This is a genomic window from Naasia sp. SYSU D00948, from assembly GCF_017916515.1.
Lineage (GTDB): Bacteria > Actinomycetota > Actinomycetes > Actinomycetales > Microbacteriaceae > Naasia.
The window spans coordinates 55,865-109,855 of record NZ_JAFMTA010000001.1; the positions used below are offsets into that span (position 1 = coordinate 55,865).

The 53,991-nt window shown below is 73.2% G+C and carries 56 protein-coding genes and 1 pseudogene (2 of these 57 only partly in view); 28 read left to right on the top strand and 29 right to left on the bottom strand.

Annotated features, from left to right (window positions below; translation table 11 throughout):
* The 6 genes from J3P30_RS00280 to J3P30_RS00305 form a co-directional block, all read right to left on the bottom strand.
* On the bottom strand, positions 1–1,201 hold the 5' portion of the coding sequence (locus tag J3P30_RS00280; RefSeq protein WP_210478818.1) for a polyribonucleotide nucleotidyltransferase. Its footprint begins 1,043 nt before the window's first position; 1,201 of the gene's 2,244 nt are visible here — the first part of the coding sequence; it begins with the start codon at positions 1,199–1,201; the stop codon falls past the left edge of the window.
* 195 nt (positions 1,202–1,396) lie between these two features.
* A complete protein-coding gene (locus tag J3P30_RS00285; protein WP_210478821.1) occupies positions 1,397–2,470 on the bottom strand; it encodes an FUSC family protein in 1,074 nt (357 codons plus the stop codon).
* A gap of 101 nt (positions 2,471–2,571) precedes the next feature.
* On the bottom strand, positions 2,572–3,198 hold the full coding sequence (locus tag J3P30_RS00290) for a CE1759 family FMN reductase (RefSeq protein WP_210478824.1): 627 nt from the start codon (positions 3,196–3,198) through the stop codon (positions 2,572–2,574).
* An 8-nt stretch (positions 3,199–3,206) separates the two neighbouring features.
* Positions 3,207–4,316 (bottom strand): LLM class flavin-dependent oxidoreductase, encoded by a 1,110-nt coding sequence (locus tag J3P30_RS00295; RefSeq protein ID WP_210478826.1) that lies wholly within the window; start codon positions 4,314–4,316, stop codon positions 3,207–3,209.
* Positions 4,317–4,400: 84 nt separating this feature from the next.
* Positions 4,401–4,823 carry a hypothetical protein gene (locus J3P30_RS00300; protein WP_210478828.1) on the bottom strand — a complete coding sequence of 141 codons (423 nt, stop codon included), beginning with the start codon at positions 4,821–4,823 and terminating at the stop codon, positions 4,401–4,403.
* 19 nt (positions 4,824–4,842) lie between these two features.
* Positions 4,843–5,682, bottom strand: a complete 840-nt coding sequence (locus J3P30_RS00305) for a nuclease-related domain-containing protein (protein ID WP_210478831.1) — start codon at positions 5,680–5,682, stop codon at positions 4,843–4,845.
* 56 nt (positions 5,683–5,738) lie between these two features.
* On the opposite strand from J3P30_RS00305, the gene J3P30_RS00310 reads away from it, so the two are divergent.
* Together J3P30_RS00310 and J3P30_RS00315 are read left to right on the top strand one after the other, a co-directional pair.
* On the top strand, positions 5,739–6,509 hold the full coding sequence (locus J3P30_RS00310) for an alpha/beta fold hydrolase (protein WP_210478833.1): 771 nt from the start codon (positions 5,739–5,741) through the stop codon (positions 6,507–6,509).
* Positions 6,506–7,246: a triacylglycerol lipase gene (locus J3P30_RS00315; RefSeq protein WP_210478836.1), complete on the top strand. Its 741-nt coding sequence runs from the start codon at positions 6,506–6,508 to the stop codon at positions 7,244–7,246. Before J3P30_RS00310 ends, J3P30_RS00315 begins: the two co-directional genes overlap by 4 nt.
* Here J3P30_RS00315 and J3P30_RS00320 read toward each other — a convergent pair.
* Entirely contained in the window at positions 7,237–7,446 is a 210-nt protein-coding gene (locus J3P30_RS00320; protein ID WP_210478838.1) for a hypothetical protein, read from the bottom strand. The genes J3P30_RS00315 and J3P30_RS00320 overlap by 10 nt on opposite strands.
* Before the next feature lie 46 nt (positions 7,447–7,492).
* Positions 7,493–7,867, bottom strand: a complete 375-nt coding sequence (locus tag J3P30_RS00325) for a nuclear transport factor 2 family protein (RefSeq protein ID WP_210478840.1) — start codon at positions 7,865–7,867, stop codon at positions 7,493–7,495.
* A gap of 78 nt (positions 7,868–7,945) precedes the next feature.
* On the opposite strand from J3P30_RS00325, the gene J3P30_RS00330 reads away from it, so the two are divergent.
* From J3P30_RS00330 to J3P30_RS00355, 6 genes are all read left to right on the top strand, one after another.
* Positions 7,946–8,353, top strand: coding sequence for a transferase (locus tag J3P30_RS00330; RefSeq protein WP_210478842.1), 408 nt, complete (start codon positions 7,946–7,948; stop codon positions 8,351–8,353).
* A 106-nt stretch (positions 8,354–8,459) separates the two neighbouring features.
* Positions 8,460–9,269: a hypothetical protein gene (locus J3P30_RS00335; RefSeq protein ID WP_210478844.1), complete on the top strand. Its 810-nt coding sequence runs from the start codon at positions 8,460–8,462 to the stop codon at positions 9,267–9,269.
* Positions 9,266–10,051, top strand: a complete 786-nt coding sequence (locus J3P30_RS00340) for a hypothetical protein (protein ID WP_210478846.1) — start codon at positions 9,266–9,268, stop codon at positions 10,049–10,051. Before J3P30_RS00335 ends, J3P30_RS00340 begins: the two co-directional genes overlap by 4 nt.
* Positions 10,048–10,896, top strand: coding sequence for a hypothetical protein (locus J3P30_RS00345; protein ID WP_210478848.1), 849 nt, complete (start codon positions 10,048–10,050; stop codon positions 10,894–10,896). Before J3P30_RS00340 ends, J3P30_RS00345 begins: the two co-directional genes overlap by 4 nt.
* Positions 10,897–11,010: 114 nt before the next feature.
* Positions 11,011–11,892 (top strand): ABC transporter ATP-binding protein, encoded by an 882-nt coding sequence (locus J3P30_RS00350; RefSeq protein WP_210478851.1) that lies wholly within the window; start codon positions 11,011–11,013, stop codon positions 11,890–11,892.
* Positions 11,889–13,502, top strand: coding sequence for an ABC transporter permease (locus tag J3P30_RS00355; protein ID WP_210478853.1), 1,614 nt, complete (start codon positions 11,889–11,891; stop codon positions 13,500–13,502). The genes J3P30_RS00350 and J3P30_RS00355 overlap by 4 nt, the downstream gene beginning before the upstream one ends.
* Positions 13,503–13,623: 121 nt before the next feature.
* On the opposite strand, the gene rpsO is transcribed toward J3P30_RS00355, so the two are convergent.
* Positions 13,624–13,893: a 30S ribosomal protein S15 gene (rpsO, locus tag J3P30_RS00360; RefSeq protein WP_210478854.1), complete on the bottom strand. Its 270-nt coding sequence runs from the start codon at positions 13,891–13,893 to the stop codon at positions 13,624–13,626.
* Between the two features lie 260 nt (positions 13,894–14,153).
* On the opposite strand from rpsO, the gene J3P30_RS00365 reads away from it, so the two are divergent.
* The 3 genes from J3P30_RS00365 to J3P30_RS00375 all read left to right on the top strand — a co-directional run bounded on the left by J3P30_RS00365 (position 14,154) and on the right by J3P30_RS00375 (position 16,732).
* A complete protein-coding gene (locus J3P30_RS00365) occupies positions 14,154–14,627 on the top strand; it encodes a MarR family transcriptional regulator (RefSeq protein WP_210478855.1) in 474 nt (157 codons plus the stop codon).
* A gap of 121 nt (positions 14,628–14,748) precedes the next feature.
* Positions 14,749–15,936, top strand: a complete 1,188-nt coding sequence (locus J3P30_RS00370; RefSeq protein ID WP_210478856.1) for a MarP family serine protease — start codon at positions 14,749–14,751, stop codon at positions 15,934–15,936.
* Positions 15,937–15,970: 34 nt separating this feature from the next.
* Complete coding sequence (locus J3P30_RS00375; protein ID WP_210478857.1) at positions 15,971–16,732, top strand: siderophore-interacting protein; 762 nt, start codon at positions 15,971–15,973, stop codon at positions 16,730–16,732.
* A gap of 6 nt (positions 16,733–16,738) precedes the next feature.
* Here J3P30_RS00375 and J3P30_RS00380 read toward each other — a convergent pair whose 3' ends face one another.
* The 5 genes from J3P30_RS00380 to J3P30_RS00400 all read right to left on the bottom strand — a co-directional run bounded on the left by J3P30_RS00380 (position 16,739) and on the right by J3P30_RS00400 (position 21,115).
* Complete coding sequence (locus J3P30_RS00380) at positions 16,739–17,272, bottom strand: adenine phosphoribosyltransferase (protein WP_210478858.1); 534 nt, start codon at positions 17,270–17,272, stop codon at positions 16,739–16,741.
* Between the two features lie 9 nt (positions 17,273–17,281).
* Positions 17,282–17,686 carry a glyoxalase/bleomycin resistance/extradiol dioxygenase family protein gene (locus J3P30_RS00385; RefSeq protein WP_210478860.1) on the bottom strand — a complete coding sequence of 135 codons (405 nt, stop codon included), beginning with the start codon at positions 17,684–17,686 and terminating at the stop codon, positions 17,282–17,284.
* Positions 17,687–17,741: 55 nt separating this feature from the next.
* Positions 17,742–18,224 (bottom strand): VanZ family protein, encoded by a 483-nt coding sequence (locus J3P30_RS00390; protein WP_210478862.1) that lies wholly within the window; start codon positions 18,222–18,224, stop codon positions 17,742–17,744.
* 73 nt (positions 18,225–18,297) lie between these two features.
* Positions 18,298–20,529 carry a UvrD-helicase domain-containing protein gene (locus J3P30_RS00395; protein WP_246852671.1) on the bottom strand — a complete coding sequence of 744 codons (2,232 nt, stop codon included), beginning with the start codon at positions 20,527–20,529 and terminating at the stop codon, positions 18,298–18,300.
* Between the two features lie 70 nt (positions 20,530–20,599).
* The gene (locus tag J3P30_RS00400; RefSeq protein ID WP_210478864.1) at positions 20,600–21,115 is read right to left on the bottom strand and encodes a MarR family winged helix-turn-helix transcriptional regulator; all 516 of its coding nucleotides are present in this window, start codon (positions 21,113–21,115) and stop codon (positions 20,600–20,602) included.
* Between the two features lie 104 nt (positions 21,116–21,219).
* On the opposite strand from J3P30_RS00400, the gene J3P30_RS00405 reads away from it, so the two are divergent.
* Positions 21,220–21,804, top strand: a complete 585-nt coding sequence (locus J3P30_RS00405; RefSeq protein ID WP_210478867.1) for an NADPH-dependent FMN reductase — start codon at positions 21,220–21,222, stop codon at positions 21,802–21,804.
* 107 nt (positions 21,805–21,911) lie between these two features.
* Here J3P30_RS00405 and J3P30_RS00410 read toward each other — a convergent pair whose 3' ends face one another.
* Both J3P30_RS00410 and J3P30_RS00415 read right to left on the bottom strand, forming a co-directional pair.
* A complete protein-coding gene (locus J3P30_RS00410) occupies positions 21,912–22,712 on the bottom strand; it encodes a DUF1353 domain-containing protein (protein ID WP_210478869.1) in 801 nt (266 codons plus the stop codon).
* A 428-nt stretch (positions 22,713–23,140) separates the two neighbouring features.
* On the bottom strand, positions 23,141–23,512 hold the full coding sequence (locus tag J3P30_RS00415) for an FKBP-type peptidyl-prolyl cis-trans isomerase (protein WP_210478872.1): 372 nt from the start codon (positions 23,510–23,512) through the stop codon (positions 23,141–23,143).
* A 26-nt stretch (positions 23,513–23,538) separates the two neighbouring features.
* On the opposite strand from J3P30_RS00415, the gene J3P30_RS00420 reads away from it, so the two are divergent.
* Positions 23,539–24,264, top strand: a complete 726-nt coding sequence (locus J3P30_RS00420) for a M50 family metallopeptidase (protein WP_210478874.1) — start codon at positions 23,539–23,541, stop codon at positions 24,262–24,264.
* A gap of 5 nt (positions 24,265–24,269) precedes the next feature.
* Here the strand turns inward: J3P30_RS00420 and J3P30_RS00425 are convergent, their stop codons facing one another.
* Entirely contained in the window at positions 24,270–25,442 is a 1,173-nt protein-coding gene (locus J3P30_RS00425) for a PrsW family intramembrane metalloprotease (protein WP_210478877.1), read from the bottom strand.
* A gap of 328 nt (positions 25,443–25,770) precedes the next feature.
* Between J3P30_RS00425 and J3P30_RS00430 the strand changes: the two genes are divergently transcribed.
* The gene (locus tag J3P30_RS00430; protein WP_210478880.1) at positions 25,771–26,070 is read left to right on the top strand and encodes a hypothetical protein; all 300 of its coding nucleotides are present in this window, start codon (positions 25,771–25,773) and stop codon (positions 26,068–26,070) included.
* A gap of 98 nt (positions 26,071–26,168) precedes the next feature.
* Here J3P30_RS00430 and J3P30_RS00435 read toward each other — a convergent pair whose 3' ends face one another.
* On the bottom strand, positions 26,169–26,729 hold the full coding sequence (locus tag J3P30_RS00435; RefSeq protein WP_210478882.1) for a hypothetical protein: 561 nt from the start codon (positions 26,727–26,729) through the stop codon (positions 26,169–26,171).
* 75 nt (positions 26,730–26,804) lie between these two features.
* Here J3P30_RS00435 and J3P30_RS00440 point away from each other — a divergent pair, with 75 nt between their 5' ends.
* Positions 26,805–27,308, top strand: coding sequence for a DUF6328 family protein (locus J3P30_RS00440; RefSeq protein ID WP_210478884.1), 504 nt, complete (start codon positions 26,805–26,807; stop codon positions 27,306–27,308).
* Between the two features lie 44 nt (positions 27,309–27,352).
* On the opposite strand, the gene J3P30_RS00445 is transcribed toward J3P30_RS00440, so the two are convergent.
* On the bottom strand, positions 27,353–28,219 hold the full coding sequence (locus J3P30_RS00445) for a Ku protein (protein WP_210478886.1): 867 nt from the start codon (positions 28,217–28,219) through the stop codon (positions 27,353–27,355).
* Between the two features lie 74 nt (positions 28,220–28,293).
* On the opposite strand from J3P30_RS00445, the gene J3P30_RS00450 reads away from it, so the two are divergent.
* From J3P30_RS00450 to J3P30_RS00465, 3 genes and pseudogenes are all read left to right on the top strand, one after another.
* Positions 28,294–30,873, top strand: a complete 2,580-nt coding sequence (locus J3P30_RS00450; protein WP_210478888.1) for an ATP-dependent DNA ligase — start codon at positions 28,294–28,296, stop codon at positions 30,871–30,873.
* Positions 30,870–32,120, top strand: a pseudogene (locus J3P30_RS00460) (YihY/virulence factor BrkB family protein). The gene J3P30_RS00450 and the pseudogene J3P30_RS00460 overlap by 4 nt, the downstream one beginning before the upstream one ends.
* A 1-nt stretch (position 32,121) precedes the next feature.
* The gene (locus J3P30_RS00465) at positions 32,122–32,817 is read left to right on the top strand and encodes a protoporphyrinogen oxidase (RefSeq protein ID WP_210478895.1); all 696 of its coding nucleotides are present in this window, start codon (positions 32,122–32,124) and stop codon (positions 32,815–32,817) included.
* Between the two features lie 52 nt (positions 32,818–32,869).
* Here the strand turns inward: J3P30_RS00465 and J3P30_RS00470 are convergent, their stop codons facing one another.
* From J3P30_RS00470 to J3P30_RS00485, 4 genes are read right to left on the bottom strand one after another with little or no spacing between them, the layout of a single operon-like run.
* The gene (locus tag J3P30_RS00470) at positions 32,870–34,345 is read right to left on the bottom strand and encodes an aspartate ammonia-lyase (RefSeq protein ID WP_210478897.1); all 1,476 of its coding nucleotides are present in this window, start codon (positions 34,343–34,345) and stop codon (positions 32,870–32,872) included.
* A 38-nt stretch (positions 34,346–34,383) separates the two neighbouring features.
* Positions 34,384–35,208 (bottom strand): CHAD domain-containing protein, encoded by an 825-nt coding sequence (locus tag J3P30_RS00475; protein ID WP_210478899.1) that lies wholly within the window; start codon positions 35,206–35,208, stop codon positions 34,384–34,386.
* 20 nt (positions 35,209–35,228) lie between these two features.
* A complete protein-coding gene (locus J3P30_RS00480) occupies positions 35,229–35,507 on the bottom strand; it encodes a hypothetical protein (protein WP_210478902.1) in 279 nt (92 codons plus the stop codon).
* Positions 35,504–36,673 carry an inorganic phosphate transporter gene (locus J3P30_RS00485; RefSeq protein ID WP_210478904.1) on the bottom strand — a complete coding sequence of 390 codons (1,170 nt, stop codon included), beginning with the start codon at positions 36,671–36,673 and terminating at the stop codon, positions 35,504–35,506. Before J3P30_RS00485 ends, J3P30_RS00480 begins: the two co-directional genes overlap by 4 nt.
* A 113-nt stretch (positions 36,674–36,786) precedes the next feature.
* Here J3P30_RS00485 and J3P30_RS00490 point away from each other — a divergent pair, with 113 nt between their 5' ends.
* The 5 genes from J3P30_RS00490 to J3P30_RS00510 all read left to right on the top strand — a co-directional run bounded on the left by J3P30_RS00490 (position 36,787) and on the right by J3P30_RS00510 (position 41,126).
* The gene (locus tag J3P30_RS00490; protein ID WP_210478906.1) at positions 36,787–36,939 is read left to right on the top strand and encodes a hypothetical protein; all 153 of its coding nucleotides are present in this window, start codon (positions 36,787–36,789) and stop codon (positions 36,937–36,939) included.
* A gap of 68 nt (positions 36,940–37,007) precedes the next feature.
* Entirely contained in the window at positions 37,008–37,418 is a 411-nt protein-coding gene (locus J3P30_RS00495; RefSeq protein ID WP_210478909.1) for a hypothetical protein, read from the top strand.
* A 90-nt stretch (positions 37,419–37,508) separates the two neighbouring features.
* Entirely contained in the window at positions 37,509–37,661 is a 153-nt protein-coding gene (locus tag J3P30_RS00500) for a hypothetical protein (RefSeq protein WP_210478911.1), read from the top strand.
* A 1-nt stretch (position 37,662) separates the two neighbouring features.
* A complete protein-coding gene (locus J3P30_RS00505) occupies positions 37,663–39,006 on the top strand; it encodes an aminoglycoside phosphotransferase family protein (RefSeq protein ID WP_246852672.1) in 1,344 nt (447 codons plus the stop codon).
* A complete protein-coding gene (locus J3P30_RS00510) occupies positions 39,003–41,126 on the top strand; it encodes a S9 family peptidase (RefSeq protein WP_210478914.1) in 2,124 nt (707 codons plus the stop codon). The genes J3P30_RS00505 and J3P30_RS00510 overlap by 4 nt, the downstream gene beginning before the upstream one ends.
* Before the next feature lie 194 nt (positions 41,127–41,320).
* Here J3P30_RS00510 and J3P30_RS00515 read toward each other — a convergent pair whose 3' ends face one another.
* Together J3P30_RS00515 and J3P30_RS00520 are read right to left on the bottom strand one after the other, a co-directional pair.
* On the bottom strand, positions 41,321–43,447 hold the full coding sequence (locus J3P30_RS00515) for a DEAD/DEAH box helicase (RefSeq protein ID WP_210478916.1): 2,127 nt from the start codon (positions 43,445–43,447) through the stop codon (positions 41,321–41,323).
* Between the two features lie 198 nt (positions 43,448–43,645).
* Complete coding sequence (locus J3P30_RS00520) at positions 43,646–45,190, bottom strand: FAD-dependent oxidoreductase (RefSeq protein WP_210478918.1); 1,545 nt, start codon at positions 45,188–45,190, stop codon at positions 43,646–43,648.
* Between the two features lie 61 nt (positions 45,191–45,251).
* On the opposite strand from J3P30_RS00520, the gene J3P30_RS00525 reads away from it, so the two are divergent.
* Both J3P30_RS00525 and J3P30_RS00530 read left to right on the top strand, forming a co-directional pair.
* Entirely contained in the window at positions 45,252–46,157 is a 906-nt protein-coding gene (locus tag J3P30_RS00525) for a pseudouridine-5'-phosphate glycosidase (protein WP_210478920.1), read from the top strand.
* A gap of 5 nt (positions 46,158–46,162) precedes the next feature.
* Positions 46,163–47,041, top strand: coding sequence for a PfkB family carbohydrate kinase (locus J3P30_RS00530; RefSeq protein ID WP_210478922.1), 879 nt, complete (start codon positions 46,163–46,165; stop codon positions 47,039–47,041).
* Positions 47,042–47,087: 46 nt separating this feature from the next.
* On the opposite strand, the gene J3P30_RS00535 is transcribed toward J3P30_RS00530, so the two are convergent.
* Complete coding sequence (locus J3P30_RS00535; RefSeq protein ID WP_210478925.1) at positions 47,088–48,899, bottom strand: DUF2207 domain-containing protein; 1,812 nt, start codon at positions 48,897–48,899, stop codon at positions 47,088–47,090.
* A gap of 42 nt (positions 48,900–48,941) precedes the next feature.
* Between J3P30_RS00535 and J3P30_RS00540 the strand changes: the two genes are divergently transcribed.
* The 3 genes from J3P30_RS00540 to J3P30_RS00550 are packed head-to-tail and all read left to right on the top strand — an operon-like array spanning position 48,942 to position 51,687.
* On the top strand, positions 48,942–50,279 hold the full coding sequence (locus J3P30_RS00540; protein ID WP_210478928.1) for a M20/M25/M40 family metallo-hydrolase: 1,338 nt from the start codon (positions 48,942–48,944) through the stop codon (positions 50,277–50,279).
* Positions 50,276–51,169 carry a homocysteine S-methyltransferase gene (mmuM, locus tag J3P30_RS00545; protein WP_307807336.1) on the top strand — a complete coding sequence of 298 codons (894 nt, stop codon included), beginning with the start codon at positions 50,276–50,278 and terminating at the stop codon, positions 51,167–51,169. Before J3P30_RS00540 ends, mmuM begins: the two co-directional genes overlap by 4 nt.
* Positions 51,166–51,687, top strand: a complete 522-nt coding sequence (locus tag J3P30_RS00550) for an O-acetyl-ADP-ribose deacetylase (protein ID WP_210478930.1) — start codon at positions 51,166–51,168, stop codon at positions 51,685–51,687. The genes mmuM and J3P30_RS00550 overlap by 4 nt, the downstream gene beginning before the upstream one ends.
* Before the next feature lie 2 nt (positions 51,688–51,689).
* Here J3P30_RS00550 and J3P30_RS00555 read toward each other — a convergent pair whose 3' ends face one another.
* The 3 genes in view from J3P30_RS00555 to J3P30_RS00565 are tightly spaced (at most 45 nt apart) and all read right to left on the bottom strand, a layout consistent with a single transcriptional unit that may run on beyond the window.
* Complete coding sequence (locus tag J3P30_RS00555; protein ID WP_210478932.1) at positions 51,690–52,208, bottom strand: GDSL-type esterase/lipase family protein; 519 nt, start codon at positions 52,206–52,208, stop codon at positions 51,690–51,692.
* 45 nt (positions 52,209–52,253) lie between these two features.
* Positions 52,254–53,153, bottom strand: coding sequence for an alpha/beta hydrolase (locus J3P30_RS00560; protein ID WP_210478934.1), 900 nt, complete (start codon positions 53,151–53,153; stop codon positions 52,254–52,256).
* On the bottom strand, positions 53,150–53,991 hold the 3' portion of the coding sequence (locus tag J3P30_RS00565; RefSeq protein WP_210478937.1) for an ROK family protein. The gene runs 79 nt beyond the window's last position; only the last 842 of its 921 coding nucleotides appear in the window; its start codon lies off the right edge, out of view; it ends in the stop codon at positions 53,150–53,152. Before J3P30_RS00565 ends, J3P30_RS00560 begins: the two co-directional genes overlap by 4 nt.

Genomic DNA, 53,991 nt, shown 5'->3' on the forward strand with positions numbered 1-53,991 from the left:
CGATCTGCTGCTCCATCTTGAGCATGTTCAGCGTGGTGACGCCCAGGATCTGGGTCTCGCCGCGCTGGAAGATCGCCGAGCCGTGCACGCGCGGGATGACCGCGACCTCGGCGTCGAGCGGGCGGATGTCCTTCAGGCCACGGCCGTCGATGCGGACGCCGTCCCGGAGGATCCGGCCGCGGACGACCTTCTTCGTGACGGCCTTGTACGCGGCGCTGAACTGGGCGGCCACCTCGGCGGGCAGCTCGCCCGACTCGACCTTGGCGGCGACCTGGGCACGGACGCGCTCCTTGAGGGCGTCGTCGGCGTTGTTGCGCTCGGTCTTGTCGGCGATCTGGTAGATCGAGGTGAGCTCCTCCTCCGCCGCCGCCGCGACGGCCTCGAGGGCCGCGTCGCTGTAGGGCAGGAAGACGGGGTACTCGCGGACCTCCTTCGCCGCCTGGGCGGCGAGCGAGGCCTGGGCCTCGACCAGCTGGCGGAGGAACGGCTTCGCGGCCTCGAGGCCCTGCGCGACGACGTCCTCGCTCGGCTTGGTCGCGCCGCCCTGGATCAGGCCCCAGCTGGCCTCGGTCGCCTCGGCCTCGACCATCATGATCGCGACGTCCTCGTTGCCCCGCGCGTCGGTGACCACGCGACCCGCGACCGTGAGGTCGAAGACGGCGCGCTCGAGCTGCGAGTGCTTGGGGAAGGCGACCCACTGGTCGTCGATGAAGGCGAGGCGGATGCCCGCGATGGGTCCGTCGAACGGCACGCCGGAGAGCTGGCTCGACATGCTCGCCGCGTTGATGGCGAGGGCGTCGTAGAACTCGTCGGGCGCGATCGAGAGAACGGTGATGACGATCTGCACCTCGTTGCGGAGGCCGTCGACGAACGACGGGCGCAGCGGGCGGTCGATCAGGCGGCAGACGAGGATCGCCTCCGTGGAGGGGCGGCCCTCGCGACGGAAGAACGAGCCGGGGATCTTGCCGGCGGCGTAGGAGCGCTCCTCGACGTCGACGGTCAGCGGGAAGAAGTCGAACTGCTCCTTCGGCTGCTTGCTGATGCTCGTGGCCGAGAGGAGCATCGTCTCCTCGTCGAGGTACGCGACAGCGGACCCCTGCGCCTGCTGGGCGAGGCGGCCGGTCTCGAACCGGATGGTGCGGGTGCCGAACTTGCCGTTGTCGAGAACGGCCTCGGCGAACTTGATCTCTGGACCTTCCAAGAGGTCTGTCTCCTTCCAAGGATGGGAAGGAGCAGATGGTGTGGCAGGAAGGAGCGTGGCAAGCCCGGTAGCGGGCTTCTGGTCATCAGTAGAAGGCCGCCGTGCGGTCCGCACGGAAACCCACCACTAACGACCAGCTCCCTGCCGATCTGCTCCGGTGGAGCCCACCGCGAAGGGCGGGCGACAGGTGCGATCCTACCCCACGGGGGCGTCGCGGCCAGCCCCCGGACGGGCCGCGCGTCGCTCGAGCACGAACTCGGCGACGAGGACGACGACCGCGAGCACGGCGCCGAGGGCGGTGTCGAGGATGCGCTCGGCCACGACCGCGCCCGCGCTGACGCCCGGATGCCGCACCGCGACGAGCAGGGCGAGCGGCGTGATGAAGACGAGCGCCAGCCCGTAGTGCCGCACGATCACGAGCTCGACGCAGAACTGGAGGGCGGCGAGCACGAGGATGAGGACGACGCCGTCGAGGTCGATGAGCGCGACGACGAGGAAGATCCCGGCCCCGAGCACCGTCCCGAGGATGCGGTTGGCGGCGCGGACCGTCGTCAGGCGGCGGTGGATCCCGCTCTGCAGGACGGCGACGACCGTGACGACGACCCAGTAGCTCCGGTGGGAGCCGAGCGGGATGCTGACGGCGGCCGCGAGGGCCAGGGCGACCACGACCCGCGTCAGCACGATCCGCGACTCGCGCCCGACCTCGAACCGCAGCGGCGCGGGCGGCGGCTCGGAGCGGGCGCGGCGGAGCACGGCGGGCACCGCCAGCGGTGCGACGACGACCAGGTACGCGACGACGAGGCCGAGCGCGAGCACGCCGAGGAGGGGCCCCGCGTCCAGTCCGGCGCCGCCGTCCTCGGCCGGCGCGACCATCGACGCCATCACGCCCGGCACCATCGCGAAGAAGACGCTGCCCGGCGGACCGACCCTCAGGCCGACGGTGAGGACGGCCGCGGCGATCGCGATCGCGGCGATCAGCACGGTCGTGAGGACCGGGAACGGCGCGACGAGGACGGCGAGCGCCGCGGACGCGAACAGCCCCGCGCCGATCAGCGGGAGCCGCCGCGCGCGGTGCAGGAGCGGGCGGTCGCCCAGGTAGAGCGCGAGGAAGGCGCCATTGGAGGCGACGAGGCCGAGCGTCGGCTGACCGGCGAGCGTCAGCGTCACCGCCGGGAGCGCGAGAGCGATCGCGCCGTTGAGAGCGATGGGCCAGCGTCGCGGCGAGGGGCGGAACTCGACGACCCGCCGCAGCTCCCGTCCGATCCCCATCCCCGCGAGCCTAGAGCCGGGGGGATCCTCGGCGCGCCGGGCACCACCTCGGCGCGGCGGTGGTGCCTGCCGCGCCGAGGTCGCTTCTTCCGCGGCGAGCGCTACTGGATGCCGCCCACGCCGGTCGGGTCGAAGCCCGCGGGCAGCGCGAAGGGATCGCGCAGCCCCGCTGTGCGGGTGGAACGGCGGACGACCTCCGCGAACTCGGCGGCCGCCCGGTCGATCCGCTCCGGCAGGGGCTTCGCCGCGTCGTCCGCGTCGCCCCAGTCGTCGGTCGCCGCGAAGACGGCGGTCGGCGCGACCGCCGCGTGGAGGTAGGAGAACAGCGGGCGCAGCGCGAAGTCGAGCGCGAGCGAGTGCCGGGCCGTGCCGCCCGTCGCGCCGAGCAGGACCGGCAGGTCGGAGATCGCGCCCGGCTCGAGCACGTCGAAGAAGGACTTGAACAACCCGCTGTAGCTGGCGCTGAAGATGGGCGTCACGGCGACCAGGCCGTCGGCCGAGGCGACGGTCTCGAGCGCCTCCGCGAGACGCGGAGCGGGGAAGCCGGTGAGCAGGTTGTTCGTGATGTCCGAGGCGAGGTCGCGCAGCTCGATCGTCACGACCTCCACCTCGTCCCCGGTCTCCCGGAGACGGGCGGCGGTGGCGTCGGCGAGGCGGTCGGCGAGCATCCGGGTGGACGAGGGCCTGCTGAGCCCGGCCGATACGACGGCGAGGGTGCGGGTGGTCATGGCTCCTCCTAGCGGGCCGGCTCGGTCACGCGGGCGCCGTCGGCAGCGCGCTTCGCGGCGACCAGCGACTCGTGGGTGGGCGCGTCCGGCACGGTGGCGGGGCGATCCTTCGCGAGCTCCTTCCGGAGCACGGGCACGACCTCCTCGCCGAGGAGGTCGAGCTGCTCGAGCACCGTCTTCAGCGGCAGGCCCGCGTGGTCCATGAGGAACAGCTGGCGCTGGTAGTCGCCGAAGTGGTCGCGCATCGCGGCGTAGCGGTCGATGACCTGCTGGGGGCTGCCCACGGTGAGCGGGGTCTGCGCGGTGAACTCCTCGAGCGAGGGGCCGTGGCCGTACACCGGCGCGACGTCGAAGTAGGGCCGGAACTCGTCGATCGCGTCCTGCGAGTTCTTCCGCATGAACACCTGGCCGCCGAGCCCCACGATCGCCTGCTCGGCGGTGCCGTGGCCGTAGTGCTCGAAGCGCTGCCGGTAGAAGCCGATGAGCTTCATGTAGTGCTCCTTCGGCCAGAAGATGTTGTTCGCGAAGAACCCGTCGCCGTAGTAGGCGGCCTGCTCGGCGATCTCGGGCGAGCGGATGGAGCCGTGCCAGACGAACGGCGGCACGCCGTCGAGCGGGCGCGGCGTCGCCGTGAAGCCCTGGAGCGGAGTGCGGAACTTGCCGCTCCAGTCCACGACGTCCTCCCGCCACAGCCGGTGCAGGAGCGCGTAGTTCTCGATCGCGAGCGGGATGCCCTGCCGGATGTCCTGGCCGAACCAGGGATAGACGGGGCCCGTGTTGCCGCGGCCGAGCATGATGTCGCTGCGCCCGCCGGACACGTGCTGCAGCGTGGCGAAGTCCTCCGCGATCTTCACGGGATCGTTCGTCGTGATGAGCGTGGTGCTCGTCGAGAGGATCAGCCGCTCGGTCTTGGCGGCGAGGTAGCCGAGGATCGTGGTCGGCGAGGACGGGATGAACGGCGGGTTGTGGTGCTCGCCGAGTGCGAACACGTCGAGGCCGACCTCCTCCGCCTTCTGGGCGATGGCGAGGATGGCCTGGATCCGCTCGCCCTCACTGGGCGTGCGGCCGGTCGTGGGGTCCTGGGTGACGTCACCGACCGTGAAGATGCCGAACTGCATGGTGTCCTTCCCCTCGGCATTTTTCGATGCATGTGCATCGACTGCTGCCTGCAACAGGGAGGACGGAGCGGGTATTCCCGCCGCTCAGCGGGTCTTGCCGATCAGCAGGTCGACCCGCACGCCCTGCTTCGTGTCGACCACCTCGACGGGGATCCGCGTCGGCTTCCCGGACTGCTCCAGACGGCTCAGGGCCTCCAGCACCACCGCTTCCAGCCCGCGGGGAACGGTGCCCACCGGGCCGATCACGCGACGCTCGAAGAAGAGCCGCACCTGGATGGGAGCGTCCGCCTTCTCCTCCTCGACCGTGCGCTGACCGCCAGCGGTCGTGATCTCCTCCGCGCCCACGAGCGGGCGCAGCAGATCCTGATGCGGGTCGCTGCCCGCGAGTCGGATCGTGACGCGGCCGTTCTTCGGGATCAGGTCGTACCGGAAGTCGTCGAGGGATCCCTTCCCCGCATCGCTCTTCGGGAAGTCCCCGGGATCCGGACGACGGCGCCACCATGCCATGCCCGGCATGCTAGCCGGGTCAGCGCGCGAAGAAGGCGCCCAGCACCAGGGCGCCGACGGCCGCTCCGGCGGCGAGGAGGGCCGGCGAGCCGGCGACGATCGCCCGCACGGTCCGCGCCCACCGGCGGTCCGCCTCGGCGAGCTCGGCCTGGAGCGCGCCGAACCCGTCGTCGAGCGGCCCTTCCGCTCCCCACGTCTCCGGGACGGCGGCCGCGTCCGCGATCCGGTCGACGATCACCGCCGAGCACACCTCGCGCAGCGACCGGAGCCAGGGAACGACGTCCTCGAGCGGAAGGACGCGCGCCGAGGTCGGCGGGGTCCGCACGACCACACGCTCGGGCGCGGGGAACGCGACGATCGGGACGACGGGGACGCCTCCACGGAGGACCGCGGCGAGCCGCTCCCGGATCGCCGGCACGACGCTCTCCGCCGCGGCCACCGCGTCCGACCCCGCCCCGTCCACCGACAGGAGGTCGGCCGACACCCAGACCGAGGCCCTCGGACGCGGCTCCGGGAAGAGCGCGAACACCCCGGCCGGCCCCACGAGCAGGTGCGGCACGACAGGGCCGTCCAGGGGAACCGAGTGCAGCACCGTCCAGTCGGCGGGCAGCCTCCGCAGAAGATCCGCGGCGTCCCGCTCGATCCGGGCGCGCTCGTACCACGCGGCGGCGGGCGCGCCCAGCGGCGCGAGGCCGGCGAAGCGCCCGAGTCGGGACCGCGGCGGCGCGGCCGCGTGCTCAGCCAGGCTCGCCGCGAGCGCCCCGGAACCCGGAGACTGCGACCGCAGGCTGGGCGGAGGAGGCGGAGGACTCGCGGGCGCGCGGCGAGGCGCGCCCGTGCGCAGCCGAATCCCCGTCATGCAAGCCCCCCGGTGGCCCGCCGGAGTGCGGAGCAGCGCAACGTAGGCTCGTGCTCATGCGGTGGCGGACCGTCTCGGAATTCAAGCACGCGGGCCGGACGATGCTCGTGAAGCGGCTCGGCGCGGGATCGGGCCCGCACTTCGTGCTCGTGCACGGCATCGGCGTCGGGACGTCGTACTTCCACCGGCTCGCGAAGGCCCTCGCCCCGTTCGGCGAGGTCATCACGGTGGAGCTGCCCGGCTACGGCCGCGCCCCGCGGCCCGAGACGCCCATGTCGATCGAGGACTTCGCGGAGATCCTGTCCGCGTACCTGATCGCCGAGGACGTCCCCGATCCCGTGCTCGTGGGCAACTCGATGGGGACGCAGATCGTGGTCGAGGCCTCGCTGCAGCACCCGGACCGGTTCCGCCGCCTCGTGCTCCTCGGCACGGTGGTGGACCCGCGTGAGCGGACCGCGCCGCAGCAGGCGCTCCGCCTGCTTCAGGACTGCCTGTTCTGCGAATCGATCCCGTCCAACATCGCCGTGTTCGCCGACTACGTCCGCACGGGGGTGCGCTGGTACCTCGCGACCCTGCCCTCGATGCTCGCCTACCGGACGGAGGAGGCGGTCACCCGCCTGACCGCCGAGACGGTCGTGATGCGCGGGGCGCGGGACCCGATCTCGAAGCACGAGTGGAACGAGCAGCTGGCGGCCTCGATCCCTTCCTCCCGGCTGATCGAGGTGCCCCGCAAGGGCCATGTCGTCATGTACACGGCACCGGAGGCCGTGGTCGAGCCGATCCTCGAGCTTGCGCGTGCGGAGCAGGCGGGCCTGGAGCAGCGGTGAGGCTGCTCGCCAACGGCTGGTTCTGGCTCCTCGACTACCTGTACGTCGCCGTCAAGCAGGTGCAGGCCTTCGTCGTCCGGGTGGACCCCGCGACGTACCGGTCCCCCGCCGCACTCGGACGGCCCGTCCTGCTGATCCCCGGCATCTACGAGACGTGGCAGTTCATGCGGCCGGTCGCCGAGCTGCTGCGCGACCGGGGGCATCCCATCCACGTCGTCACCGGGCTCGGCTGGAACACGTCGACGATCCGCGACAGCGCCGACCTCGTCGCGGCCTACCTCGAGGAGGCGGACCTGCGCGGCGTCACGCTCGTGGCGCACAGCAAGGGCGGCCTGATCGGCAAGTACACCATGCTGCGCCGGGACCCGGAGGGGCGCATCGACAGGATGGTCGCCATCGCGACGCCGTTCTCCGGCTCCATCTACGCCCGGTACGCCCTGACGCGGTCGATCCGTGACTTCTCCCCCGCCGACACCACTCTTCGGATGCTCGGCGAGCATCTCGACGTCAACCGGCGGATCACGTCGATCGAGCCGTCGTTCGATCCGCACATCCCGGGCGGCAGCAGGCTCGACGGCGCGGTCAACGTGCGCCTGCGCGCGGCAGGACACTTCCGCATCTTCGGCACCGCCGAGCTGCTGCGCGAAGTCGAGCGCGCGGTGGACGGCACCCCGGAGCACGCGCTGGACGGGGTCCCCGAACCCCGCGTGGAGAGGGCGCCCGGAGCTCAGGAGTAGGCGCGGTCCTCGTACCCGCCCGGCCGGTACGTGTAGTCCGGGCCGTCGGGGTCGAGCTCCCAGACCTCGTCGACGGGGCTCCCCTCGACATCGACGGTGCGCGTGAAGCTGCGCTGGGGGCCTCCCTGGATCAGCTCGAGCTCGACCGTCTCCGTCGAGTCGCCGCGGGCAAGGGTTGCCGTGTAGGTGTTGTCCGCCATGTCGGCACCCTACTCCGGCCCTCCGGGCGCCGCCCCGCCTTGCGCATCAGCCGGCGCCGTGCTCGTCGGGCTCCTTCATGTACCACTCGGTGAAGCGCGAGGCGCGGCCGTCGGCCCCCAGGACGATCACCCACAGGTTGCGGTAGTTGCGTCCGTTCCGGTACGCCGTCCGGCCCTCGACGAACACCGTGTCGCCGTCCCGGGCGAGCGGGTGCCACTCGAACGTCCAGTCGCCCGGCTCGTCCCGTCCCTCGAGCCAGCTGTCGACGATCGCCTCGATCCCGGCGACCGGCTCGTCCCAGGGGTTGTAGCGGTACTCCGCGTCCTCGGTGAAGAGGGCGCGGATGTCGCCCGGATCGTTGGTCGTCCAGGCGGTGCGGTAGCGGTCCATCCAGTCCGTGACGTCGTCCCACTCGCTCATGCGCACGTGTCTACACGACCGCACCGACACGCCGCATCCCCGGGAATCCCCGGGCGGTCCCCCTGGTTGTAGATGCAAATGGGCAAGCAATTCGAAGAGTTCGAGGACGGCGGGGTCGTCCTCAAGTACCGACGTCACTCCAACGGGCGCGGCCTGATCGCCATGACCGCGAAGGCCGACCCCACCGCATTCGTCGCGCCCTCCGCCTACGTGGAGGCCGACTCCCGCATCGACCGCGACGCGCGCATCGGCGAGGGCACCTGGATCGAGCGCGACGTCATCGTGGGCCGCGGCGCCCTGGTCGGCGCCAACGTCCGGCTCGGAGCCGGCACGGTCGTGGGTCCCGGCGCGCAGATCGGCAGCCACTCCCGCGTCGGCGCCGGCAGCACCATCGGTGCCGCCGCCCGCATCCCGCACGACTCAAACCTCCCCGCGGGCTCCCGGATCCGCTCGCCGCAGTCGGGAGATCTCGGCCGCGCGGCCTGATCCCCCTTGGCACGAAGGCCTCCGCGAGTCACCCTTGAGGGAGCGGCTCGCGGAGGCGGTTCCTCCTCCCGGCGGCGCCGCTGACCGAGCGTGAGGAGGCGCTGGAGTGGCCGGGCTGCCGCGCAGGCGGGGCGCCATCGGGATCGCGGTCCTCGCGATCTGCGCCACCGCCGTCGTCGGCGCCCTCCTCGCTCCGCCGCCTCCGCCCGCGATGGAGGCCGCGGAGGGGTGCACCGAGGACTTCCCGCGCCTCGTCCTCCCGGGTCGCGCCGAGCTCGAGGGGCTCGTCGTCTGCTCCGACGCGGCGGGGACGTCCACGCTCGTCCGCAACGACACCGCCGCCGTGTGGGTGGTCGAGTCCGACTCCCGATCCGGGGTGCACCTGCTCCCCCTCGACGAGCACACCCGGTCGTTCGCCGGCCTTCTCGACGGGAGCGGCTCGTCCGTCCCGGCGGGCGCGGTGGCCGTCGTCCCGCAGCCGCCCGCGGGGGTGCGCCTGCACATCGACGCCCGCCTGACGATGGCCCAGCTCGCGCACGACCAGCTCGTGGCGACCCTCGGCCGGAAGGACGGGCCGGCGCTCGCAGCCCTCCGGCCGGAGCCGACGGTCGCCCGGCGCGCGCTCGTCGAGTGCCTGGCGGGCACCCTGCGCAACGTGCCGAGCCCGGGCTGCGCCCTGGCCGACGGCCGGCCGCTCGAGGTGCTCGCGGCGGCGGCCGCCGCGATCGAGGCCGACGGCCGCTCGCTCTGCGGCGTCCTCTGGCTCGAGGCGAAGGCCAACGCCAACCTCCCGTCCGTCGACCAGACCGCCTTCGTCGCCGACATCGTGGGCTGGGAGAGGAACGCCGGATTCACCGCCAGGGCCGACGCCGCCGCGGCCGCGTACCTGCAGATGCAGCCCGAGGATCGGTCATGACCCGCGCTCTCGGCTGGGTGATCGCCCTCGTGCTCGCCCTCGCCGCCGGCGCCGTGGTGACGGCGGGCTCGCCGCCGGCGCCCGGTGCCGCCGCGCCCGACGAGGGCTGTCCTTCCGACTACCCGACGCTGATCGCGCCCGGAACGAGGGAGACCACCTACTACTCCCGCGCACTGCGGGGTCTCATCGTGTGCTCCAACCCGATGGGGACGGCGACCCTGTTCAGCAACCGCACCGACGCCGTCTGGGTCCTCGAGGAGCCGTCCCACGTGGGCCTGCACCGGCTCCCCAGCTCGTCCCTCAGCGACTCCTTCGTCCGCCTCGTGGCCTCGCCGAGCCCCGCCATCCCGTCCGGCACGGCGATCGTCGTCCCGCGTGCGCCCTCGGAGGTGCGGGTGCGGGTGAACGCCGAGCTCACCCTGGCCCAGCTCGCCCATGACCAGCTCGCCGGCTCCCTCGCCCTCGACGCGAGCGGAGGGCACGTGCTCGCCCGCTACGGCGGCCTCCTCGGCGAATGCCTCGGCCTGCTCATCGCCGAGATCGAGTCCCCGGAGGCGGTGCTCGCGAGCGGCAACCCCGCGCCGCATCTGATCGAGGCCGCGCAGCGGCTCGCCGCGTCCCGCGGCACCTGCCCGGAGGTGTGGCGAGCCGTCGGCGGGGGCTCCCTCGAGGACGACGTGGCCGGCTGGCGGCGGCACGCGGGCTTCGCCGTGCGGGCCGTCTCGGCGGCGATCACCTATCGCGCCCTCCTGCGGCAGATCCGAGTGGTGGAGGCGCCATGAGCGCCGGCCGCCCGGCCCCGCCCCGGCACCGCCTCGCACGGCTCCCCGCGTGGGTCGCGGCGTTCGGACTCGTGCTCCTGCTGGTCGCGACGGGCGCGGTGCTCGCCCGGCCGGCGGGACCGGGTGCGCCGGCCCGCCCTGACGAGGGATGCCCGGAGGGCTTCCCGCTGCGCATGACGCCGGAGGGCGAGGGGATGTACGCCGCGGCGGTCGGCCGGTTCCTCGTGTGCCAGGATCTGGCCGGCACGTCGACGCTCCTGCGCAATCGGACGGCCGCGGTGTGGGCGCTGGAGAGCCCGAGCGGGATCGCCATCCACCGGGAGCGCGTGTCGGCCCTCGACGGGAGCTTCCTGGACGTCGTCCGGTCGCAGGCGGCCGTGGTGCCGGCGGGCGCCTCCGTGGCGGTTCCGGCGCCCGCGTCCGCGCTGATCGCCCGTGTCGACGCCCGGCTCACGATCGCCGCGCTCGCCCACGAGCGGCTCGCGACGGCGCTCGTGGCCGCCGTCCCGCCCGACGTGCGAGGGCGGGTCCTCACGGAGAGCAGGGCGGCTCTTACCGCCTGCCTCGCGGAGGTGCTCGACCTCCTTCCGAACCCGGGCGCCGCGCTCTCCGGAGGCAACCCGGGACGGCGCATCACCGACGTCGTCGAGCAGGTCGCGCAGACCCCGGACTCCCTCTGCGTGGGCCAGTGGACGCTCGCCAAGCTCCTCGCGGGCGTCCCCCTCGCGGCAGCCGCGCCGCTGCGCTCCGACGTGGCCCTCTGGCGGCACGACCCGTCCTTCGCGTTCCGCGCTCTGGACGCCGGGATCACCTACTCGGCGCTCGGTCCCCGCCTCCTTCCCTGAGCCCTTCCCCCCGCTGTCCGGGGCGTCCTATGCTCCTTCCTCTGGAGAGCCGGGAAGTCCGGTCGGCGCAGTGCAGCGCGACGCCCGGGACCGCCGGGGAACCGGAGGGATGGCATGAGCGTCATCGAGGTCCACGATCTCCGCAAGAGCTTCGGCCGCACCGCGGCCCTGACGGGACTCGACCTCGAGGTCCGGCCGGGAGAGGTGCACGGCTTCCTCGGTCCCAACGGCGCCGGCAAGTCGACCACCATCCGCATCCTGCTCGGACTGCTGCGGGCCGACGGCGGGACCGTGACCGTCCTCGGCCGCGACCCGTGGCGCGACGCCGTGCATGTCCACCGCGGCCTCGCCTACGTCCCGGGGGACGTCAGCCTGTGGCCGAACCTCAGCGGCGGGGAGGTCATCGACCTGCTCACCCGGCTGCGCGGCGGCGCCGACGAGGCGCTCCTGCGCCGCCTCGTCGAGGACTTCGAGTTCGACCCGCGCAAGCGGTCCCGCAGCTACTCCCGCGGCAACCGGCAGAAGGTCGCGCTCATCGCCGCCTTCGCCCGGCCCGCCGAGCTGTACGTCCTCGACGAGCCGACCTCCGGCCTCGATCCGCTCATGGACGAGGTCTTCCGCCGCCACATCGAGCGCGTGCGCGACGAGGGGGCGGCCGTGCTGCTGTCGAGCCACATGCTCGCCGAGGTCGAGAGGCTCTGCGACCGCGTGACGATCATCCGCTCGGGCGTCGACGTCGAGACGGGGACCCTGCAGGAGCTGCGCCACCTGACCCGCACCACGTTCCGGCTGACGGGCGCCGACGAGGCGGCCGCCCGCGCTCTGCCGGGGGCGCACGAGCCACGCAGCGGCGGCGACTGGGTCGAGTTCGACGTCGACGCCGCCGACGTCCCGGCCGTGCTCGCCGGAGTTGCGGCGCTGCGGCCCGCCGGGCTTACGGTCGCGCCGCCGTCGCTCGAGGAGCTGTTCCTGCACCACTACGGGGACCGCCCGTGAGCACGGCCACGCTGCTCGCCTCCCGGCTGCTCTCGGAGCGGTGGCGGCTGCCCCTGTGGATCGGCGGGATCACCCTCCTCACGGCGGCGTCCAGCACCGCGGTCCTCGCCCAGTTCGCCGACCCGGAGGAGCAGCGGGTACTGCTGCTGGCGGCCGCGGCGAACCCGGCCTTCCGCTTCCTGCGCGGTCTGCCGATCGGCATCGGGACCGGCGAGCTCGTCTTCTTCCAGATCTTCACCTACCTGGCGGCGCTGGCCGGGCTCATGTCCACCTTCCTCGTCGTGCGGCACACGCGCGGCGACGAGGACTCGGGCAGGACGGAGCTCATCGCCGCGACCCCGCTGCGGCGGACGGCGCCCGTCGCCACAGCGCTCGGCACGGCCGTCGTCGCGAACCTCGTGCTCGGCGTCACGGTCGCCCTCGGGCTCGCCCTTCCCGGGCTGCCGTGGCGGGGATCCGTGCTCACCGGGTCCGCCGTCGCGGTCAGCGGACTCGTGTTCGCCGGGATCGCGGCCGTCGCCGCTCAGGTGCTGCCGACGAGCCGCGCGGCGAACGGCGCCGCCGCCGCGACGGTGGGACTCGCGTACCTGCTGCGCGGCATCGGCGACGCAATGGCACAGCCCGACGAGCGGTTCGTCACCCGCGAGAGCGGGTGGCCGTCGTGGCTCTCACCGATCGGCTGGGGGCAGCGCGTGGAGGCGTACCAGACGGACAACCCCCTGCCCCTGGCCATCGGCATCGCGACCGCGGTCCTGCTCGGCGCCGTCGCGGTGGCCGTCGCGGCTCGCCGGGACCTCGGCGCGAGCCTCGTCCGCGAGCGGGCCGGACGCGAACGTGCGCGGGGATCCCTGCGGTCGCCCCTCGCGCTCGTGTGGCGGCTCTCCTGGCCGTCGCTCGTGGGCTGGGCGATCGGGGCCGCCTTCCTCGGCACGGTCGCCGGACTGCTCGCTCCCTCGGTCGCCGACGCGATCGGCTCGAACGCCCAGTTCCTCGAGCTGATCCGCCGGCTGATCCCGGGCTCGACCGCCGGACTCCTCGACCTCTTCGTCGCCGCCATCCTCGGCATGGCGGGCTTCCTCGCCGCCGCGGCCGGAGCCCAGGCGACGATGCGGATGCGCGCCGAGGAGGCGGACGGCCGGGCGGAGCTCCTGCTTGCGGCACCGGTCGGCCGGGCGCGCTGGATGGTCGCGTTCCTCGCGGTGGCCGTCGCGTCGGTCGCCGCGGTCCTCGTCCCCGCGGGCGTCGCGGCGGCGGTGGCCTTCGCGGCCGTGGGCGAGCAGGACCGGACGGGCTCGTCGCTCGCCGCGGCGGCGGCCCAGGTGCCCGCGGCGCTCGTCTTCGTCGGCCTGACGGCGCTCGTGTTCGCGGTCCTCCCCCGCCTCACGGTCCCGGTCGCATGGACGCTGCTCGGCGTGAGCCTGATCCTCGGCGAGTACGGCACGATCCTGCAGCTGCCCGAGTGGATGCAGGACATGAGCCCGTTCCGGCACACCTCCGCGATCCCGGCGGAGGACCTCGACGCCGGCGGCGTTCTCGCCCTCCTCGCGGTCGCGCTCGCCACGGCGACGCTCGCCGTCCTCCTGTTCCGCCGCCGCGACCTCGCCGTGTGACGCCCGCGCGGCCGGCCGCCCCCGCGGGGTCCCCTGAGACGCGGAACGGGCCGCCCACCCGAAGGTGGACGGCCCGTCCGAAGAAGCTCGCGCTGTCAGCGAAGAGCCTGCGCGGCTCGCCTTATCGGCGGAGGCCGAGACGCTCGATCAGCGACCGGTACCGGTTGATGTCGATGTCCTGCAGGTAGCCCAGGAGCCGGCGACGCTGGCCCACGAGGAGCAGCAGGCCACGACGCGAGTGGTGGTCGTGCTTGTGCTCCTTGAGGTGCTCGGTCAGATCCTTGATCCGCTTGGTCAGGATCGCGACCTGCACCTCGGGGGATCCGGTGTCACCGGGGTGGGTTGCGTACTCTTCGATGATCGCCTTCTTCACATCTGCATCGAGTGCCATAGATGGGATCCCCTTCCTCTCGTTGCGCGGTGCCCGTCACCTGATGTGCGGGCTCTCTTGATCCGCGGCCGTTCGACGGCAACCGGAAGAGTTTAGCAGAGCGCAGGGGTGCGGGGTCCGCCGGGCGGAGCCGGGAAGAGGCGTCCTCCCGCGCTCGGCGCGCGACTCGCGGTGGGCTTCGTGCCAGGTTTCGGCCCGTCGGCGCTCCTTCCGTGGAAGACTCTGCGGCAACGCGACCGGGTCGGCAACAGGAGGCCTGTGTGACCACGAACGAGAAGGACGGCAGCCGCGACGAGCTCGCCGCCCGACTGGCCATCCTCATCGGACGACTGAACCGTCTCATCCGTGCGAGCGCGGGCGACCTGACCCAGTCCCAGCTGTCGGCCCTGGCGAGCATCTCCCACCTCGGTCCGGTGCGGTCCGGCGACCTCGCGCGCATCGAGTCCGTCACGGCGCCGAGCATGACGCGCCTCATCGCCGGCCTGGAGGCGCAGGGCCTGGTGCAGCGGACGCCGGACCCGGTCGACGGCAGGGCGGCCCTCCTCACCGCCACCGCCGCCGGCGAGGAGGCGGTGCTGCGCACGCGCGCCGCCCGATCCCGGAAGCTCGCCGCGCTGCTCGAGTCCCTCGACGAGGCTCAGCTCGAGGTACTGCGATCGGCATCGGACGTGCTCGAGGACCTCATCACCGCCGCCACTCCGAAGGCCACGGTCAAGACGCCGCACGAGGGTTGAGCCCCGGGGCGCTCCACCGAGGCCCCGAGACCCCTCAACACGCCGAGGAGCCGCTCTCGGCGTTCCTCCGGCTCGGATAGGGGACGCTGGAGATCCAGCGAGCGCGCCGAGGAGGAGAGGGATGTCCCTGACCCTCGTCCTCGACGTGCTGCTCGTGCTCCTGCTCGTCGGCTACCTCGCGTACGGCCTGCGCGCCGGGCTGCTGCGCAGCGTGTTCCCGCTGGTCGGGGTCGCGGCGGGAGCGGTGGCGGGCATCCTCCTGCTGCCGGTGCTGACGTCCCTCGTCCCGGATCCCGGCTGGCGCATCGCGGCCTCCATCGCGCTCGTGGTCGGGCTGGTCGCGATCGGCAACAGCGCGGGCGCCCTCGTCGGGTCCGCGGCGGCCAGCACCGTCGCCCGGGGTCCGCTGCGGGCCGTGGACAGCGCGCTGGGCGGGGTCGTCACCCTGCTCGTGGCGGCGCTCGTGACCTCGGCGGTCGCCTCCGGAGTCGGTGCGCTCGGCGTGCCGTTCCTCAGCCGGTCGATCGCCGAGTCGGCCGTGCTGCGCACGATCGACACCGTCACCCCGGCTCCCGTGAAGGCGACGATGGCGCAGCTGCGGTCACTGCTCATCGAGGACGGCATCCCGAGGATCACGGAGGCCCTCGGCGGCCCGGTGGCACCACCCGACGTACCGGATGTCGCCGCCGGCGGCCCGGGCCTCGAGGCCGCCGCGCGCTCCGTCGTGAGGATCACCGGCAACGCCTTCGCGTGCGGCCAGAGCCAGACCGGCAGCGGGTTCGTCATCGCGCCCGGCCGGGTCCTGACGAACGCGCACGTGGTCTCCGGGCTCGACGAGCCGGTCGTCGAGACGCCCCAGGACGGGGCGGCGTCGGGGCGGGTGGTGTACTTCGATCCCGTCGACGACGTCGCCGTCGTCGCGGTCGACGGCCTCGTCACTCCGCCGATCACGTTCTCCCCCACGCTCGCGCCGGGCACGAGCGCGGTCGTGCAGGGCTACCCGTTCGGCGGCCCGTTCACGTCGAAGGGCGCGGAGGTGCTCTCGGTCCAGACATTCGACGTCGGGGACATCTACGGCGACAGCGAGTCACCGCGGAACGTCTACACGCTCGCCGCCGACGTGCAGCAGGGCAACTCGGGCGGACCGCTGCTGTCGGCCGACGGAGCCGTGGCCGGGCTCGTCTTCGCCAAGAGCGCGGACACCGCGAACGTCGGCTACGCGATGACCATGGAGGAGATCACGCCGGTGCTCGCCCAGGCGCCCGCGCTCACGGACGCGGTGTCGTCGGGCGCCTGCATCCGCGGCTGAGCCTCCCCCGTCGTGCCTCGGGAAGAATGGGGGCATGAGCGACGCCACCTTCACCCGCGAGAGCATCCGGCATGAGCCCGCGGCGCGGGAGCTCCGGGTGGTGCGCACCGAGCGGCTGACGTCGACCATCACGCGGATCACGCTCGGCGGCGAGGCGCTCGCGGGCTTCGCGGCGCACGGTCCCGAGGACCACGTCAAGCTCGTGTTCCCCGCCCCGCCCGGCCAGCGCATCCTGCGGGACTACACGCCCGCCGTCTTCGACGAGGCGGCGCAGGAGCTCTCCCTCGACTTCGTCGTGCACGGCGACGAGGGACCGGCGACGCGCTTCGCGGCCGGCGCACGTCCCGGCGATCCGCTGGTGGTCGCGGGCCCGAGGGGCTCCCGGCTTCCTCCGCGCGAGGCGCGCCGGTACGTGCTCATCGCGGACGAGGCGTCCCTTCCGGCGATGTCGCGGTGGATCGCGGCGGTGCGAGGGCGCGCCGAGGTGGTCGCCTTCGTGCAGTCCGAGTCCTCCGACGTGCTCGACTACCCGCTGCCGCGAGGTGACGGGATCCAGGTGACGAGGATCCCGACGGGCGCGGACGCCGCCCTCGCCGCCGTCGAGGAGGTGGCGATCGACGAGCACACCTACGTGTGGGCGGCCGGCGAGGCCACCGGCCTCATCCCCCTCCGTAGGGCGCTCCGGAGGCAGCGCGGGCTCGCGAAGGACCGCGCCAAGGTCGACGGCTACTGGCGGCGCGGAGTCGCGGGGATGGACCACCACGCGCCGCTCGACCCGGAGGACCCGGAGGACTGACCCCGGTCAGCCGGTGACGGTGTCGAGCGCCGCCACCTCGAGTCCTTCGACGGCCGAGCGCCCGCCGAGGTCGGCGAGCTCGATCACGACGGCGGCCCCGATGACCGTGTCGCCGGCCTTCTCGAGGAGCCGCCGGGCGGCGGCGAGGGTGCCGCCCGTCGCGAGCACGTCGTCGACGAGGAGCACGCGCCGGTCCCGGCCGACCGTCTCGCGCAGCTGGAGCTCCGCGGATCCGTACTCGAGGTCGTACCGCTCGGAGATCACGGGCGGCGGCAGCTTGCCGGGCTTCCGCAGAGGCAGCACTCCGGTCCCCGTCGCGTAGGCGATCCCGGCGGCGAGGAGGAAGCCGCGCGCCTCGGCGCCCGCCACGGCGTCGAAGCGCCCGCGGAAGGGCTCCGCCATGCCGTCGACGACCGCGGCGAAGGCGGCGGCGTCGGCGAACACCCCGGAGAGGTCCCGAAACAGGATCCCCGGGGACGGGAAGTCGGGCGTCGTGGTCGTGAGGGCACGCACCACCTCGGATGCGGAGGAGCTCGTCACCCCTTCACCTTAGGCCGCCCCGTCGCCCTCCTCCTCGGCCTGGATGACGAGCAGCATGGTCCCCTCGGGATCCCTGAGGTAGGCCACGCGCTCGCCCCAGGGAGTCTCGACCGGCCGGACGGGGACCGGAGCCCCGAGACGTTCGGCCGCAGCGACGGCCGCGTCGAGGTCGGCGACGTAGAGGCAGACGTCGACGGCGTGGCCGGTCGCCGGCAGCGGCGTCTCGCCGTACATGGCCGGAGTCGTGCCCACGCCCAGCGCGACCTGCCCGTCGCCGACGGCGAGCGAGACGTAAACCGGATCCCCGTCGGGCGGGAACCCGTACACCTGCTGGGCGCCGAACACCTCGACGTAGAAGCGCCGCGTGGCGAGGAGGTCGGTGCAGTGGACGATCGGGAACACTCGCCGTTCCATGCCGCACACCCTAGCGCCGCGGCCGGAGAGCCTGTGCGAGCAGCCGGGACCTCGCCTAGCGCTGCAGGACGGGTGCGCGCTGCTCCAGCTGCTGCCGCGCGCGCGCGGCCCGCTTGAGCTCGCGGGCCTTGGCGGCGGTCAGGATCACCACCGCCAGGGCGCCGAGGACCGCGCCGGACGTGTTCGATGCGACGTCCCGGATGTCCGCCACGCGCGACGTGAAGACGAGCAGCTGGGCGAGCTCGATCGCCACGGAGAGCCCGAAGCCGAGCAGCATCGCGAGCCACCACTTGCCTCGGCCGAGCAGGAGGACGAAGAACATCCCGACCGGGAAGAACATCGCGATGTTGGCCGCGAACTCCACGTCCGCATAGTCGATCCAGCGCGTGCCCGGGATGCGGTCGAGCACGGAGAGCACGGTCCAGACGAACCCGTCCGTGCCGTCGCCGAGCGGGAGCTGCGGGGACAGCGTCACCCAGCCGACGAAGGCGAGGTACGCGAACGTCACCACGCTGAGGAGGGGGTGTCGCCGGAACATCTCTCCATCCTTCGCCATCGGCCTCTGGCTGCGCCTTGAGAAACCCGCGAGCTGCGGAATTCGTGTGCGGCTCTCAGCTCTGTGCAGGGATCACGACCGACAGCCGCTGCGTCGCGCGCGTGAGCGCGACGTAGAGGGAGCTGGCGCCTCTCGGCTCGCCTCGCACGATCCCCTCGGGATCGACGACCACGACCGCGTCGAACTCGAGGCCCTTCGCGGTGTGCGGCCCGAGCACCGAGATCGGGCGGGACAGGGTGTCGAGCCCCAGCCCGACCTCCTCCCCGAAGCGCTCGCGCAGAGCCGCGGCGACGGCCGTGATCCGTCCGTTGGGGGCGATCACCGCCAGCGTGCCCGTCGAGTCCACGTCCCGGTCCTCGCCCACCGCGCGGACGACGGCCGGGATGACGCGGTCCGGCGCGACCCGCAGGCGGCGCGGCTCCCACTCGGAGTCGCGGACGGACCGCGAGGGGGTGACGGCGAGCCCGTACTGACGCGCGGCCTCCTCCGCGAGCTGGGCGATCTGGGTCGGTGTGCGGTAGTTGACCGTGAGCTCCTCGAGCCGGAACTCGGACGTGAGCGGCTTCACGGCGTCCGCCCAGTTCGCGGCCGCGGAGGGCGAGCTCGCCTGCGCGATGTCGCCCACGATCGTGAAGGAGCGCAGCGGCGCTCGCCGGCGGAGGAGGCGCCACTGCATCGGCGACAGCTCCTGCGCCTCGTCGACGACGACGTGGCCGTAGGTCCAGGTCCGGTCCGTCATCGCGCGCTCGGACGCGGTGAGGCGGGGACCCGAGGCGGCGAAGTTGTCCGCGAGCGCCTCGGCGCTCACGAGGCCCTCGACGCCCATGTTCCTGATCGCGTTCTCCGCGTTCTCGACGTCCAGCTGCCGCTGACGGCGCGCGGCGGCCTCCTTGGCACCCGACGCGCTGGGCGCCTCCCCGAGCAGCTCGGCCGCCTCGTCGAGGAGCGGGACGTCCGCCACGGTGAACGGCTCGTCCCGACGCCGGGCCAGGAGGGCCCGGCGCTCCGCCGACCAGCTCGGGGTCAGCGAGGCGAGCCAGGACGGGCGGGAGTAGAGGTCGCCCAGCAGCTTCTCGGGGGTCAGCGGCAGCCATGCTGTGTTGAGGAGGACGCGGACGTCCTGGCTCGTGCGCAGGTCCTCGCGCAGCATCCGCAGGTCCTCGTCCTCGAGGGTGTCGCCGCCGCCCCGCAGCTGGGCGGCCAGCTGAGCCGTGAGCGCGGCGAGCGCGTGCGACACGAAGGTCACACGGGCCTCGTTGTGCGGCTTCCGGGTCTCCTGAGCGCGGCGGATGGCGCGGACGATCAGCTCCGGCTCGACGTCGAGCCGCTCCCCGTTGACCTCGATGGTCTGCACCGTCTTCGGCGCCACTTGCCGGGACTGGACCGCCCGCTTGAGCAGCTCGGCCATCCGCAGCGAGCCCTTGAGCGCGGCCGTCGCGGGCGGATCCTCGTCCTGCGTGTCGAGCCCGGGATAGAGCTGCCCGACGCTCGAGAGCACGACGCCCGTCTCACCGAGGGACGGCAGGACCTGCTCGATGTACTGCAGGAAGCTGCGGGACGGGCCGACCACGAGCAGACCCGACGACGCCAGGCGCTCGCGGTGCGTGTAGAGGAGGTAGGCGGCACGGTGCAGGGCGACGGCGGTCTTGCCGGTGCCGGGACCGCCCTGCACGACGAGGACGCCGCGGAGGTCCGAGCGGATGATCCGGTCCTGCTCGGCCTGGATCGTCCCGACGATGTCCTGCATGCGACCGGTGCGCTGAGCGGTGAGCGCGGCCATGAGGGCGCTCTCACCCGTCAGCGGGCGGTCCTCGTCGGTCGCGGCGTCGCCGAAGACCTCGTCCTCGATCCGCGTGACGGACCGCCCCTCGGTGCTGAGGTGCCGCCGTGCCCGGATGCCGAGCGGGTGCGCAGCCGTCGCCTGGTAGAACGCGCTCGCCTGCGGGACACGCCAGTCGAGCAGGAGCGGCTGGAGGTCGGCATCCCGCAGGCCGATGCGGCCGATGTAGCGGAGGTCGCCCTCCTCGGTCTCGAGGCGGCCGAACGCCAGGCGGTCGTCGACCTCGCGCAGCTGGGCGATGCGGTCCTCGAAGATGCGCGCCATCGCGTCGCGCTCCGAGCGGTTCTGATGCGTGCCGCCGATGGGCGCGCGGCGGACCCGGTCGAGCTCACGCGCGGCCTCCGCCTTGACCGCGTCGAGGCGCTCGTACAGCAGGGAGAGGTAGGCCTGCTCCCGGTCGAGCTCGCGGGACATCGCGGACCCGGCGATCCTGGAATCCGTGCTCATGCCCTGCCCGCCTCGTGCCAGTCCGAGCGCGGGGAGCGCTCGAAAATCGGGGACACGAGTCTACCCGGGTTCAGGACGCGGCCTGCTGCTCCGACTCGCCGGACAGGATCTCCTCGGCGCGCGCACAGGAGGACGGGCTGATCCGCTCGATGATCCGCTCGGAGATCGCGCCCAGCGTCGCCTTCTCCTCCTCCGAGAGGACGTCGAAGAAGATCCGGCGCAGCTCGACAGCGTTCCCGCGAGACGCGCGGAGCACGGCACGCCGACCCTCGGGGAGCAGCGTCACCCAGGAGCCGCGCAGGTCGGTGGGACACTCCCGGCGCTCGACGAGGCCGCGCGAGACCATGCGCGTCACCTGGTGCGAGACGCGGCTCTTCTCCCAGCCCAGCAGCTCGACCAGATCCTTGCCGCGCAGCTGGTTGTGCGGCGACTTGAAGAGCGAGAGGAGGATCTCGAAGTCCGGCACGGAGATGCCGGCGTCGTCCTGCAGCTGCTGCTCGAGGGCTCGATCGAGCCGGCGGCGCATGGCCACGAACGAGCGCCAGACGGCCCAGTCCGCCTCGGGGATGTCGCTCACCTCGCTCATGGCGCCCCACGCTACACCGCTCAGGTTGACATGTCACCTACTATGGGGTTAATTGGTGACACGTCACCAGTTGACACGTCACCATCCAGAGATCAAGGAGCACTGTGCCCGACCTCAAGATCGCCGTCATCCTCGGCAGCACGCGTCCCGGCCGCAACGGCGAAGCCGTCGCGAGGTGGGTCCTCGAGCAGGCCGCCACGCGCACCGAGGCGACGTACGAGCTCGTCGACCTCGCCGACTTCCCCCTGCCTCACCTCGACGAGGGCATGCCTCCGTCGATGGCCCAGTACGCGAACGCGCACACCAAGGCCTGGTCCGACCGCATCGCGGGCTTCGACGGCTACATCTTCGTGACCCCCGAGTACAACCACAGCACCTCGGGCGTCCTCAAGAACGCGATCGACTACCTGTACACCGAGTGGAACAACAAGGCGGCGGCCTTCGTCGCCTACGGCAGCGTCGGCGGCGCGCGCGCGGTCGAGCACCTGCGCGGCATCGCGTCCGAGCTCCAGCTCGCCCACGTCCGCCAGCAGCTGAGCTTCTCGCTGTTCTCCGACTTCGAGAACTTCAACACCTTCACCCCGGGCCCGCAGCACGCCGGGGCCGCCACGGTGCTGTTCGATCAGCTCGAGGCATGGACCGCCGCGATGAAGAGCGTCCGCGCGCCCCAGGTCGCCGTCGAGGCCTGATCGCGCTTGCACGGGAGCCCCTCCAGGAGGACCCTGGAGGGGCTCTCTCGTCGCCCGGAAGTGAGACAGGCCATGCCGCCTCCCCGGGCGACGAGTCGTTCCCGGACCTAGCGGCTGCGGCCGGCCCGCTCGTGCTCAGCTTCGCGGACGCGGTTCCTCGCCCTCACCTTCGCCCGCCGGGTCCTCCCGAGCGGACCCGCCTTCGGCATCGGTCTGCGTCGCCTGCCGAGGAGCCAGTCCACGAGGTCGAGCAGGAGCAGCAGGTACTGACCGAGCAGCGCGGCGGCCGCGATCGGCAGGAACAGGACGCCCGAGTAGATCAGCACACCCATCGGGAACGCGTCCGCGCCCCAGATCAGGACCGTGAGCGCCGGCAGGGCGACCAGCAGCAGACCCCAGGCCCCGAGCAGGCCCGTCATCGCGATCCAGATGGACGCGGTGCCGGCGAGCGCGTGCAGCGCCATGGCGACCGCCCGCCAGCGCCGCGGCCCCCAGTAGCGCTCGAGCGTGACGGCGGCGACGAGCAGCTGCGTGCGCATCCAGGTGCTGCCCGACTCGCGCAGCGCCACCGCGAACAGCCGGTCGGCCTCCCGCCGCTGCCGGATCCAGATCTCCGGATCCGGGTTGAGCGACTCCCACCACAGCTGATCGTGCATGAGGGCCGCCGCGGTCTGCCGCCCGTGGCTCGAGATCAGCCCCCAGAGGAACGGCGGCACCGACGCCAGGTCGGTCGCGTTCGACCCCTTCGCCGGGCGCGACTCGTCGTGCGCGCGGATCACGTACCGCTCGGACTCCGGCCGCCCGCTCTCGAGGAACGTGAACGACCGCGTGAGCTGGAAGGTGCCCGGCGCGCGCTGCACCAGGTGGATGCGGTCGAGCCGGCGGCCGTCCTCCGTGGCGAAGGGCATGCTCAGCCGCTCCCCTGCTCGCCCGGACCCGTCACGTCATCAGCCTAGGCAGGCGCGCGCCCCCGTCCTGTCCGCACTATTGGGGCGCGCCCACGTCTTGTCTGCGCGCGCCATCGGGCGCATCCTGAAGACCTCAAGGAACTCGCCGGACCGGATTCGAGTCGGAGGCATCGCCCCGCCACCGGACGGCGAGTTCTTTCTTTGTCTTCCCGTTGTTCCGTTGTTGTGGGTCCGTGGTGGGCGGGGGTGTCCACCGCTTCTCAGACAGTCGCGCGCCAAGCATGGCGCGCGAAACTCGCCTCGGCGGACACCCCCGCCCACCACTCCCGTTACAGACGAGACCGGTCAGGCGCGCCGGCCGGTGGAAATACGGGTGCGATGTGGCTTTCAGGAGAGGGGTCGGGCGCGGAGCGCCCGACGCGCTGTTGTCAGGAGACGCCAAGGAGGTCGATCACGAAGATCAGCGTCTTGCCGCTCAGGCGGTGGCCGCCTCCCGCCGGGCCGTAGGCGAGGGCGGGCGGGACCACGAGCCGGCGTCGGCCGCCGACCTTCATGCCCGGGATGCCCTGCTGCCAGCCGGCGATGAGGCTCGTCAGCGGGAAGTTGATGGACTGGCCACGGTTCCAGGAGGAGTCGAACTCCTCCCCGGTGTCGTACTCCACGCCCAGGTAGTGCACGTTGACGGTGGAGCGGGGCCCGGCCTCGGGACCGTCGCCGACCGTGATGTCGGTCACCTCGAGGGTGCTGGGGGCGGGGCCCACCGGGGCGTCGATCTCGGGCTTCTCGCCTGCGCTGCTCATACGGCCAGTCAAGCGACAATGACCGGGTGGAGCAACTCGCCGACCTCTGGGCGCGGGTGACCGCCACGCAGCCCCCGCTCGATCCGCTCGTCGTTGCGCTCGCCCTCCTCGTGTCCGCGGCCGCCGTCCTGACGCCCGCCTGGCGGCTCACCCGGCACGCGGTGACGATCGTGCACGAGGCCGGCCACGGCTTCGCGGCGACGATGACCGGACGGCGGCTCAGCGGCATCCGCCTGCACTCCGACACCTCGGGCGTCACGGTGAGCGTCGGCCGGCCGCGCGGCCCCGGCATGGCGCTGACGCTCCTCGCCGGCTACCCGGCGCCCGCCCTGGTCGGCCTCGGCACGGCGTGGCTGGCGGGCACCGGGCACGCCGCGGCGGCGCTCTGGGCGGTGCTGGTCCTCGTCGTCCTGGTCCTCGTCCAGATCCGCAACTGGTTCGGCCTCTGGTCGGTCCTCGTGTCCGGCGCCGCCGTGTTCGCGCTCACGTGGTGGGCGCCCGGCCCCTGGCAGTCGTTCGGGGCGGTCGCCGTGGCGGGGTTCCTTCTGCTCGGCGGGGTGCGCACGGTCGGCGAGCTGCAGTCGGCCCGCCGCCGCGAGCGCCGGGGACGGAACGGGACGACGGATGCCGACCAGCTCGCGCGGGTCGCCGCACTCCCCGCGATCGTGTGGGTCGGGCTGTTCCTGCTGGTCGCGCTCGCGTCCGCCGTGTGGGGCGCCGTCCTGCTCCTCCGCCTGCCACCGGCCGGCTAGCGCGATCAGGCGAGGAGGACCCGGCGATCCTCGCTGATGGCCGCGAGCAGCGTCTGCTCGTCCGGGGACCGGCCGATGGCCGAGCGTCCGACGAGGAGCCGCTGCCGAGTGTGCGCCAGCCGGGTCGCGTGGCGCACGAACCGCCTCATGGCCGTGACGCGGTCGAGGGCGCCGGGAGGGCTGGGGTGCTGCCGGGCCCAGGACAGAGCCTGGCGGCGGCCGCCCCAGGTCGACAGCAGGTCGACCTCCCCCGGCGTGAACCAGCCGACCCGCGCGTACTCGTCCAGGCGCGCCCGCGTGAGCCGCCGCTCGTGCCGGCGCAGTGCGATGACGATCCCCACCGCGCCGAGGAACAGGGGCACCTGCACCAGCACGTAGTAGGCGAGGATGTCCGAGAAGATGAAGAAGGCGCCGTTCCAGAGCGCGTGCAGCAGGACGGCCGGGATCAGCCCGAGCAGGAAGAAGCCGAGCGCTCCCGCCCGCCCGGTGCGGCGGGAGGCGATGCCGAGCGCGAAGCCGGTGCACGCCGTGAACATCACGTGCGCGAACGGCGAGAAGATCCCGCGGACCACGAACGTGACGGCGAGGTCCCCGGTGCCGCCCGAGACGAGCGAGTTCCCGAAGTAGAGGATGTTCTCGGTGAAGGCGAACCCGCCGGCGACCGTCGCGGCGTAGACGAGGCCGTCGAGGGGCCCGTCGAAGTAGCGGCGGGCGACCCAGAGGATCAGGAGCACGCCGAGCCCCTTGGCCACCTCCTCGACGATGGGCGCCTGGATGACCGCGCCCGCCGCCTCGCTCACGAGCGCCCGGCCCGTCATATAGGCGGAGACCTGGAGGGTGAAGTCGACGAGCAGGGCGATCACGACCGACACGCCGGCGCCCCAGAGGAAGGCGAACCAGAGCGCCGCCCGCGGCTCCGGCTCCCAGCGGTCGATCCAGCGGATCGTGAGGAGCACGATGGCGAGGGGGATGAGGGCCGCGATCGCGGAGACGAGCACCCCGGTCACGCCGAAGCCGAGCACGAAGTACGCGAGCACCGCGAGCAGCAGCAGCGCCCCCAGGGCGATCCCGATCGCCGTCAGCACCACGGTGCCCGTCCCCGCTCCGCGGTAGACCGGCTGCGGCTGCCAGAACGGAGAGACAGGGGCGGGCGGCGCCGCGGGCGCGGGATGCGTCATGGCGACACCCTAGCCACGGCACGCCGCCGGACTCGTCCCGCTTGACAGCGGCCGGGCGTTCATCCCTGCGCAGGCATGTGCCTCCTCCTGGGGATGTGCTGACAGGCCGCGTGGCGTCATGCTGAAGCGGGGCTGATGTACCCCGACGAAACGCGAGGCAATCTCGCGATCCAGCTCGGGACGAAAGTCCCTACCCGCGGTTCAGGCCGGTCCGCTACTCCCTTGTACTTAGCTGTGGACTGTCTGTAACTCTGGTCGTACCCCGTCACGACGCGGGTAGCTTTGTGGCCTGCACGGCGCCCTGCATGGCCGTGCAAAGGGAGTGAATATGAGCAGCACAACGATTCCAACCCCCGGCATCTCGGTCGACGACCAATTCGACCAGTCCCGCCCGTACCACCCGTACGCGCGGCAGATCGACGACGAGCAGTGGATCGTGGAGGAGCCGGGCGCGTCGCGCCCCCTGGGCTTCGTCCGGTCCCGCATGTCCCCCACGACGGGCCTCCTCGAGTTCGTCGTGATCCCGTGGCACGACGAGTCGATCACGGTGCGTCCCTACGACGGCTCGCATCCGACCCTGTTCCACGCGGTGTCCTGGCTCCGCTGGCACGAGTCGCCGCACCGCTGATCGCGAGACGCCGTCCTCCCGCGGCGTCCTCCCTCCTCCCGCGCGGTCCTGCCTCCGCGCGGGGCGTCCGCGACGCGGTTGCGCCGGGGAGCGAGACCTCACTCGGCTCCCTTCTCGAGGGAGTCCATCTCGATCTCGGGTTCGCCCCCTCGCAGCGCGTGCACGTCGTCGGCGGGCACGCGTCCCACCGTGTTCACGACGCTCACCGCGACCGTGAGCCCCGCGAAGGCGACGAGCGCGACGCGCTGCTCCCCCGGGAACTGCTCGGCGAGCGACTCGTAGATCTCGTCGGGCACGTCGTGCGGGTTCCGCGCCAGCTCACGGCCGAACCGCGCGAGGAGCTGGTTCCGGTGCCCGGACGGGGCGTCGGGATCCTCCCCCGCCTCCTCGAGCACCTGCCGGAAGAACACCGCGCAGGGCTCGCAGCCGTACTCGTCCGAGATGGCGTAGGCGAGGGCCGTCACCCCGCGCTCCCCCACGACCGGCACGAGCTCGTCCTTCAGCGTGTACCACTCGAGGTACGCCCGGAAGCTCGGCACGTGCCCGAGCAGCGCCGCACGCACGTTCGAGATGCGGCCCCGCGACTCGAGCAGCTGGGCCCGGGCGGAGCGGGCCTCCTCGCTGAGGTCGTCGGTCGACGGGATGGGGAGGAAGGCCATGGCGTCAGCCTAGGTCGGCGCAAGCCCCCTGCCCAGACTCGTGAGAGCGCCCGCGCGCGCTCCTAGGATCGGCACATGTCGCACGACCTGCGAGGGCCGGACCTGGCCGGGAGCCGGGACGAGACCGGCCGCAACGAGACCGAGAACGAGCGGCTCGACCGGAACTGGAACGAGATCCTGCAGGAGCTGCGGGTCACTCAGACGGGCACGCAGATCCTCACGGGATTCCTGCTGACCCTGGCCTTCCAGCCCCGGTTCCAGGATCTCGACAGCTTTCAGGTGGGCGTCTACCTGGTGCTCGTCGCGGTCGCGACCCTCGCCACGGCGCTCGGCCTCGGCCCGGTCAGCCTCCACCGTGCGCTGTTCCGCAAGCGGCGCAAGGACGCCGTGGTCAACCTCGCCGATCGGCTGCTCCAGGTCGTGCTGATCTTCGTCGGCCTGCTCATCACCGGCGTTGTGCTGCTCGTCTTCGACGTCGTGACGAGCCGAACCGTCGCGGTCGTCTGCGCCGTCGTCACCGCGGTGGTGCTGCTCGTGGTCTGGCTCGTCCTGCCGTTCCGGCACCGTCCCCGGAGCTGACCAGCCGACTCAGGTCGGGAGGCGCCGCGGCCACCCCAGCGGTCCTAGGCGCGCTTGCGCTTCTTCGGCGCCGGCGCCTTCTCCTCCTCGGCCGCCGGCTTCTCCTCGGGCTCGTCCTTGCGGTCCGCCCGGTTGCGCTCGACGCTGCGGCGCAGCGCCTCCATGAGGTCGAGCACCTCGCCGCCCTCGGGCTCCTCGCCGCCCTGGCCGAAGGTCGCCGCCGTGTCGATCGCATCGCCCTGCTCGAGCTTCGCGTCGATCAGCTTCTTCAGCTGCTCCTGGTACTCGTCGGTGAACGCGTCGGGGGTGAAGTCGCTCTCGAAGCTCTTGACGAGGGAGGACGACATCTTCAGCTCCTTGTCGGAGATGTCGACCTTCTCGTTCAGCGACTTGAAGTTCGCCTCCCGGACCTCGTCGCCCCAGAGCAGCGTCTGCAGCACGAGCACGTCGCCCTTGACCCGCAGGGCGGCCAGCCGGGTCCGCTGCCGGATCGCGAACTTCACGATGGCGGTCCGATCCGTCTGCTGGAGCGTCTCCCGCAGGAGCACGTAGGCCTTCGGCGAGCGCGAGTCCGGCTCGAGGTAGTAGCTGCGCTCGAACATGATCGGGTCAACCTGCTCGCTCGGCACGAACTCGACGACGTCGATCTCGCGGTTCTGCTCGACCGGGAGCGAGGCGAGGTCCTCCGGCGTGATGATGACGGTGCGGTCCCCGGCGTCGTACGCCTTCTGGATGTGCGAGTACTCGACCACCTCGCCGTCGATCTCGCAGATCCGCTGGTACCGGATGCGCCCCCCGTCCTTGTCGTGGACCTGGTGCATCGGGACGTCGTGGTCCTCCGTCGCGCTGTAGACCTTCACCGGCACGTTGACCAGGCCGAACGTGATGGCGCCCTTCCAGATGGACCTCATGCTCCCAGTATTCCGCGTGTGATCAGGCGGGCGGTACCGTTGACAAGCGGGCCCGGCCCGGGAACAGGAGGGGCATGGCGCGCTCCAGCGGCGACATCGTGGAGGTCGACGGCCGCCGGCTCCGGCTCACCAACCTCGACAAGGTGCTCTACCCCGAGACGGGCACGACCAAGGCCGACGTCCTCGACTACTACGCACGGATCGCGCCCGTTCTTCTCCCGCACACGCGCGACCGGGCGCTCACGAGGAAGCGCTGGGTCAACGGCGTCGGCACCGCGGAGGCGCCCGGCGAGGTGTTCTTCCAGAAGAACCTCGACGACGGCGCACCGGACTGGGTGCCCCGCCAGGTGCAGCACCACAAGTCGCACACGATCGAGTACCCGCTCCTGAACGACCGCGCGACGCTCGTGTGGACAGCCCAGGTGTCCTCGCTCGAGCTGCACGTGCCGCAGTGGCGGTTCGGGCCGGACGGGCAGCCGCAGAACCCGGACCGGCTCGTCCTCGACCTGGACCCGGGTCCCGGGGTCGGGCTGCCGGAGTGCGCCGAGATCGCGCGGCGGGTGCGGCCCATCCTCGAGGGCGTGGGCCTCTCGCCGATGCCGGTGACGAGCGGGAGCAAGGGGATCCACCTCTATGCGCGCCTCGACGGCACGCGGTCGAGCGACGAGATCTCGGCGTTCGCCCATGAGCTCGCCCGGGCGCTCGAGGCGGACGACCCCGACCTCGTCGTCAGCGACATGAAGAAGTCGCTGCGCGTCGGGAAGGTGCTCGTCGACTGGAGCCAGAACAGCGCTGCGAAGACCACCATCGCGCCCTACTCGCTGCGCGGGCGGCCGACCCCGACCGTCGCGGCGCCGCGGACGTGGGAGGAGCTCGACGCTCCGGACCTCGCCCATCTCGGCTACCAGGAGGTGCTGGACCGAGTCGCCCGCCTCGGCGACCTGCTCGCCGACCTCGACCCGCCCGCGCGCGTCCTCGAGCCCACCCCCGAGCGGATGGCGACGTTCGAGTCGACGCCCGAGGCACGCGACAGGCTCGCGAAGTACCGCAGCATGCGGGACGCCGCGAAGACGCCGGAGCCGGTTCCCGCGGACCCGGCCATCCCGTCGGACGGGCGCAGCTTCGTCATCCAGGAGCACCACGCCCGCCGGCTGCACTACGACTTCCGGCTGGAGCACGACGGCGTCCTCGTCTCCTGGGCCGTGCCGAAGGGCGTCCCGGAAACCCCCGCCGAGAACCACCTGGCGGTGCACACCGAGGACCACCCGCTGGAGTACGGGACGTTCGAGGGGCGGATCCCGGCCGGCGAGTACGGCGCCGGCGAGGTGACGATCTGGGACGCCGGCACCTACGAGCTCGAGAAGTGGCGCGACGACGAGGTCATCGTGACGCTGCACGGCAGGCCGGACGGGCCGCTCCGCGGGCCCGTCCGCGTCGCCCTCGTCCGGACCGGGCGGACACCCGGCGACGAGAAGAACTGGCTGATGCACCGCACGAAGGCGCAGCCCGCGCGGAAGCCGGACGGCTCGGACGCCGCCGGCCCGGGCGATCGCGCCGCCGGCACGACCGCTCCCGCCGTGACCGCCCCCGCCGTGGCCGGCCCCGCTGCGACCGCATCCGCGGGTCCGGCTCCCCAGAGTCCCTCTTCCGCGCCCGCCGACGTCCTTGGGGAGCCGTCTCCCCTGCTGCGGCGCGGGCCGATGCTCGCGACGCTCGGGGACGAGCGGACCGTGGGCGGCGGAGACCAGTGGGCGTTCGAGATGAAGTGGGACGGGATCCGGGCGCTCGTCGACGTGCGCGACGGGCGCGCGGTGCTGATGAGCCGCAACGCGAAGGACCTCACGGCGACCTATCCCGAACTGCAGGGCGTCATCGACGCGGTGGACGCCCGCCAGGCCGTCCTCGACGGGGAGATCGTCGCGCTCGGCCGCGGCGGACGGCCCGACTTCGGCCTGCTGCAGCAGCGGATGAACCTGCAGCGGACGGCGGACATCGAGGCCGCCCGGAGGACTGTCCCCGTTCACCTCATGGTGTTCGACCTCCTCGAGCTCGACGGCGAGTCCCTCCTCGACCTCACCTACGACGAGCGGCGCCGCCGGCTGGCGGAGACGGTCCGGTCCACCGGGCTCGTCCAGGTTCCTCCGGAGTTCTCCGGCGAGGGCCGCACGGTGCACGAGGCGATGGAGGCGAGCGGCTCCCTCGGGCTGGAGGGCGTCGTGGCGAAGCGCCGCAGCTCGGTCTACCTGCCCGGCCGCCGGTCCCCGTCCTGGGTGAAGATCAAGCACCACAGCGCGCAGGAGGTCGTGATCGGCGGCTGGAAGCCCGGGCAGGGCGGGCGCGGGGGCACGATCGGATCCCTCCTCCTCGGCATCCCCGAGGACGGGACGCTGCGCTACGTCGGGAAGGTGGGCACGGGCTTCAGCGCGAAGGACCTGGCCGACGCGGCCGCCCGTCTCGCGCCGCTCGCGCAGGACGCGAACCCGTTCTCGGACATCCCCAGGCCGGACGCGCGCGACGCCCACTGGGTCGAGCCGCGGCTCGTCGGCGAGGTCGAGTTCGCGGAGTGGACCTCGACGGGGCGGCTCCGGCAGCCGTCCTGGCGGGGCTGGCGGGTCGACAAGAGTCCCGGCGACGTCGTCCGGGAACAGCCGTGAGCCGGGCGCACCGGGTCGTCAGCCGCTCCGACTGGGCGTACGCGCTGCGGCGCACCGGCCACTCCTTCGCCAGGGTCCGCGGGATCGACGCGGCGGCCTCGCTCACGTTCTTCTCCGCGATCACCCTGTTCCCCGCCGCTCTCACCGTCATGTCGGCGCTCGCGATCCTGGACGGCTCCCGCGCCGTGGACTTCGTGCTGCGCGTCCTCTCGGAGGTCGCCGAGGAGCGCTGGGTGCACGCCGTCCGCGCGCCGCTCGAGCAGTTCACGCAGCTCGGGAACCCGGGCAGCGCCTTCCTCGTCGGTCTCGCCCTCACGCTCTGGACCGGCTCGGCCTACACGACGGCGTTCGGGCGGACGGTGAACACGCTCTACGGCGTGCACGAGGGACGGCGGATCTGAAAGTTCCGCGGCCTCATGCTGGCGGTCACCCTGCTGCTGAGCGTCGGGCTCGCCCTCGGGCTGCTCCTGCTGCTCGGCACCCCGCGGGTCGCGTCGGCCGCGGGACGGCTCGCGGGGGTCGGCGAGCCCTGGATCACCGTCTGGAACGCGGCACGCTGGCCCGCGCTCCTGCTCCTCGCCGCCGCGCTCATCGCGCTGCTCTACTACTTCACCCCCACGGTCGACCGGCAGACGGCGCCCTGGTTCTCGGCGGGCGCCGTGCTCGCGCTCGCGGGCTGGGCCGTCACGACCGGCGGGTTCTGGTGGTACGTGACCGTCCTCGCGCACTACGGCGACCTGTACGGCTGGGCGGGCGGCGCGCTCGTCGTGCTGCTCTGGCTGTTCCTCAGCAACCTCGTGCTCGTGCTCGGCGCGGGCCTCGACGCCGAGCTCACCCGCTTGGATCAGCTCCGCCGGGGCATCCACTCGGAGTCGGCGATCCGCATGCCGATGCGGGACACGACCAGGAACCTCCTCATCGCCCGGTCGCTCTCGCGCGACGAGGCGGAGGGGCGGGCCATCCGTGAGGAGAGCGCCTCCCGTCGCCGGAAGGACGGGCCCGTTGCTCGTGAAGGGGCCGGGCGTAGGCTGAGCCTCATGGACGAACGGAACAGCGAGCTCCCCGACGAGCGCGCAGTCGAGCAGGACTTCTCCATCCCGGCGGACGCCGACTACCGGACTCCCGCCGAGGCGGACTACACCACTCCGGGCGACCCCATCTCCGGCGAGGAGCACCTCGAGGAGCGGGACGAGGAGGAGCTGACCCGCCGCACGGCCACCCCCGGCAACCCGATCGAGGAGAACTGACATGCGAATCCGACTGCTGTTCCTGCTCGGCCTCGCCGGCGGCTACGTCCTCGGCACGCGAGCGGGTCGCGAGCGCTACCTCCAGATGAAGGAGCGCGCCGACGAGCTCTGGCACGACCCGAAGATCGAGAAGGCCCGAGAGGACGCCATCCGCTACGCCCGCGAGCAGGCCCCCGCCCTGCGGGACGCCGCCAGCCAGGCCGCGACCCGGACGAGCGAGGCGGCGCGCGAGGCGGCTGTCCGGGCCGCCGACCTCGCCCACGACGTCGCCGAGAGAACCGCCACCACGGCCCGCGAGGTGGCCGAGCGCACCGCCTCCACCGCCCAGGACCTCGCGGACCGGACCTCGAGCGCGGCCAAGAACGTCGCCGCACGCGTCACCGGCGCCGCCACCGACGCCCGCGGACGCGTGAGCGACACCGCGAGCGATGTGCAGAAGCGCATGAGCGACACCGCCGACGAGCTGAAGGAGCGCAGCGACCGGGCGATGCGCAGCGCCGCGGAGGCGCGCGACGACGCCCTCGCATCGCTCGACGACGAGGACGACGCGTCCGAGCAGCCTCCGGCGGACGGATCCGCAGCCGCGACCGGAACGGCCGCCGAGGTGCGTGCCGCCACGATCGGGGAGGCGGGAGCCGCCGACGCGCCCGCCGGCGAGGGCGAGCGCGCGGACGGGGTGGCGCCCGCCGGGCGCTGACGCCGTTTCGTCCCGGGGGCGCCCCTCGGCCCTTTCCCGGGGCCGGAGCGCATCAGCGCTCCGCGGGCGCGGGGAACTGCTGCACGGGCGGCAGGACCGGGATGGGCGCCGTCGTGTCGGGTCTTCCGGCCAGGCGCTCGAGAGCGAGCAGCCGGGTGACCTCCTCCCGCGTGAGCAGGCCCGACTCCACGACGAGGTCCGCCACGTCGCGGCGGCCGTCGAGCGCCTGCTTGGCGAGCGCGGCCGCGGCCGCGTAGCCGATGTACGGGGTGAGCGCCGTCACGATGCCGACCGATGAGCCGACCATCTGACTGAGGCGGCGCTCGTTCGCGGTGATGCCGTCCACGCAGTTCTCGCGCAGGGTGCGGCAGCCGTTCGCGAGCCAGGTGAGGCTCTGCAGGAGGGCGTGCGCGATGATCGGCTCGAACGCGTTGAGCTGGAGCTGACCCGCCTCGGCGGCCATCGTGACGGTGACGTCCGCTCCCGCGATCGAGAACGCGACCTGGTTGACCACCTCGGGGATGACCGGGTTCACCTTGCCGGGCATGATCGACGAGCCCGCCTGCCTGGGCGGGAGGTTGATGTCTCCCAGCCCTGCCTGGGGACCGGAGGAGAGCAGGCGGAGGTCGTTGCAGATCTTCGACAGCTTGATCGCGGACCGCTTGAGCGCCCCGGACAGCGACATGAAGACTCCGGCGTCGGCGGTCGCCTCGACGAGGTCCTGGGCCGTGACGAGGTCGAACCCCGTGATCTCGCGCAGGTGCCGGTTGACCGTCGGCGCGTAGTCCGGATCCGCGGTGATGCCCGTGCCGATGGCGGTCGCGCCGAGGTTGTGCTCGTACAGGAGCGGGATGGTCTCCCTGAGCCGCGAGTGGTCCTCGCCGAGCGTGATCGCGAAGCTCCGGAACTCCTGGCCCAGGGTCATGGGCACCGCATCCTGCAGCTGCGTCCGGCCCACCTTGAGGATGGACGCGAACTCCTGGCCTCTGTACGCGAAGGCGAGCCGCAGGAGGTCGAGCTCGTCGAGCAGGGTCTCGAGCCCCATGCAGAGCGCGACCTTGAGCGAGGTCGGATACACGTCGTTGGTCGACTGGCTCCGGTTGACGTCGTCGAGCGGGTGCAGGAACTCGTAGTCGCCCTTCGGCCGGCCGGCGAGCTCGAGCGCCCGGTTGGCGATGACCTCGTTCGCGTTCATGTTGGTGCTCGTTCCGGCGCCGCCCTGGACGACGCCGACGACGAACTGGTCGTCGAGCAGGCCGCGCTTGACGTCCTCGCAGGCGGCGTCGATGAGGGCCGCCTTCTCGCCCGGCAGGACTCCGAGCTCGGCGTTCGCCCGGGCCGCCGCCTGCTTCACTGCGCCCAGCGCGTGGACGAAGTTGGGGTAGACGGAGATGGGGCGGCGGGAGATCGGAAAGTTCTCGAGCGCGCGGGCGGTGTGGATGCCCCAGTACGCGTCGGCGGGCACCTCGACGCTCCCGAGAGAGTCGGTCTCCGTCCGGGTCCGCATGGTCTGAACGCCGTCGTCCATGATGCGACCCTAGCTGGCGGCCGCCGAGCGCCGAGGAGTCAGAAGAGGTCCCCCACCGCGCCGCCGTAGGCGGCGAGGGCGGCGCTCGCTCGCCGCTCCTCCTCCCGCCGCAGCCGCCCGAGCTCCTCGGCTCGGCGTCCGGTTGCGCGCTGCTCCTCGACGGCGAGCACCTCCATCACCGCGAGAGCGTCGCGCCGCTCCCCGAGGGCGTCCTGGACCCGCTCGGCGACCTGCCTCAGCCGGCGCACGGACTCGTCGTGGCCGTCGCCGAACGCGGACAGGTCGTACCGCAGCCGCTTCGCCGCCTTGCGCACGTCGTGCAGCCGCGCCTCCCGCTGCTCGCCGCCGAGGCCCGGCTCCTCGGCACGCTTCGCCCGCCGGCGCACCCGGCGCAGGTCCCGCTCGAGGATGTCGTCGGCGGTCACGTGACCGGACGGCGGCGGCGGATCCTCGGCGAACGACCGCAGGTCGTCGAGCAGCTCGAGGAACCTCCGCGACGAGAGGTCGCTCACCGCCGCGGCCCTCGCGCCGCGCAGGCTGCGCGCCGCCGAATCCGCCGGCCGCTCCAGCACGCCGGGCATGCTCGTCGCCGCCCGTCTGCGCAGCCCGGCGGCGAGCACCTCGCGATCGCGTGCGGTCCCGAGGTCGCGTCCCAGGTCCTGCAGCCGGGCCTCGAGCCGGTTCGCCGTCTCGCCGTCGAAGGCGGGCGCCGCCGCACGCAGGATGCTGCGGAGCCGGCGGACCGCCACACGCACGTCGTGGAGCGCCTCCCGCTCGCCGCGCGCGACCCCGGGAGCCCGCTCGGCGAGCGACGCTGTCAGCTCCCGGACGGCGCCCAGCGCGGTGTCCCGGATCCCGGTCATCCCGGTGCCTGCGGCGCGGGTCAGCCGCCGTGCAGGGCGGGGACGATGAGGTAGACGCCGATGAGCACGGCGAGCCCGCTGAGCGCGAAGCACACAATCCCCGCGGCCGTCGCCGCGCGGGGACGGGTCGGCTCGCTCACGTCGTCCGTCTCGTCGTCGCGCGCTGCGGTCGCCTCGGCGGCGCCGGCGGCGGGAGTCGCGAAGAGCTTGATGCCCGTCGCGAAGAGCGAGACCGTCACCGACGCGGCGACGACCGACGCCACGGCGACGACGAGGAGGGCCGACCAGTCGATGTTCACGCCCGGCTCCTCTGCTTGGCCTTCTGGATCTTGACGATCTCGCCCGCGGCGTTGACCTCCTTCTCCAGGCTCGCGTGGTCGACGCGGTCGTGCCGGGAGAGGAGGAAGATGCCGAGGATGAACCCGAGGCCCAGGATCGCGTCGATCACGATGCCCACCGCGCCGAGGTGCGCGAGCAGCGCGGCGACCGCGCCGACGGCCGCGGCCGCGGGAAGGGTGAGGACCCAGCCGACGAGGATGCTGCGCGCGGTGCCCCAGCGGACGGAGGAGCCGCGGCGGCCGAGGCCGGAGCCGATGACGGATCCGGACGCGACCTGCGTCGTCGAGAGGGCGAAGCCGAGGTGGCTGGAGGCGAGGATCGTGGCCGCCGTGCTGGTCTCGGCCGAGAACCCCTGAGCGGGCTTCACCGCCGTGAGGCCCGTGCCCATCGTGCGGATGATCCGCCAGCCTCCCGAGTAGGTGCCGACCGCGATGGCGACCGCGCAGGCGACGACCACCCAGAACTCGGGACCCGATCCGGGCTCCTGCATCCCCGCGGCGATCAGGGTGAGCGTGATGACGCCCATCGTCTTCTGCGCGTCGTTGGTGCCGTGCGCGAGCGCCACGAGCGAGGAGGAGAAGATCTGGCCGTAGCGGAAGACGCCGCGCCCGTCCGGCCGGCCGTCGTATCGCCGGGTGATGGCGTAGGCGATGCGGGTGGCGGTGAAGGCGGTGAGCCCCGCGATCAGCGGCGCGAAGATGGCGGGCAGCACGACCTTCGACATCACGACGCCGAAGTCGATCGCGCCGATGCCGGCGCCCACGAGCGCGGACCCGATGAGGCCGCCGAAGAGCGCGTGGCTCGACGAGGACGGCAGCCCGAGGTACCAGGTCGTGAGGTTCCAGACGATCGCGCCGATGAGGCCCGCGAAGATGAACTCGGGCGTGATCTGCACGCCGCCCTCGCCCTCCCGGATCATGCCGCCGGAGATGGTCTTCGCCACCTCGGTGGACAGGAACGCCCCCACGAGGTTGAGGACCGCGGCGAGCGCGACGGCGGTCTTGGGCTTGAGGGCCCGCGTCGCGATGGGAGTCGCCATCGCGTTGGCGGTGTCGTGGAAGCCGTTCGTGAAGTCGAAGAACAGCGCGAGCGAGATGACGAGGACGACGAGGACGGTCAGATCCATGTCGATCCCCGGCCGTGCGCGTGGATCCCGGGAGGCACGCGAGAACTCTAGCGGGACGGAGAGCGTCGGCACCGCCCTGGCGGCGCCCCGTTCTCGGGCGTACCGTCGGCCCCATGGACAGGACACCCGACACCGCCCCCGCCGGGGACGCGCCAGAGCCGGGCGAGCCGGAGGCCCCGTCGCACGACGAGCAGGTGGCCGAGCGGACGCAGGCCGAGAGCGAGGCCGCGTACAACGACCCGCTCGGCGGCCTCCCTATCGCCTGACCCTCAGGCAGCGCTCAGGCTGCCCTCCGGTCCCCGAGTTAGCGTGCTGGGGATCGGGAGGTGTGGGCGTGGACGTTGGAACGCTCACCCTTCGCTACGTGCCGTTCCTCGCCATGCTGGCGGTCGCCGGCATCGTGATCCTCGACGCCCGCGTCCGGGTGAAGCGCCCGGGCCGCGCCCGCTGGAGCGCTCCCCTGCAGCTGCTCCTCGCGCTCGGCATGCTCGTGCTGGCGACGGTCGCCATCATCGTCTCGCCCGAGATCGGGCTCCTGGAGGCGACGGACGGCGATCCGCCGGTCGCCGCCCTGCCCGGGACGCTCGCCGCGTTCTCCGCGATGGGATCGGGCGCCCTCGTCACGCTCGCCTGCGGCCTCGCCTGGCCCGCGTCTCCGCACCCGCGGCGCGGCCTCACGATCTGCGCCGTCGTCGTGGACCTGCTCGCCGTGATGATGACCGGGATGCAGCTCCTGCCGGCCTAGCGCGGGTCCTCTCCCGAGGCGGCCACCGGCCCGGTGTCAACCATCACGCGCCGGGAACCGCAGATGGATCCGCAGAAGTAGGCTCGACGCATGGACGACAGGAACCCCGAGACGCCTGGGCGCGACAACGAGACGGAGCTCGACCGGCTGGACGAGGAGACCGTCAACGAGAACCTCGAGGAGAGCGGCCTGCTCCCTCTGCCCGAGGCGACGCCCGCCGACGGCGGCGCTCCGGCCGCCTGACTTGGCGGCTTCCGAGGGCGGGGCGGTCGACGCCGCACTCGCCGACTGGATGACGCGTCAGCGCTGGTTCTCCGGCAAGGGCGGGCGCCCGCAGCTGCGCGAGGTGGGCAGCTGGACCGCCCGCACCGGCGATTCGCAGGTGACCGCCGAGGTCCTCCTCGTCGAGGACGGCACCGCGGGAACGCTGTACCAGGTTCCCCTCGTGAGACGGGCCCAGGGCGACGGCGCCCGATCCCCCATCGCGGACGGGGACGACCGGTACGACGGCCCGCACGAGCCGGAGTTCGCGCAGGCGCTGCTGGAGCTCCTGACCCGCGGCGGCGAGGCCGAGGGCAGCGCCGCGCGCGCGGTCGGAGAGCCCGCCGGGCCGTCCGCCGGCCGGTACCGCTCCTCCCGCGTGCTGAGCGGCGAGCAGTCGAACACGTCGATCATCATCGAGACCCAGGACGACTCCGGCGCCGACTCGACGCCCCTGATCGTCAAGCTCTTCCGCACCCTGTCCCCGGGCGACAACCCGGACGTGGTCCTGCAGACGGCCATCGCCGGAGCGGGCTCCGACCGCGTCCCGCGCTCCTACGGCGCGCTGCGCGGCACGTGGGGGGACGGAGCGACGGGGCACCTCGCGTTCGCGCAGGAGTTCCTGCCCGGCACCCAGGACGCGTGGCGGGTCGCGACCACGGCCGTGGACGCGGATCAGGACTTCACGGACGCCGCACGCCGCCTCGGCGAGGCGACGGCCGAGGTGCACAGAGTCCTCTCCGAGGCGCTGCCGACCGTCGAGGCCGACGAGGAGCGGAAGGCCGCGCTGCTCGCGTCGATGCGCTCCCGGCTCGCGGCGGCCGTCGAGGTCGTGGACGGCCTCGAGGACCGGGCCGCCGACATCGACGCGGTGTTCGAGGCCGCGGCCGCGGAGCCGTGGCCCCGCCTGCAGCGGGTGCACGGCGACTACCACCTCGGCCAGGTGCTGCATCACCCCGACCGCGGCTGGGTCCTGCTGGACTTCGAGGGCGAGCCGCTGCGGCCCATGGAGGAGCGCTCGCAGCCCGACCTGGCGCTGCGCGACGTCGCCGGGATGCTGCGCTCGTTCGACTACGCCGCCGGAGCGTCCCGGGAGTCGCATCCCGGCGAGGAGCACGCGCGGCTCACGGAGCGCTGGGCGGGCGATGCCCGCACGGCGTTCCTGCAGGGATACGAGGAGGCGCTCGGCGAGCCGCTCGCCCCGCACTCGCGGCTGCTGGCGGCCCTGGAGCTGGACAAGGCCCTCTACGAGGCCGTCTACGAGGCCCGCAACCGGCCGGACTGGCTGCCGATCCCGGCGGCCGCGATCGCGCGGCTGGCCGGATGAGCCGCGCGCCCGTCGCGAAGCGCGTCCCCGTCATCCGTGAGCACCACGGGCACGCCTTCGCAGACCCCTACGAGTGGCTGCGGGCGAAGGACGACCCCGAGGTCATCGCGCACCTCGAGGCCGAGAACGCCCACACCGAGGACCAGCTGTCGGCGCTCGAGCCGCTCCGCGAGCGCATCTTCGAGGAGATCAAGAGCCGGGTGCTGCAGACCGACCTGTCGGTGCCCGTGCGCGAGGGCGACTGGTGGTACTACACGCGCAGCGTCGAGGGGAAGCAGTACGGCATCTCCTGCCGGGCGCCCGTCGCCGATCCCGCCGACTGGACGCCGCCCGTCCTCGAGCCGGGCACCGAGGTGCCCGGCGAGCAGGTGCTGCTCGACTCCAACCGCGAGGCCGAGGGCCACGACTTCTTCTCGCTCGGCAGCTTCGACGTGTCCTCGGACGGCCGGCTCCTCGCCTACGCGACGGACACCGTCGGCGACGAGCGGTACACGCTCCGCATCCGCCACCTCGAGACCGGGCGGGACCTGCCCGACGTGGTGACGGGCACGGCGCCGGGGGCGGTGCTCTCCGTCGACGGCCGGCACGTCTTCTACACGACGGTCGACGAGTCCTGGCGCCCGGACACCGTCTGGCGCCACGACGTCGGGGCGGCCGGCGAGGACACCGTCGTTTTCTCGGAGCCGGACGAGCGGTACTGGGTCGGCGTCGGCCTCACGCGGTCCCGCCGGTACCTCCTCATCGAGCTCGAGTCGAAGATCACGTCCGAGGTGCACCTCCTGCCCGCGGACGACCCGACCGGCGAGTTCCGCGTCGTCTGGCCGCGCCGGGAGGGCGTCGAGTACTCGGTGTCGCACGCCGTCCTCGGCGGCGAGGACCGGCTCCTCATCCTGCACAACGACGGCGCCCGCAACTTCGAACTCGTGTCGGTGCCCGCCGAGGAGCCGGAGAGCCACCGCGAGGTGGTCCTCCCCCACGACCCCGAGGTCCGCCTCGAGGGCGTCACCTCGTTCGCCCGCCATGTGGCCGTCGCGTTCCGGCGCGGCGGTCTCGCGCGCATCGGCCTGCTCGCGCTGCCGGGCCTCATGGCGCCGGACGTCCCCGGCACCGGCCTGCTGCGGGAGATCGGGTTCGACGAGCCCCTGTTCACGGCGTCCCTCGCGGGGAACCCCGAATGGGAGCAGCCGACCCTGCGCATCGGCTACGGCTCGTTCGTCACGCCGTCGACCGTCTTCGACTACGACGTCGCGTCCGGGTTCCTGCACCTGCGCAAGCGCCAGCCGGTGCTCGGCGGTTACGACCCGACGGACTACGAGCAGCGGCGCGTGTGGGCGCCCGCCGAGGACGGCGCCCTGGTGCCGATCTCGCTCGTCGCGCGCCGCGAGGTCTTCGACCGCCCGGCGGCGGCCGGTCCGCCGCCAGTGCTCCTCTACGGCTACGGCTCGTACGAGGCGAGCATCGATCCCGCGTTCTCCCCGTCACGCCTCTCGCTGCTCGACCGCGGCGTCGTCTACGCGGTCGCGCACGTGCGCGGCGGAGGCGAGCTCGGGCGCGAGTGGTACGAGCAGGGCCGCCTCCTCGCCAAGCGCACGACGTTCACCGACTTCGTGGCGGCTGCGGACCACCTTCTCCGCGAGGGCTACGCGACGCCCGAGCGGCTCGTCGCCGAGGGCGGCAGCGCCGGCGGGCTGCTGATGGGCGCGGTCGCGAACCTGGCGCCCGACCGGTTCGCCGGGATCCTCGCGAGCGTGCCGTTCGTGGATCCGCTGACGTCGATCCTCGACCCCAGCCTCCCGCTGACCGTCATCGAGTGGGACGAGTGGGGCAACCCGCTCGAGGACCCCGAGGTGTACGAGTACATGCGCTCGTACTCCCCCTACGAGAACGTGCGCGAGCAGCCGTACCCGCGCATCCTCGCCATGACGAGCCTCAACGACACGCGCGTGCTCTACGTCGAGCCGGCGAAGTGGGTGGCCCGCCTCCGCGAGGTCGGCGCCCCCGTGCTGCTGAAGACGGAGATGACCGCCGGCCACGGCGGCGTGAGCGGCCGCTACAGCGCCTGGCGCGAGCGCGCGTTCGAGCTCGCCTGGATCCTCGACGTCCTCGGCATCCGCGAGTAGCGGCTCGCGCGTGAGAAGGTGCGCGAGGACGGCCTCCCCGCGCTGGGGCCGCGCGTCGCTCGGTGGACCCGGAGCGACGCGGTCTCCCCCCAACGGCTGCTCACGCTCCTCACCGCTGCGTGGCTTCCGCGGGTCCTACGGGCAGTCGCTCCCCCGCTGCCGGTCGAGAGCTGTCCGTATGACCCGCGCGGGGGTCAGCGGCGGGTGCCGTCGATCGCGTCGTCCAGGATCGACATGAGGGCCTGGAGCTGGACCGAGGACTCGGCCTGCACCTCCGCGTCGCTGCCGTCGAGGGCGCGGGCGGCGAGGCCGGCCTTGCTGTCGATCAGCTCGGCGATCTTCGAGTCGATCGTGTGGGCCGCGATGATCCGCCACGCCGTGACGGGCATCTCCTGGCCGATCCGGTGGACGCGGTCGATGGCCTGCTGCTGCTCGGCGGCCGTCCAGGACAGCTCGGCGAGCACGACGTCGGACGCGGCCTGGAGGTTCAGGCCGACGCCGGCGGCGGTCAGGGAGCAGACCGCGGCCTGCACGTCCGGGTCGTTCTGGAACGCGTCGATCTCCCGCTGCCGCACGCTGGCCGTCTGGTCGCCGCGGATGGAGACGGTGCGGATGTCCCGCTTCGCGAGCGTCTGCTCGGCCTGATCCATGACGTCGATGTGCTTGGCGAAGAACACGACCTTGCCGACGGAGCGCGCGAGCTGCGCGGCGTAGTCGGCCGCGAGGGCCGCCTTCGCCTGGCCGATGCGGCGCACCATCGTGAAGACGTTCTCGCCCGACTTCGCGGCCTTCGACTCCTCGAGCTCGGCCTGGGCGACGAGGCGGACGACCTCCGCGCGCTCGGTGCGGGACACCGCGCGCGGGTCGACGCCCCGGTTGCGGAGCACCGTGCGGTACCGGGAGAGGAGGCGCTGGCCGAGCTCGCGCTCGGCCTGGCGGATGGAGCGCCCGAGGTCGTCGTCCAGCTCGACAGGCAGGTCGACGATCCGCTTCGCCGGCAGGTCCTTCGCGACGTCGACCTTGCGACGGCGCACGATCCCCATGTCGACGACCGTCTGCCGGGCCGCGGGCATGAAGCCGAAGTCGGCGGGGGTGAGCCCGAGCTCCTCGAGGCGCGACAGCAGCTGCGGGCGGGGGCCCTTCTCGTCGATCCAGCCGAGGAACTGCCAGATCGCGCGGAAGTCCTCGACCGTGTTGATGAGCGGGGTCCCCGTGAGGGCGATCATCAGCGGGTTGCGGTTGCGCTCGCGGAGGCTCTTGGCGAGGGACAGGACGTTGCGGGAGCGCTGCGAAGTGAGGTTCTTGATGAAGTGCGCCTCGTCGACGACCATCCCCTTGAACCCGAGCGTGCGCAGCCAGCCCATGTGCCGGTCGAGGATCTCGTAGTTGACGACGACGACATCGGCGAACGCGTCGAGGTCCTCGCCGTCGCCGTGGATGACGGTGGCGCGCCGGTTGGGCGTCCACTGCTCGACCTCGCGGGCCCAGTTCATCTTGACGACGTTCGGCACGACCGCGAGGAGCGGGTAGGCCTCCGCGATCGAGGCCGCGATGAGGCTCTGCGCCGTCTTGCCGAGACCCGGCTCGTCGGCGAGCAGGAACGTGCGGTGGCCCTCTCGCACCGCCTCGAGGAAGCGCGACTGGTGCGGCATGAGCTCGTGACCCGACGGCGACAGCCGGTCCCGCTCCGCGGGCTCGGGCAGCCCCATGCTCGCCGAGGCCGCGCCGGTGCCGTACTCGAAGCTCTTGAACAGCGGGCCGAGCAGCTCCCAGTTGGCGAGGCGCCGCGCGGGGGCGGGCGGCTGGTAGGCGGCCGCGTCGAAGTCGGGCGCGAGGAAGGGGTTCGCGAGCTGGCGCCGGCGGACCGCGTCGGGGATGACCTGCCGCTCGAGGGCCTCGGCGGGCTCCGCTGCCGCGGGCTCCTGGACCTCCTGCTCGACCTCGATGCCCGCGTCCTCCAGCATCCGCCGCCGCAGCGAGCGGGCGGCGTCGCTGCCCGCCTTGTCGCTCTCGAGCAGCGCGATCAGCGAGGTGTCCCGCGCCGCGGTCTTGGCGAGGATCGTCGCGACACCGTCCAGCCGCTTCAGCGTCTCGGCGCGCTCCGCGTCGGGCACGCCGGCCTCCGCCTTCGCCCGCTGGCGCTCCTCGCGCACCAGGAGCGCGATCACCTGGAACTTGGTGCGGTTCGCGGGGCTCAGCGGACCGCGCGACGCGGCGCCCTCCACCTCGCGCACGGCGCGGGCGAGCACCGGAAGCAGACCCTCGTTGTCGCTCCGTCCTCCGCGCGTACGCGTAGCCTGAGCCTGGCTCGATCGAGCCATCGTCCTCCTCGAATCGGATACCGGGATCGGCGGAGCCGGTCCTCGGACGATCGGCACGAGCGGAGCCGCCCGGGCCGAGCGTGGTGTCCCGTCGCGAACCTCATCCCCGGATCGGGGTCGGTTTCGCTCAGATGGCGGGATTCCGAGGACTATTCTAGCCGACCCCCGGCCGTTCGCGGCGCGGCACGCCTCGACGCGTCAGAGGGGCGCCAGATCGCCCTTCGTGGGCCCCTCGATCCGAGTGCCGTCGTGCGAGTACCGGGACGCGTGCAGCGGGCAGTCCCACGTCAGCTCCTGGTCGTTCCAGCGCACGATGCCGCGCAGGTGGCTGCACACCGCGCTCACCGACGTCGTCGTGCCGTTCACCCTGCAGGTGGCGACCGGGCGTCCGTCGACGCGGTGCACGATCCCCTGCCCCTCGGCGGGGGCGGCGACCTCCTCGGTCGCGAGCGCCTTCGCCCAGCCGGCGGTGAGGTCCCGTGCCACCTCGGCGTTGAACCGGGCGCCGTAGAGGACGCTGCGGGGCCGGGTCACCCGGCGCCCGAGCGTCCGCGCCCACGGGATGTGGCCGCCGAGCAGCTCGCCGCTCAGCCGGATGGCGGCCGAGACGGCGTTGGTCATCCCCCACTTGTCGAAGCCGGTGGCGAGGAACACGCGCCCGGCGGTGCGGGGCATCCAGCCGACGAAGGGCACGAGGTTGGCCGACCGGTAGTCCTGCGCCGACCACGCGTGGGTGCGCTGCGCACCGGGGAAGTACGACCCGGTCCACACCTCGATGTCCGCCACCAGGTCCCTGGGGTGCGGATGGTGGGCGACCTTGTGCCCGTTGCCGCCCACGAGGAGGAGCTCGCCCTCCCCCTCCGGGAGCCCGTCCTCGGGCACGACCGGGATGCTCCGCAGCGTCCGCTTCGGCGCGTCCACGGACAGGTACATCCCGAAGTCCTCGGGCAGGGCGCCGGGCGGGACGCGGAACGCGAGCCCGTACGAGCGACCGTGCGTCACCTTCGCGAAGTAGAGGCCGCGGTCGAGGATCGGGATGCCGGTCGCCAGGACGACTCGCGTCGCACGGACCTCCCCGGCGCGGGTCCTGACCACGCAGGGCGCGCCGCGTCCGGGCCTCAGCGCGGAGACGCCCGTCACGCGCACCCCCTCGACGAGTGTCCCGCCGCGGGCGCGGAAGTCCGCGGCGAGCGCCGCGAGGACCTGCAGCGGGTCGAACTGCGCCTGGTTCCGCAGCCGGACCGCGGCGCGGACCGGGAAGGCGACGTCCAGGTCGCGCACCTTCTCGACCGGCAGCCCGACGCGCCATGCGGCGGCGAACTCGTCGTCGACCGCCCCGACGCCGTCGGGCGTGCCCGCGTAGGTGTAGGCGTCGCGGCGCTGGTACGGCACGTCGTGGTCGTCGAGGTACCTCAGCAGCCACTCGAAGCCCTCGCGGTTGCCCTCGACGTACGCCTTCGCGACCCGGAGCGAGGTGTGCTTCAGCATCTCCGAGTACTTCGTGCCCTGCAGCAGGCTGAGCTTCGCCGTCGTGTTGCCCGTGTTCACGGCGCCGACGTGGTGCGCCTCGACGATGGCGACGTGCTGCCCCGCCCGGGCGAGCAGGAGCCCCGTCACGAGACCGGTGAGCCCCGCCCCCACCACGACCGTGTCGTAGGAGACGCCCGGCTTGAAGTCGGACGCCGGATACGTGCTCCCGTCCTCGGTTCTCCTCGCGGCGCGGTCGAGCCAGAGCGACGTCATCCCCACACGGTAGCCCCGGGACTTCCGTGCCACCACGGGCTTGCCCCTCTAGGGTGAGCGCGTGCCCGGACCCTTCCTCCCGTCGCCCGACGTCGCCGCCGCCCTGGCGGAGGGACGGCCGGTCGTGGCCCTGGAGTCGACGATCATCTCGCACGGGCTCCCCCGTCCCCGCAACCGAGAGGCGGCCGAGGAGTTCGAGGAGATCCTCCGCTCCCGGGGCGTCGTCCCGGCGACGATCGCGGTACTCGACGGCGTGCCCCGCATCGGCCTGGACGCCGACGGCGTGCGGCGGATCGCCGAGGAGGAGCTCGTGAAGGCGAGCGTTAGGGACCTGCCGATCCTCGCGGCCCGCGGCGGGAGCGGCGCCACCACGGTCGCCGCCACCGTCGCCCTCGCAGCGCAGGCCGGGATCCGCGTCTTCGCGACGGGCGGGCTCGGCGGCGTGCACCGCGGGGCGAGCGAGACGTTCGACGAGTCCGCCGACCTCCTGGCGCTCGCGTCCTTCCCCGTCGCCGTCGTGGCGGCGGGCGTGAAGTCCGTCCTCGACGTGCCCGCGACCCTCGAGCGGCTCGAGACCCTCGGCGTCCCGGTGGTCGGCTACCGCACCGACGTCTTCCCGCGGTTCTGGCTGTCCGGCTCGGACCTGCCGCTCGACTGGCGGGTCGAGACGCCGGAGGAGGTCGCGGACATCCTGCACGCGCAGGACGCCGGCCCCGGCTCGGCCGGTCTCGTCGTCGCCAATCCCGTGCCCGCCGACGAGCAGTGGGACCCGGCCGAGCACGACCGCTTCCTCGAGCAGGCGTTCGCGGCCGCCGCGGAGGCGGGGGTGCGGGGGAAGGCCGTCACGCCGTTCCTGCTCGGCTGGATCGTCCGGGCCTCGGGCGGCGTCTCGCTCGAGGTGAACCTCGCGCTCGCCCGCAACAACGTCCGCCTCGCCGCCGACATCGCGGCCGCGTACGCCGCCTGAGCGCCGTGCGCATCCTCGTCGTCGGCGACGTCATCGACGACGTGCTCGTCCGGCCGTCGGGGCCGGTCCGGACGGACACCGACACTCCCGCCCGCATCGAGCGCAGACCTGGAGGATCGGCGGCGAACGTCGCCGCCTGGCTCGGCGCCCTCGGCAGGGACGTCGACTTCGTCGGGACCGTGTTCCGGGACGACGTGACCCGTCACCGGGCCGAGCTCGAGGCGCACGGCGTGCATGCCGTGCTGCACCCGAGCGACGAGCCGACGGGGACCATCGTGCTCGTGGTCGACGGCCAGACCCGGACCATGTTCACCCAGCGCGGCGCCAACCGGCTGACGGGGCCGGACTCGGTCCCGCCGGAGCTGCTGGCCGCGGCCGCCCACCTCCATCTGACCGGGTACTCCCTGTTCGGTGCCGATGGCGCCGCCTGGCGGCGGCTGCTCGAGGACGCGCGGGCCGCCGGCCTCACCACGTCGGTCGACCCGTCCTCCGCGGCCTTCCTCGCCGACTCCGGGGTCACGGAGTTCGTCGCGGTCACGGCGGGGGTCGACGTCCTGCTGCCGAACCTGGACGAGGGCCGGCTGCTCACGGGACTCCCCGATCCCGCGGACATCGCGGACGCGCTCCTCGCCCGGCATCGCGTCGCCGCGCTCACCCTCGGGCCGGCCGGCGCCGAGGTCTGCGCCCGCGGCGGGGAGGGCGGCACGGTCCCGGCCGCCCCGGCCCCCGGCGGCCTCGTCGACCCGACCGGCGCGGGCGACGCCTTCGCGGCCGGGTTCCTGTCGGTCTGGGTGGGCGGCGGCGCCCCTCTCGACGCCGCGAGGGAGGGCGCCCGGGTGGCCGCGGAGGCCGTGTCGACCGTGGGCGCCCGCCCCGCTCGGTGACCCGGCCGGAGCACCGGCAGAAGGAGAGGAAGCGCGAGGGGCCCGATCAGACCCCGCCGCCGCCTCCCCCGCCGCCGCCTCCGCCGGAGAACCCGCCGCCCGACGAGCCGCCGCTCGAGCTCGACGAGGAGCTGCCGGAGTACGTCGTCGACGCGCTCGCGCTGAGGGAGGAGATCCCGGACGAGAACGCGCCCGCGTGGAACCCGGCGGGACCCGCGAACCACTCGGGCTCCGAGCCCTCCCGCTCGTACCAGGTGCCGAGCACCTCGGCCCAGTCCTTCTCGACGCCGAACAGGACGGCGTGCGGGAGGAGCTGCTCGTACAGGTGGAGGACGGAGCCGTCCGAGCCCTCCACGCGCAGGGCACCCTCGGGGCTCTGCAGCATCCGCATGCGCTCGGCCTCGGCGAGCCGCAGGTAGTCGCGGATCCCGAGGAGCGCGTCCCGCACCTCGGCGCCCCGCTTAGTCAGCGGCCGGTGGGCGGGGAGGACGAGGGCGAGGATCCCGACCGGCGCGAGCAGCAGGGCCAGGACCGGGACGATGCCGCCGAGCGCCGCGGCGATCAGCACGAATGCGCTCACTAGGGTGGCGACCATGCCGAGCACGGCGAGCACCCCGAGCAGGGTGCGGGGTCCGGACGCAGGAAGCCGCTGGTAGCCCTGGTCGACCGCGTCCTGGCGCACGCCGCGGAGGACGTCGTGAACGGCCTTGCCCAGCCGGGTGTTCCGCGGGTCGAGCCGGACGCGCTCGCGCGGCTTCGGCTTGCCGAAGAAGGCGCGGATCAGCTTCCGCTCGGTCGCGCTCGGCTCCTTCGGTCCGCTGCCGAGCCTCGGGCGTCCCTCCATGCCGGCGAACTGGACCGTGAACGAGGGCTTCCCGCGGGAGCCCTCCTCCTCGACGATGCGGACGACCCCTCGCACCGCGAGCGAGACGAGGGACGCGGCGACCGCCCGCCGGGTCCGGTGCAGGAGGACCGCGGAGACGAGAAGGTCCGGGGCGGGCAGGGGCAGGTACTCCGGCACGATCACGGGGCGTCCCCGCGCGTCCCGCAGCCGCGACACGCGGAACACCAGCGCCCCGGCGACGGTTGCGAGCAGGAGGGCGATCGAGAGCAGCAGGATCGCGCCGAACGGGGAGGCGAAGAGGGAGTCGTCCCTCGGCACGAAGGTCCCCGCGGCGAAGCCCACGGCGAGCGTCACGTTCTCGCCCGGCCCGAGGTGGGTGTCCTCGGCCACGAGGACGGTCTCCCCGCCGCTGCGCTCGGTCGTGATCGGACAGCGCTCGTCCGAGCCCTCGGCGCCGGTGTAGCAGGCGGCGTCGCCGGTGAGGGCCGAGGCGAGGCCGGCGTCGAGGTGGAGGCGGCCGGTCACGCGGCCGAACGGCTGCGCCCAGCCCGTGCCGTTGACGTCCCAGTAGAACTCGTCCGGCTCGCCGTCCCCGCCGGTCAGCGTGACGTTCCGCTGCTCGTAGGTGATGACGTACGTGTGCGAGCCGTGCACGTAGTCGTCGGAGGCGATGGTGACGAGGAGGAACTCGTCCTCCTCCTCGGACTCCCACTCCAGAGGAGCGCCGTCGCCGTCGGTCACGCTCAGCACCCGCAGGTCCGTCGGGGCGCCCTGGTACTCGTCGACGAGCGCTCGCCGGATGCCGCGGTTCTGGTCGGTCTCCGGGAACTCCGCGGTGAGCCGCTCCACGGTGTGCAGGGTCGAGCGCCCCTCCTCGTCCCGCCCGAGCGTGTAGTCGGCCTCGAACGACGAGAACTCGAAGTCGTCGACGTCCGCGGCGACGGGCGCGGCCGCGCCGAGGACCGCGAGAAGCAGGGCGAGCACCCCCGAGAGGGCGGCGACCGGGCTGCGCACGATTCCGACTCTAGGGCGCAGGGCCTGCAGTACCGTGCTTCCATGCCCGCGCCCGCCGGTCCCGTCGTGGACACGGCGCGGCTGGAGCGCTTCCGGGCGATGCTCTCGGTGCCCACGGTCTCGGGTCCGCACCCGCCGGACCCCGCCTTCGAGGAGTTCCTCGCCCTCCTGCCCGAGCTGTACCCCGCGGTGCACGCGGAGCTCTCCCGGGAGGTGGTGGCGGGCCACACCCTCCTGTACCGCTGGCAGGGCCGCTCCGCCGGGCGGCCGACGGTGCTCCTCGCGCACTACGACGTCGTCCCCGCCGACGCCGAGCGCTGGCGGCATCCGCCGTTCGCCGCGACGGTGACGCCCGAGGGGCGGATCGTCGGGCGGGGGACGCTCGACGACAAGGGCGCGCTCGCCGCCCTCCTCGAGGCGGTGGAGGGCCTCGTCGAGGAAGGCTTCCGCCCCCGGTGCGACGTCTACCTCTGCTTCGGCCACGACGAGGAGGTCGCAGGACGGGGCGCCGCCGCCGTCGCGCGGCTGCTCGAAGGACGCGGCGTGCGGCCGGCACTCGTGCTCGACGAGGGCGGGGCCGTCGTGGAGGCGGGGACCGTGCGCGGAGTGGACAGGCCGCTCGCGGTCGTCGGTGTCACCGAGAAGGGCGTCGCGACCCTCCGGCTGACGGTGGAGCAGAAGGGCGGCCACGCGTCCGCTCCTCCCCGCCTCCCGGCGACGGCCCGCCTGGTGCGGGCCGCCGACCGGATCCGCCGCACCCGCTTCCCCGCCCGGCTGAGCCCGGCCGCAGTCTCCTTCGTGCGGACCCTCGCGCCGCACGCCCGTGGGCTGACGGGCCTCGCCTTCCGGAGCGTGAGGATCAGCCGGCCGCTGCTCGCCCGCCTGTTCGCGGCCCTCGGCGACGAGACGAGGGCGATGGTGTGCACGACCGCGACCATCACCGAGCTCAGCGGGAGCGCGAGGCCCAACGTGCTCGCCGAGCGCGCATCCGCGACGGTGAACGTCCGCATCGCCGCCGGATCCTCCGTGGCGGAGGCCCTCGCGCGGGTGCGCGCGGCCGTTCGCGACCGCGACGTGCGGATCGAGGTGCTCGAGTCGGCCGAGCCGTCGCCGGTGTCCCTGAGCAGCGGCCCGGACTGGGAGGCGATCGCGGAGGCCGCGGCCGCGATCGCACCCGACGCCGTCGTGACGCCCTACGTGATGCTCGCGGCGAGCGACGGGCGGCACTTCGCGACGATCTCCACCGCCGTCTACCGGTTCACGCCGTTCCGCATGGATTCCGCCGCCCGCGCGAGCATCCACGGCGTGGACGAGAGCATCGGCGTGGACACGTGGCTCGACGGCATCTCCTTCTACCGCCGGCTGCTGGTGGACCGGTGACCTCCCTGGAGGACGCGGCCGCCGCCGGTCCCGTCGTGCTCGACGGCGGGCTGGGGACGCTGCTGGAGGCGCACGGACACGACCTGTCGAGCGGCATGTGGTCGGCTCGGCTCCTGCAGGAGCGGCCGGACGCGATCGTGGCCGCCCACCGGGAGTTCTTCCAGGCGGGCGCTCAGGTCGCGATCGCCGCGTCGTACCAGGCGACCTTCGAGGGCTTCGCGGCTGAGGGGCTCGACCGTGCCGAGGCCGAGCGCCTCCTGCGCCGCGCCGTCGAGCTCGCGGGCGAGGCCCGCGGCGACCGGCCCGCGTGGATCGCGGCCTCCGTCGGGCCCTACGGCGCGATGCTCGCCGACGGCTCGGAGTACCGCGGCAACTACGGGCTCACCGTCGACCAGCTGCGCGCGTGGCACCGGCCGCGTCTGGAGGTGCTCGCGGACGCGGGCGCGGACCTCCTCGCCGTCGAGACGCTGCCGTCCCTCGCGGAGGTCGAGGCGGTCACGGCCGAGGTCGACCGCCTGGGCGTTCCTGCCTGGATCTCGGTGACGGTGTCGCTCGGCACGCTCCGCAGCGGCGAGTCGCTGTCCGAGGCCTACGAGGTGGCCGCGTCCGCCCCGTCGGTCGTCGCGATCGGCGTCAACTGCAGCCATCCGTCCGAGGTGCTGGGCGCGATCCGGATGGCCAGGGCCGTCACCCCGAAGCCCGTGGTCGTCTATCCCAACAGCGGCGAGGAGTGGGACGCGAAGAACCGCACCTGGGTCGGCTCGCCCGGCTTCCCGGACCACCTGGTGCACTCGTGGCGGGAGGCGGGCGCCGCGCTGATCGGCGGATGCTGCCGGGTGAAGCCGGACCAGATCGCACGGATCGCGGCGGTGCTGAGGGAGGCGGGATGACCCGGATCGAGGCGGTGCGGGGCGACATCACCCGCGAGCACGTGGACGCCGTCGTCAACGCCGCGAACAGCTCCCTGCTGGGCGGCGGCGGGGTGGACGGAGCGATCCACCGAGCCGGGGGTCCCGCCATCCTCGCGGAGTGCCGGGAGCTGCGGCGCACCCGCCTGCCCGACGGCCTGCCAACGGGTGACGCCGTCGCGACGACCGCAGGCCGGCTGCCGGCGAGGTGGGTGATCCACACGGTCGGCCCGGTCCACAGCACGCGCGAGGACCGCTCCGCGCTGCTCGCCTCCTGCTACCGGCGGTCCCTGGAGGTGGCGCGCGAGCTGGGCGCACGGAGCGTCGCCTTCCCGGCCGTGTCGGCCGGCGTCTACGGCTGGCCGATGGACGATGCGGCGAGGATCGCCGTCGGGACGGTGCGCGAGGAGCTCGACCGGCACGCCTCGCCCGAGCTCGTCCGCTTCGTGCTCTTCAGCGAGCCCGCGCTGCGCGAGTTCGAGGCGGCCCTCCGGGGCTGACCTCAGAGGTGCCTGCGGAGCTCCTCGGCCCACGCGGCGTACCCGGCCTCGTTGAGGTGCAGGCGGTCGTCGCTGTAGTCGGCCTTGATTTCGCCGTCCTCCTCCGCGAACACCGGCCAGAGGTCGACCCACTCGGCCTTGACGGTCGGCGAGTACTGGCGGATGTGGATGTTGATCTCGCGGACCCGGTCCGCCAGCTCGCGGTCGCGGGGCAGCACGGACTGCACGAGGATCCGTGCCGCGGGCAGCTCGTGGTGCAGGCGCCAGAGGATCGACTCGAGGTTGCGCACGATCTGCTCCGCGCCGCGGCGCCACGCGAGGTCGTTCGTCCCCACCATCACGACGATGGTGGACGGCTTCTTCTCGATGACCTCCGGGAGCCGCTCGAGCACCTGCTCGGTGGTGTCGCCGCTCACCCCCAGGTTGACGACGTCCAGCTCCGGGAACCGCTCCGCCCACTTCCCCTGCTCGGTAAGACTGTCGCCGAGGAAGACGGTGGTCGGTCGGTCGGATTCGGCCATGCTCCGAGGCTACGTGGCCGCCAGGGCGGTCGCCAGGGAGGCCGGTCAGAGGTGCTCGGCGTAGAAGGCGAGGATCCGCCCGACCATCGCGTCGTCGAGCATGCCGATGGAGTGGGCGGCGCCCGGGCGCAGGTCCAGCTCGACCGGCACGCCGACGGTCTCGAGCGCCTGAGCCATGGCGATCGCCGACTGCTCGGGCAGGTACTCGTCCTCGGAGTGCGCGAGGTAGAACGGCGGATCGGTCGGGTCCACCGCGTAGAGCGCGGAGGCCTGCAGCGCGGCCGGGCAGTCGGCGGGGTCGGTGCAGCCGAGGTAGGCGAGGCCGAGCCGGACCTCCTCGGCGCCGAGGTCCGGCGTGATCGCGGCCTGGGTGAAGTCGAGGACGCCGGAGAGCTCGACGACCGCGCGCAGCCGGGCGTCCTCGTCGAGCGGACCCTTCCCGGCGGTGCCGGCCTCGGAGACGAGGATCGCCCCCGCGGAGCCGCCGAAGGCCCCGATCCGCGCGGCATCGATACCGAACCGCTCGGCCTGGCCCGGCTCGCGGAGCCAGCGCACGGCCTCCTGCAGATCCTCGAGCGCGGCGGGGTAGATCGCGCCGGGCAGCTTGCGGTAGTCGATCGTGAAGGCGGCGTACCCGCTCCGGGCGAGCAGGGCCGCGATCGGTGCCGCGTCCGGTCCCGTCCTGCTCCCTCCCGTGAAGCCGCCGCCGTGCACCACCACGACGGCGGGCACCGGCACGTCGACGGGCTCGCCGGGCAGGTAGGCGTCGAGGGCCAGCTCCTGCCCGTCCACGATGCGGTAGACGACGTCGCGCTCGACGCCGCCGGGCGGCGGCGATGCCGGGGACGGAGCCGAGGTGCTCGGGTCGGGGACGGGGGTCCCGGCGCACCCCGCCAGCGCGAGCGCGACGAGGAGCCCCGCAGCGAGCCGCCGGGGCGTCCTCACGCCGCGCTCCGGTGGACGAGGGCCGCGGCGCCGACCAGGGGGCCGTCGAGTCCGAGCCCGCTGGGGGTGATGCGGGCGCGGCGCACGAAGGCGGGGGTCGTCCCGCGATCCCGCGACTCGCGCACGAGATCCAGGTAGTCGGGCGCCACCCGGGAGAAGCCGCCGCCGACGACGACGAGGTCGACGTCGCACAGCGCCGTCACCGAGGCCACGGCGCGGCCCACCGCCCCTGCGCTGCGCCGGACCGCCTCGACGGCGGCCGGAATGCCCTCCGCGTACGCGGCGGCGAGCTCCTCGCCCGTCTCCCCTGGCCAGCCCAGCGACCGGGCGAAGGCGACGGTGTTCGGGCCGCTCGCGATCGTCTCCAGCATGGCCGCATCCCCGGAGGCTCCCTCCGGTGAGAAGCCCGCAACCTCGATCTGCCCGATGTGACCGGCGTTCCCCGTACTGCCGTGCACGGGGCGGCCGTCGAGGACGAGACCGCCGCCGATCCCCGTGGACACGACCATGCCGAGGAGCGAGCGGACCCCGCGACCCGCTCCGATCCAGTGCTCGGCGAGGGCGATGCAGAGGCCGTCGAGGGCGAGGGCGACCGGGATGCCGGGCACGAGCCGCGAGACCAGGTCGACGATCGGGAAGCGGGGAACCCCGGGCAGGTTGAGTGGCGAGACCCGGCCGCCGGGAAGGTCGACCGGGCCGGCGCTCCCGATGCCGGCGCCCAGCAGCACGGCGGAGGCCGGAACCGCGGCGAGCGCCGCCTGCACGACCTCGGCGACGGCGCTCTCGAGGCTCGCCGGCGTCGCCCCGCGCCCCGTGGCGGCCCGGAACCGGGTGGAGG

What these genes read in the sequence shown, in the direction of transcription:
- J3P30_RS00395 (WP_246852671.1), bottom strand. Translation starts at nt 20,529, where the DNA reads ATGAGCACGGATTCCAGGATCGCCGGGTCCGCGATGTCCCGCGAGCTC.
- J3P30_RS00520 (WP_210478918.1), bottom strand. Translation starts at nt 45,190, where the DNA reads ATGACGTCGCTCTGGCTCGACCGCGCCGCGAGGAGAACCGAGGACGGG.
- J3P30_RS00345 (WP_210478848.1), top strand. Translation starts at nt 10,048, where the DNA reads ATGAGCGCCGGCCGCCCGGCCCCGCCCCGGCACCGCCTCGCACGGCTC.
- J3P30_RS00285 (WP_210478821.1), bottom strand. Translation starts at nt 2,470, where the DNA reads ATGGGGATCGGACGGGAGCTGCGGCGGGTCGTCGAGTTCCGCCCCTCG.
- J3P30_RS00430 (WP_210478880.1), top strand. Translation starts at nt 25,771, where the DNA reads ATGAGCAGCACAACGATTCCAACCCCCGGCATCTCGGTCGACGACCAA.
- J3P30_RS00470 (WP_210478897.1), bottom strand. Translation starts at nt 34,345, where the DNA reads ATGGACGACGGCGTTCAGACCATGCGGACCCGGACGGAGACCGACTCT.
- J3P30_RS00310 (WP_210478833.1), top strand. Translation starts at nt 5,739, where the DNA reads ATGCGGTGGCGGACCGTCTCGGAATTCAAGCACGCGGGCCGGACGATG.
- J3P30_RS00410 (WP_210478869.1), bottom strand. Translation starts at nt 22,712, where the DNA reads ATGCCCTTCGCCACGGAGGACGGCCGCCGGCTCGACCGCATCCACCTG.
- J3P30_RS00330 (WP_210478842.1), top strand. Translation starts at nt 7,946, where the DNA reads ATGGGCAAGCAATTCGAAGAGTTCGAGGACGGCGGGGTCGTCCTCAAG.
- J3P30_RS00325 (WP_210478840.1), bottom strand. Translation starts at nt 7,867, where the DNA reads ATGAGCGAGTGGGACGACGTCACGGACTGGATGGACCGCTACCGCACC.
- J3P30_RS00475 (WP_210478899.1), bottom strand. Translation starts at nt 35,208, where the DNA reads ATGACCGGGATCCGGGACACCGCGCTGGGCGCCGTCCGGGAGCTGACA.
- J3P30_RS00555 (WP_210478932.1), bottom strand. Translation starts at nt 52,208, where the DNA reads ATGGCCGAATCCGACCGACCGACCACCGTCTTCCTCGGCGACAGTCTT.
- J3P30_RS00425 (WP_210478877.1), bottom strand. Translation starts at nt 25,442, where the DNA reads ATGACGCATCCCGCGCCCGCGGCGCCGCCCGCCCCTGTCTCTCCGTTC.
- J3P30_RS00485 (WP_210478904.1), bottom strand. Translation starts at nt 36,673, where the DNA reads ATGGATCTGACCGTCCTCGTCGTCCTCGTCATCTCGCTCGCGCTGTTC.
- J3P30_RS00465 (WP_210478895.1), top strand. Translation starts at nt 32,122, where the DNA reads ATGCGAATCCGACTGCTGTTCCTGCTCGGCCTCGCCGGCGGCTACGTC.
- J3P30_RS00340 (WP_210478846.1), top strand. Translation starts at nt 9,266, where the DNA reads ATGACCCGCGCTCTCGGCTGGGTGATCGCCCTCGTGCTCGCCCTCGCC.
- J3P30_RS00450 (WP_210478888.1), top strand. Translation starts at nt 28,294, where the DNA reads ATGGCGCGCTCCAGCGGCGACATCGTGGAGGTCGACGGCCGCCGGCTC.
- J3P30_RS00435 (WP_210478882.1), bottom strand. Translation starts at nt 26,729, where the DNA reads ATGGCCTTCCTCCCCATCCCGTCGACCGACGACCTCAGCGAGGAGGCC.
- J3P30_RS00515 (WP_210478916.1), bottom strand. Translation starts at nt 43,447, where the DNA reads ATGGCTCGATCGAGCCAGGCTCAGGCTACGCGTACGCGCGGAGGACGG.
- J3P30_RS00375 (WP_210478857.1), top strand. Translation starts at nt 15,971, where the DNA reads ATGAGCGACGCCACCTTCACCCGCGAGAGCATCCGGCATGAGCCCGCG.
- J3P30_RS00385 (WP_210478860.1), bottom strand. Translation starts at nt 17,686, where the DNA reads ATGGAACGGCGAGTGTTCCCGATCGTCCACTGCACCGACCTCCTCGCC.
- J3P30_RS00295 (WP_210478826.1), bottom strand. Translation starts at nt 4,316, where the DNA reads ATGCAGTTCGGCATCTTCACGGTCGGTGACGTCACCCAGGACCCCACG.
- J3P30_RS00490 (WP_210478906.1), top strand. Translation starts at nt 36,787, where the DNA reads ATGGACAGGACACCCGACACCGCCCCCGCCGGGGACGCGCCAGAGCCG.
- J3P30_RS00320 (WP_210478838.1), bottom strand. Translation starts at nt 7,446, where the DNA reads ATGGCGGACAACACCTACACGGCAACCCTTGCCCGCGGCGACTCGACG.
- J3P30_RS00415 (WP_210478872.1), bottom strand. Translation starts at nt 23,512, where the DNA reads ATGAGCAGCGCAGGCGAGAAGCCCGAGATCGACGCCCCGGTGGGCCCC.
- J3P30_RS00290 (WP_210478824.1), bottom strand. Translation starts at nt 3,198, where the DNA reads ATGACCACCCGCACCCTCGCCGTCGTATCGGCCGGGCTCAGCAGGCCC.
- J3P30_RS00305 (WP_210478831.1), bottom strand. Translation starts at nt 5,682, where the DNA reads ATGACGGGGATTCGGCTGCGCACGGGCGCGCCTCGCCGCGCGCCCGCG.
- J3P30_RS00350 (WP_210478851.1), top strand. Translation starts at nt 11,011, where the DNA reads ATGAGCGTCATCGAGGTCCACGATCTCCGCAAGAGCTTCGGCCGCACC.
- rpsO (WP_210478854.1), bottom strand. Translation starts at nt 13,893, where the DNA reads ATGGCACTCGATGCAGATGTGAAGAAGGCGATCATCGAAGAGTACGCA.
- J3P30_RS00540 (WP_210478928.1), top strand. Translation starts at nt 48,942, where the DNA reads ATGCCCGCGCCCGCCGGTCCCGTCGTGGACACGGCGCGGCTGGAGCGC.
- J3P30_RS00500 (WP_210478911.1), top strand. Translation starts at nt 37,509, where the DNA reads ATGGACGACAGGAACCCCGAGACGCCTGGGCGCGACAACGAGACGGAG.
- J3P30_RS00390 (WP_210478862.1), bottom strand. Translation starts at nt 18,224, where the DNA reads ATGTTCCGGCGACACCCCCTCCTCAGCGTGGTGACGTTCGCGTACCTC.
- J3P30_RS00440 (WP_210478884.1), top strand. Translation starts at nt 26,805, where the DNA reads ATGTCGCACGACCTGCGAGGGCCGGACCTGGCCGGGAGCCGGGACGAG.
- J3P30_RS00370 (WP_210478856.1), top strand. Translation starts at nt 14,749, where the DNA reads ATGTCCCTGACCCTCGTCCTCGACGTGCTGCTCGTGCTCCTGCTCGTC.
- J3P30_RS00510 (WP_210478914.1), top strand. Translation starts at nt 39,003, where the DNA reads ATGAGCCGCGCGCCCGTCGCGAAGCGCGTCCCCGTCATCCGTGAGCAC.
- J3P30_RS00550 (WP_210478930.1), top strand. Translation starts at nt 51,166, where the DNA reads ATGACCCGGATCGAGGCGGTGCGGGGCGACATCACCCGCGAGCACGTG.
- J3P30_RS00300 (WP_210478828.1), bottom strand. Translation starts at nt 4,823, where the DNA reads ATGGCATGGTGGCGCCGTCGTCCGGATCCCGGGGACTTCCCGAAGAGC.
- J3P30_RS00445 (WP_210478886.1), bottom strand. Translation starts at nt 28,219, where the DNA reads ATGAGGTCCATCTGGAAGGGCGCCATCACGTTCGGCCTGGTCAACGTG.
- J3P30_RS00400 (WP_210478864.1), bottom strand. Translation starts at nt 21,115, where the DNA reads ATGAGCGAGGTGAGCGACATCCCCGAGGCGGACTGGGCCGTCTGGCGC.